The sequence below is a fragment of the Streptomyces sp. NPDC033221 genome (assembly GCF_055577005.1).
Window position 1 is genome coordinate 1 of record NZ_JBVIQN010000050.1, and the last position, 47,707, is coordinate 47,707.

At 72.4% G+C, this 47,707-nt stretch carries 46 protein-coding genes; 27 read left to right on the forward strand and 19 right to left on the reverse strand.

Annotation, left to right across the window (positions count from 1 at the left end; all coding sequences use genetic code 11):
* The 5 genes from ACZ53K_RS38725 to ACZ53K_RS38745 all read right to left on the reverse strand — a co-directional run.
* A partial coding sequence (locus ACZ53K_RS38725; protein ID WP_468846637.1) for a hypothetical protein occupies positions 1-269 on the reverse strand: 269 nt, incomplete at its 3' end.
* A gap of 58 nt (positions 270-327) precedes the next feature.
* Positions 328-1,215 carry an SAM-dependent methyltransferase gene (locus ACZ53K_RS38730; protein WP_468846639.1) on the reverse strand — a complete coding sequence of 296 codons (888 nt, stop codon included), beginning with the start codon at positions 1,213-1,215 and terminating at the stop codon, positions 328-330.
* A gap of 417 nt (positions 1,216-1,632) precedes the next feature.
* The gene (locus ACZ53K_RS38735; RefSeq protein ID WP_468846641.1) at positions 1,633-2,742 is read right to left on the reverse strand and encodes a trypsin-like serine peptidase; all 1,110 of its coding nucleotides are present in this window, start codon (positions 2,740-2,742) and stop codon (positions 1,633-1,635) included.
* Positions 2,743-2,919: 177 nt separating this feature from the next.
* Positions 2,920-3,747 (reverse strand): SDR family oxidoreductase, encoded by an 828-nt coding sequence (locus ACZ53K_RS38740; protein WP_468846643.1) that lies wholly within the window; start codon positions 3,745-3,747, stop codon positions 2,920-2,922.
* Positions 3,748-3,806: 59 nt separating this feature from the next.
* A complete protein-coding gene (locus ACZ53K_RS38745) occupies positions 3,807-4,748 on the reverse strand; it encodes a DUF4429 domain-containing protein (RefSeq protein WP_468846645.1) in 942 nt (313 codons plus the stop codon).
* 313 nt (positions 4,749-5,061) lie between these two features.
* Between ACZ53K_RS38745 and ACZ53K_RS38750 the strand changes: the two genes are divergently transcribed.
* From ACZ53K_RS38750 to ACZ53K_RS38765, 4 genes are all read left to right on the forward strand, one after another.
* Positions 5,062-6,666, forward strand: coding sequence for an alkaline phosphatase D family protein (locus tag ACZ53K_RS38750; RefSeq protein ID WP_468846740.1), 1,605 nt, complete (start codon positions 5,062-5,064; stop codon positions 6,664-6,666).
* A 121-nt stretch (positions 6,667-6,787) separates the two neighbouring features.
* Positions 6,788-8,107, forward strand: a complete 1,320-nt coding sequence (locus ACZ53K_RS38755) for a multidrug effflux MFS transporter (protein WP_468846647.1) — start codon at positions 6,788-6,790, stop codon at positions 8,105-8,107.
* Positions 8,108-8,184: 77 nt separating this feature from the next.
* A complete protein-coding gene (locus ACZ53K_RS38760; protein ID WP_468846649.1) occupies positions 8,185-9,276 on the forward strand; it encodes a serine hydrolase domain-containing protein in 1,092 nt (363 codons plus the stop codon).
* A gap of 48 nt (positions 9,277-9,324) precedes the next feature.
* Entirely contained in the window at positions 9,325-10,302 is a 978-nt protein-coding gene (locus ACZ53K_RS38765) for a small ribosomal subunit Rsm22 family protein (RefSeq protein WP_468846650.1), read from the forward strand.
* A 28-nt stretch (positions 10,303-10,330) separates the two neighbouring features.
* Here ACZ53K_RS38765 and ddaH read toward each other — a convergent pair whose 3' ends face one another.
* On the reverse strand, positions 10,331-11,167 hold the full coding sequence (ddaH, locus tag ACZ53K_RS38770) for a dimethylargininase (protein WP_468846653.1): 837 nt from the start codon (positions 11,165-11,167) through the stop codon (positions 10,331-10,333).
* Between the two features lie 110 nt (positions 11,168-11,277).
* On the reverse strand, positions 11,278-11,466 hold the full coding sequence (locus tag ACZ53K_RS38775; protein ID WP_030019783.1) for a DUF6243 family protein: 189 nt from the start codon (positions 11,464-11,466) through the stop codon (positions 11,278-11,280).
* 123 nt (positions 11,467-11,589) lie between these two features.
* On the opposite strand from ACZ53K_RS38775, the gene ACZ53K_RS38780 reads away from it, so the two are divergent.
* Positions 11,590-12,192: a TetR/AcrR family transcriptional regulator gene (locus ACZ53K_RS38780; RefSeq protein WP_468846656.1), complete on the forward strand. Its 603-nt coding sequence runs from the start codon at positions 11,590-11,592 to the stop codon at positions 12,190-12,192.
* A 180-nt stretch (positions 12,193-12,372) separates the two neighbouring features.
* Positions 12,373-13,122, forward strand: coding sequence for a bifunctional DNA primase/polymerase (locus ACZ53K_RS38785; protein ID WP_468846658.1), 750 nt, complete (start codon positions 12,373-12,375; stop codon positions 13,120-13,122).
* A gap of 123 nt (positions 13,123-13,245) precedes the next feature.
* On the opposite strand, the gene ACZ53K_RS38790 is transcribed toward ACZ53K_RS38785, so the two are convergent.
* The 4 genes from ACZ53K_RS38790 to ACZ53K_RS38805 form a co-directional block, all read right to left on the reverse strand.
* A complete protein-coding gene (locus tag ACZ53K_RS38790; protein WP_468846660.1) occupies positions 13,246-14,223 on the reverse strand; it encodes an SCO2278 family lipoprotein in 978 nt (325 codons plus the stop codon).
* A 202-nt stretch (positions 14,224-14,425) separates the two neighbouring features.
* Complete coding sequence (locus ACZ53K_RS38795) at positions 14,426-15,280, reverse strand: heme ABC transporter ATP-binding protein (protein ID WP_468846663.1); 855 nt, start codon at positions 15,278-15,280, stop codon at positions 14,426-14,428.
* Positions 15,277-16,422: a FecCD family ABC transporter permease gene (locus tag ACZ53K_RS38800; RefSeq protein WP_468846665.1), complete on the reverse strand. Its 1,146-nt coding sequence runs from the start codon at positions 16,420-16,422 to the stop codon at positions 15,277-15,279. Before ACZ53K_RS38800 ends, ACZ53K_RS38795 begins: the two co-directional genes overlap by 4 nt.
* 1 nt (position 16,423) lies before the next feature.
* The gene (locus ACZ53K_RS38805) at positions 16,424-17,473 is read right to left on the reverse strand and encodes a heme/hemin ABC transporter substrate-binding protein (RefSeq protein WP_468846668.1); all 1,050 of its coding nucleotides are present in this window, start codon (positions 17,471-17,473) and stop codon (positions 16,424-16,426) included.
* A 150-nt stretch (positions 17,474-17,623) separates the two neighbouring features.
* Between ACZ53K_RS38805 and ACZ53K_RS38810 the strand changes: the two genes are divergently transcribed.
* From ACZ53K_RS38810 to ACZ53K_RS38820, 3 genes are all read left to right on the forward strand, one after another.
* Positions 17,624-19,066, forward strand: coding sequence for an HtaA domain-containing protein (locus ACZ53K_RS38810; protein ID WP_468846670.1), 1,443 nt, complete (start codon positions 17,624-17,626; stop codon positions 19,064-19,066).
* A 50-nt stretch (positions 19,067-19,116) separates the two neighbouring features.
* The gene (locus ACZ53K_RS38815; RefSeq protein ID WP_468846673.1) at positions 19,117-20,751 is read left to right on the forward strand and encodes an HtaA domain-containing protein; all 1,635 of its coding nucleotides are present in this window, start codon (positions 19,117-19,119) and stop codon (positions 20,749-20,751) included.
* Between the two features lie 214 nt (positions 20,752-20,965).
* Positions 20,966-21,667: a PhzF family phenazine biosynthesis protein gene (locus tag ACZ53K_RS38820; protein ID WP_468846676.1), complete on the forward strand. Its 702-nt coding sequence runs from the start codon at positions 20,966-20,968 to the stop codon at positions 21,665-21,667.
* 62 nt (positions 21,668-21,729) lie between these two features.
* Here ACZ53K_RS38820 and ACZ53K_RS38825 read toward each other — a convergent pair whose 3' ends face one another.
* Positions 21,730-22,419, reverse strand: a complete 690-nt coding sequence (locus tag ACZ53K_RS38825; protein WP_468846679.1) for a biliverdin-producing heme oxygenase — start codon at positions 22,417-22,419, stop codon at positions 21,730-21,732.
* A gap of 195 nt (positions 22,420-22,614) precedes the next feature.
* Positions 22,615-23,472, reverse strand: coding sequence for a type I methionyl aminopeptidase (gene map / locus ACZ53K_RS38830; protein ID WP_468846682.1), 858 nt, complete (start codon positions 23,470-23,472; stop codon positions 22,615-22,617).
* A 67-nt stretch (positions 23,473-23,539) separates the two neighbouring features.
* On the opposite strand from map, the gene ACZ53K_RS38835 reads away from it, so the two are divergent.
* Positions 23,540-23,788, forward strand: a complete 249-nt coding sequence (locus tag ACZ53K_RS38835) for a hypothetical protein (protein ID WP_468846684.1) — start codon at positions 23,540-23,542, stop codon at positions 23,786-23,788.
* Positions 23,789-23,889: 101 nt separating this feature from the next.
* Here ACZ53K_RS38835 and ACZ53K_RS38840 read toward each other — a convergent pair whose 3' ends face one another.
* Positions 23,890-25,212 carry an MFS transporter gene (locus tag ACZ53K_RS38840; RefSeq protein WP_468846686.1) on the reverse strand — a complete coding sequence of 441 codons (1,323 nt, stop codon included), beginning with the start codon at positions 25,210-25,212 and terminating at the stop codon, positions 23,890-23,892.
* Between the two features lie 349 nt (positions 25,213-25,561).
* Between ACZ53K_RS38840 and ACZ53K_RS38845 the strand changes: the two genes are divergently transcribed.
* The 7 genes from ACZ53K_RS38845 to ACZ53K_RS38875 all read left to right on the forward strand — a co-directional run bounded on the left by ACZ53K_RS38845 (position 25,562) and on the right by ACZ53K_RS38875 (position 31,618).
* Complete coding sequence (locus ACZ53K_RS38845) at positions 25,562-26,692, forward strand: sialidase family protein (protein WP_468846689.1); 1,131 nt, start codon at positions 25,562-25,564, stop codon at positions 26,690-26,692.
* Between the two features lie 8 nt (positions 26,693-26,700).
* Complete coding sequence (locus tag ACZ53K_RS38850; RefSeq protein ID WP_468846743.1) at positions 26,701-28,080, forward strand: ABC transporter substrate-binding protein; 1,380 nt, start codon at positions 26,701-26,703, stop codon at positions 28,078-28,080.
* A complete protein-coding gene (locus ACZ53K_RS38855) occupies positions 28,077-29,048 on the forward strand; it encodes a carbohydrate ABC transporter permease (RefSeq protein WP_468846692.1) in 972 nt (323 codons plus the stop codon). Before ACZ53K_RS38850 ends, ACZ53K_RS38855 begins: the two co-directional genes overlap by 4 nt.
* Positions 29,049-29,155: 107 nt before the next feature.
* Positions 29,156-29,974, forward strand: a complete 819-nt coding sequence (locus ACZ53K_RS38860) for a carbohydrate ABC transporter permease (protein WP_468846745.1) — start codon at positions 29,156-29,158, stop codon at positions 29,972-29,974.
* A gap of 13 nt (positions 29,975-29,987) precedes the next feature.
* The gene (gene npdG, locus ACZ53K_RS38865) at positions 29,988-30,737 is read left to right on the forward strand and encodes an NADPH-dependent F420 reductase (RefSeq protein ID WP_468846694.1); all 750 of its coding nucleotides are present in this window, start codon (positions 29,988-29,990) and stop codon (positions 30,735-30,737) included.
* Between the two features lie 204 nt (positions 30,738-30,941).
* Positions 30,942-31,247: a hypothetical protein gene (locus ACZ53K_RS38870; protein ID WP_468846697.1), complete on the forward strand. Its 306-nt coding sequence runs from the start codon at positions 30,942-30,944 to the stop codon at positions 31,245-31,247.
* Between the two features lie 167 nt (positions 31,248-31,414).
* Positions 31,415-31,618 carry a hypothetical protein gene (locus ACZ53K_RS38875; RefSeq protein WP_468846699.1) on the forward strand — a complete coding sequence of 68 codons (204 nt, stop codon included), beginning with the start codon at positions 31,415-31,417 and terminating at the stop codon, positions 31,616-31,618.
* A gap of 12 nt (positions 31,619-31,630) precedes the next feature.
* Here ACZ53K_RS38875 and ACZ53K_RS38880 read toward each other — a convergent pair whose 3' ends face one another.
* On the reverse strand, positions 31,631-31,855 hold the full coding sequence (locus tag ACZ53K_RS38880; protein ID WP_468846702.1) for a hypothetical protein: 225 nt from the start codon (positions 31,853-31,855) through the stop codon (positions 31,631-31,633).
* Here ACZ53K_RS38880 and ACZ53K_RS38885 point away from each other — a divergent pair.
* The 4 genes from ACZ53K_RS38885 to ACZ53K_RS38900 all read left to right on the forward strand — a co-directional run bounded on the left by ACZ53K_RS38885 (position 31,854) and on the right by ACZ53K_RS38900 (position 34,124).
* Positions 31,854-33,095, forward strand: coding sequence for a helix-turn-helix domain-containing protein (locus tag ACZ53K_RS38885; protein WP_468846705.1), 1,242 nt, complete (start codon positions 31,854-31,856; stop codon positions 33,093-33,095). The two genes, ACZ53K_RS38880 and ACZ53K_RS38885, sit on opposite strands and share 2 nt — an antisense overlap.
* A gap of 93 nt (positions 33,096-33,188) precedes the next feature.
* A complete protein-coding gene (locus ACZ53K_RS38890; protein WP_468846708.1) occupies positions 33,189-33,410 on the forward strand; it encodes a hypothetical protein in 222 nt (73 codons plus the stop codon).
* A gap of 60 nt (positions 33,411-33,470) precedes the next feature.
* Positions 33,471-33,950, forward strand: a complete 480-nt coding sequence (locus ACZ53K_RS38895; protein WP_468846711.1) for a glycine-rich domain-containing protein — start codon at positions 33,471-33,473, stop codon at positions 33,948-33,950.
* Positions 33,951-33,989: 39 nt separating this feature from the next.
* Entirely contained in the window at positions 33,990-34,124 is a 135-nt protein-coding gene (locus ACZ53K_RS38900; protein WP_468846714.1) for a hypothetical protein, read from the forward strand.
* Between the two features lie 65 nt (positions 34,125-34,189).
* Here ACZ53K_RS38900 and ACZ53K_RS38905 read toward each other — a convergent pair whose 3' ends face one another.
* A complete protein-coding gene (locus ACZ53K_RS38905) occupies positions 34,190-35,002 on the reverse strand; it encodes a site-2 protease family protein (protein WP_468846717.1) in 813 nt (270 codons plus the stop codon).
* A gap of 145 nt (positions 35,003-35,147) precedes the next feature.
* Here ACZ53K_RS38905 and ACZ53K_RS38910 point away from each other — a divergent pair, with 145 nt between their 5' ends.
* Both ACZ53K_RS38910 and ACZ53K_RS38915 read left to right on the forward strand, forming a co-directional pair.
* Positions 35,148-35,615, forward strand: coding sequence for a DUF6578 domain-containing protein (locus ACZ53K_RS38910; RefSeq protein WP_468846720.1), 468 nt, complete (start codon positions 35,148-35,150; stop codon positions 35,613-35,615).
* Between the two features lie 29 nt (positions 35,616-35,644).
* Complete coding sequence (locus tag ACZ53K_RS38915) at positions 35,645-39,331, forward strand: AfsR/SARP family transcriptional regulator (protein ID WP_468846748.1); 3,687 nt, start codon at positions 35,645-35,647, stop codon at positions 39,329-39,331.
* 24 nt (positions 39,332-39,355) lie between these two features.
* On the opposite strand, the gene ACZ53K_RS38920 is transcribed toward ACZ53K_RS38915, so the two are convergent.
* The 3 genes from ACZ53K_RS38920 to panB all read right to left on the reverse strand — a co-directional run bounded on the left by ACZ53K_RS38920 (position 39,356) and on the right by panB (position 42,301).
* Positions 39,356-40,198, reverse strand: a complete 843-nt coding sequence (locus ACZ53K_RS38920) for an ABC transporter permease (RefSeq protein WP_468846723.1) — start codon at positions 40,196-40,198, stop codon at positions 39,356-39,358.
* Positions 40,195-41,247: an ATP-binding cassette domain-containing protein gene (locus ACZ53K_RS38925; RefSeq protein WP_468846726.1), complete on the reverse strand. Its 1,053-nt coding sequence runs from the start codon at positions 41,245-41,247 to the stop codon at positions 40,195-40,197. The genes ACZ53K_RS38920 and ACZ53K_RS38925 overlap by 4 nt, the downstream gene beginning before the upstream one ends.
* A 139-nt stretch (positions 41,248-41,386) precedes the next feature.
* A complete protein-coding gene (gene panB / locus ACZ53K_RS38930; RefSeq protein ID WP_468846728.1) occupies positions 41,387-42,301 on the reverse strand; it encodes a 3-methyl-2-oxobutanoate hydroxymethyltransferase in 915 nt (304 codons plus the stop codon).
* 187 nt (positions 42,302-42,488) lie between these two features.
* Here panB and ACZ53K_RS38935 point away from each other — a divergent pair, with 187 nt between their 5' ends.
* The 4 genes from ACZ53K_RS38935 (at position 42,489) to ACZ53K_RS38950 (ending at position 47,563) form a co-directional block, all read left to right on the forward strand.
* Positions 42,489-44,108: an MFS transporter gene (locus tag ACZ53K_RS38935; protein ID WP_468846731.1), complete on the forward strand. Its 1,620-nt coding sequence runs from the start codon at positions 42,489-42,491 to the stop codon at positions 44,106-44,108.
* On the forward strand, positions 44,105-44,782 hold the full coding sequence (locus ACZ53K_RS38940; RefSeq protein WP_468846734.1) for a TetR/AcrR family transcriptional regulator: 678 nt from the start codon (positions 44,105-44,107) through the stop codon (positions 44,780-44,782). The genes ACZ53K_RS38935 and ACZ53K_RS38940 overlap by 4 nt, the downstream gene beginning before the upstream one ends.
* Before the next feature lie 293 nt (positions 44,783-45,075).
* Positions 45,076-46,083, forward strand: a complete 1,008-nt coding sequence (locus ACZ53K_RS38945; protein WP_468846751.1) for an endonuclease/exonuclease/phosphatase family protein — start codon at positions 45,076-45,078, stop codon at positions 46,081-46,083.
* 259 nt (positions 46,084-46,342) lie between these two features.
* Positions 46,343-47,563, forward strand: coding sequence for an MFS transporter (locus tag ACZ53K_RS38950; protein WP_468846737.1), 1,221 nt, complete (start codon positions 46,343-46,345; stop codon positions 47,561-47,563).
* Positions 47,564-47,707: the final 144 nt, after the last annotated feature.

The window sequence follows — 47,707 nt, forward strand, 5'->3', positions numbered from 1 at the left end:
TAGGGGGCCAGGCCGCTGGTGGTGATGTTCCATGCGTAGAGCAGGCCGGCCAGGGCCGCGACGGCGAGCAGGGCGGGGCGCGCCCAGGGGGGCTGATTGTCGGGGGAGCGCCACACCTCCCAACGGCGGCGCGGCCGTCGGCGCGGCGTGGTGTCCAGGGGTGAGGGCGTGCGCTGGGCGGGCGGCGAAAGCGGCGCGGACCGGGTGGGGGAGGCGGCGGAAGGCGGGGAATCGGAATCGGGCAGGCCGAAGGGCGGTTTGGCGACCATAGGGGGAAGTCAGCTCTCGGATCGGTGCGGGCGGGGCTGCCGGGCCCGGATCGGGCGGTCAGTTTTCCGGCTTGCTGAGCAGCAGCAGGTAATAGTCCACGTGTTCCCGGCAGAATGTGCGGAACGGCTCCATCAGCGGATCGGTGTGCGCGGTGGCCTCTTTTCCGAAACGCTGCTCGATCTCATCGCGCCGTTCTCGGTAAAGCGTGTACATCAGCTCGCCGCACAGTGCGATGTTCGATGTCATGTTCTGTATGCGGGTGATACGGAATCCGGCTTCTTCGGCCTCTTCGAGAAGCGTGGCGAAGGGGGTGGGCGGCGGGGATGTCCACAGCCGGGTGAAGGCCTCCGTCTCCGCGGGGACGGCGGTGCCGCGCCGGGCGAACTCCGTCATCAGCAGACGGCCGCCGGGCCGCAGGACGCGCCGGACCTCGCGCAGTCCGGCGGGCCGGTCCGAGAGGTGGGGGAAGCAGTCGATGGACCAGGCCGCGTCGTACGAGTCGTCCGCGTGGTCGAGCCGCATCACGTTGCCGTACGCGAAGCCGACCCGGTCGGCGAGGCCGGTGGCGGCGGCCACCCGTTGCGCGCACCTGGCGAGTTGCTCCTTGCTGACGGTGATGCCGGTGACCCGGCCGCCGGTGCGCCGGGCCAGGTGGATGGCCGGGCCGCCGGTGCCGCAGCCGATGTCGAGCAGGCGGGCGTCCGGCGGCAGGCCGTCGGCCAGGATGTCGGCGAGGTACTCGGTCTGCCGGTCCTGGGCGAGGTCGGACAGGCCGAGGAGGGAGGCGGCCCGGGTGCGTTCACCGTGCGGGACGAACATGCCGACGTGCAGGGCGCTGCCGCCGAGCACCATGGCGAGCAGGTCGCCGAACCGGCCGTACATGGCGCCGACTTCTTCAGGGGCGGGCGCCGGGCCGCTGTTCGCACTGCTGTCGGTCACTGTCATGGAAGTCCCCTCGGCGACGGATGGTCGGGCAAGGAATCAGTGAGCAGGGAGTGCACTTCTGTCCGCCGGACGCTAGCACCGAATTGCCCGGAGTGGGGGTCATCCATTCCGCGGGGAAAGAAATGAGACAGGGGGGAGTGGGGAATTCATGATCCGTTCGGGGGATGCCGTCACGGGGTAATTGTGGCTGGTGGCCGGGCGTCGATGAGTTTTCCATGAGAAGGGCATGAAAAGCGTGAGAATGACGCCATGGGCATACCGAGTTTCCCCCATGTGTGCGTGGATTATCAGCCCCGGAAATGAGAGCTCCGGGGAACAACCCCGTGCGGTGCCTGCCGTCCGGAGGGGCGGCCGGTGGGCGTACCCCTCCGGACGGTGTGTGACGGGCCGCCGCCGGGCCGGGCGGGAGCGGTCCGGTCAGCTCGACTGCGCCTCGTCGTAGAGGTTTTCGGCGTCGTCACCGAAGTACGGCCCGAACATGGTGTTGGGCAGGAAGGTGTAGCCGAAGCTGTTCACCGAGGACTGCAGGCCGGCGCCGGTGGCCTCGTCGAACGAGGTGAACCAGGGGCCGCCGCTGGAGCCGCCCGTCATGTTGCAGGACAGCCCGTGGTCCCGGGAGAACAGCGGGTCCTTGATGGTGTTGCCGCTGCAGTAGATGAGTTTGCTGCCGTCGTACGGTGCGGCGGCCGGGTAACCGAAGGCGTACATCGGCTTGTTGTAGCCGGTGTTGAACGCGAGCCCCTGGCCGCCGACGACATCGGTCAGCCGCTGTCCGCCGACCGGGGCGACGACCGCGGCGCCGACGTCGTAGTTGATGTCCTCGCTCGCCGTCCACTGCGGTGTGCTGAGGGTCTTGGAGGCGGCCCACTTGCCGTACGGGGCCTGGCCGTCGCGGTAGCCGGGCACGAAGACCCAGTCGCTGTGCCAGGCGCCGTTGAGCTTCACGCAGTGCCCGGCGGTGATCACCGTGCTCTTGTTCGCGCTGGTGACGGCGTTGCCCGAGCAGGAGGCGGTACGGCCCTGGTAGGTGAAGAACACCCGGCCCGCGGTGTTCGTCACGGTGCCGCCGCCGGTCCACGGGGCGCCCGCCTGCGGGAAGGACTTGGGGACGGAGGCGGCGGAGGAGGCGGTGGGGAGGGTGGGGCGTACGGTGCGCTCGGGGCCGCTCCGTACCGGGGAGGCGGTCCGGTCCGCCGTGCTGCCGGATCGTTTCGCCGCCGTGCCGGATCGTTTCGCCCCCGGCCCGTCGGCTCCGGCCGACAGCAGGTCCAGCGGGGTGGCCTCGCGCATCCGCTCCGCCGTCCAGAAGTCGGCCACGGAGGAGGCCGCCGTACCCGTACCGGCCGTACCCGTACCGGCCGTACCCGTACCGGCCGAGGCCGTGTCCGTACCCGTACCGGCCGCGCCCGCCGCGCCGGTCTGGAGCGCCGCGCCGAGCAGGACGCCGGCCGCGGTCAGGGCACCGGCGACGGCACGGGACATACCGCGTCGGCGGGCGCCGGGGAAGGTGCTGACGTTTCGTCTCACGCGTGACTCCTTCTGCGGGGCCGCGTGGTGGCGAACCGCGCGGCCGTCGTCTACGTGGCCGCGGATTCCGCGGCCCGGCAGATGAGCGGTGCGGATGGACGTGCGTCAGGAAGAGTCCCACCGGATGCGCCGTCTGTCAGGAGCGCGTCCCGCCGGAGTCCGGCGGCCGGGCGGTCCTCAGCCCCGCCCGATGTACGGCATGGCCGTCGCCATCACCGTCGCGAACTGCACGTTCGCCCCCAGCGGCAGCTGCGCCATGTGCAGGACCGTACGGGCCACGTCCGCCGCGTCCATCACCGGTTCGGCCGCCGTCGTCCCGTTGGCCTGGAGGATGCCGGACCGCATCCGGCCGGTCATCTCGGTCGCCGCGTTGCCGATGTCGATCTGGCCGCAGGCGATGTCGTACGGACGCCCGTCCAGGGAGAGGGACTTGGTCAGGCCGGTCATCGCGTGCTTGGTGGCGGTGTAGGCGACGGAGTGCGGGCGCGGGGCGTGCGCGGAGACGGAGCCGTTGTTGATGATGCGGCCGCCGCGCGGGTCCTGCTGCCGCATCGTGCGGAAGGCGGCCTGGGCGCACAGGAACGCGCCGGTGAGGTTGGTGTCGACGACCGTGCGCCAGTCGTCGTACGACAGTTCCTCCAGCGGTACGGGCGGGCCGAAGGTGCCGGCGTTGTTGAAGAGGAGGTCCAGCCGCCCGAAGCGGTCATGGACCGCGGCGAACAGGGCGTCCACCTGATCGGGGCGGGTGATGTCGGCCGGTACGCGCAGGGTGGCGCCGTCCGTGTCCCGTGCCGCCTGGCGCGCGGTCTCCGCCAGGGCGTCGGCGCGCCGCCCGGCGAGCGCCACCGACCAGCCGGCCCCGGCGAGGGTCAGCGCGACGGCGCGGCCGATGCCGGAACCGGCGCCGGTGACCAGGGCGACCGGTGCGGGCTGGGGAGTGGGTGGGGAAGTGGGTGAGGGAGCGGGTGGGGTGGTGGTGCCGGGGCGGGGGTCGGATGTCGTCATGGCGGCAGGGTAAGGCGCGGCCCGTACGCCGCGGCGGAGCCGCTACCGGGCAAACGCGTTCAGCCCGCCCCCTGAAAGTCCTTGAGTACGGCGGCCTTGGCGGCGGTGAACTCTTCGGCGGTGAGGATGCCGTCCCGGTGGAGTTCGCCCAGTTCGCGCAGCCGGCGCAGCAGTACGTCGGCGCCCTCGCCGCCGCTCCCGCTGCCCGTCTCCACCGTCCGCTCCAGGGCCGGTGCGTCCGGCGTCCCGGCCACCGAGCCCGCGGCCGCCGGGCCCGCAGCCGCCGGTGCGGGGCCGCCCGACGGGTGCGGCAGCCGCGCCGCGACCGCCGCCGCGAGCAGGGCCGTGCGGCCGCTCTCCTTCTTGAATCCCCACAGTTCGATGGCGTTCGGGTCGTGTTCCGGCTTGAGTTTCACCGTGCTGCCCTTCGGCCGGAAGCGCAGATAGCCGGATTCCAGGCCGGCGGCGGGCCGCCAGTCGACCCCGGCCAGGTCGGCGAGGGTGAAGTCCCGTGCGCCGCCGTGTTTCTTGCTCTCGTTGGTGGACCAGCGCCAGTCGATGTGTACGTGTTCCCCGTCGAAGGTCGCCACTCCGTCCACGCCCGCCGCGGACAGCGGTACGGCGGGGCCCGGCAGCAGGTAGCGGTCGGTGGGTCCGGTCGCCACCTGGTCGAGCAGGAGGGACTGGCGCACCTCGTCGGCGAAGTACTCGGCGACGCCGGTACGGTCCGGGTCCACGGCGACCTGGTACGGGTTGGCGTCGTCCGGCAGGCTGCCGCCGGTGACGTACAGCAGCGGGTCGGCGCCGTCCCGCAGCCGCAGGCGCAACCGGCCGCCCTTGCGGGCCGGTTCGTAGGCGATGCCCGCCAGTGCCTCCAGCGGTACGGACGTCTCGCCCAGGTCCTGCCGCAGCCGGTGCACGCCCCGCTCCCGCCCCGGCACGATCCACACCCGGTCACCGTCGAAGGACCATGTGCCGTCGCGCACCATCAGTTCAGCCATGCCCGGATCCTACGGAAACGCCGGTCCGGCCGAGGAGGGGACGGTCTCGCCGGACCCCGGACACCCGAACCGCCCGGCCAGGGACGGCCCGGGGCGGCCCCCGCCGTGATTGTCCGCAGGCGCCCGATGCGGGCGCAGACATCATCCGCTTGTCATGTGTGCGTCGAACGGGGGACAGCGGAACGCCGTCCCCCGCCCCTCCAATCGCTGGTGACAACACCGGTCCAGGGAGGGGCAGATGGCCCGTCAAGGTCAGTACGAGCAGGACGCGCGGCCCGGACAGGGGCCCCAGGACGCTCCGCACACGCAGGAGATGCGGACCGCCGCCGCACAGCTCGCCCGGCGCCGTTTCCTCACCGGCACCGGGGCCGCCGCGGCGCTGGCCTTCGCGGCCAACCTGCCGGGCACCGGCGTCGCGTACGCCGCCGCCGAGGCCGACGCCCGGAAGATCACCGAGAACCCCTTCACACTGGGGGTGGCCTCCGGCGACCCGCTGCCCGGCTCCGTCGTGCTGTGGACCCGGCTCGCCCCGAAGCCGTACGAGCCGGGCAGCGGTATGCCGCAGGCCCGGGTGACGGTGCGCTGGGAGGTCGCGTACGACGAGAAGTTCCGGCGGCTGGCGGGGCGCGGGCGGGCCGAGGCGCACCCGGAGTTCAACCACGCGGTGCACATCGAGGCCACCGGCCTCGCGCCGGACCGCGTCTACTACTACCGCTTCCGCGCCGGCGACTGGATCAGCCCGGCCGGCCGGACCCGCACCGCGCCCGCGCCCGGCGCGAAGAACAGCGAACTGCGGCTGGGCGTCGTCTCCTGCCAGGCGTACCACGACGGTTATTACACCGCCCACCGGCATCTGGCCGCCGAGGACCTCGATGTCGTCTTCCACCTCGGTGACTATCTGTACGAGTACCCGGTGGACGCCGTCGGCGGCGCCCGCAAGTACACCGACCGCAAGCTGCCCGCGCGCTTCAACCGCGAGACGGTGACGCTGGAGGACTACCGGCTGCGGTACGCGCTCTACAAGTCCGACCCCGACCTCCAGGCCGCGCACGCCGCGCACCCGTTCATCGTCACCTGGGACGACCACGAGGTGGAGAACAACTACGCCGACGACGTCAGCGAGAAGAACGACCCCAAGGGCGAGTTCCTGCTGCGCCGCGCCGCCGCCTACCGCGCGTACTGGGAGAACCAGCCGCTGCGCCGCCCGCAGCGCCCGAACGGCCCGGACGCCCGGCTCTACCGCCGCGTGCGCTTCGGGCAGCTGGCTCAGTTCGATGTGCTCGACACCCGCCAGTACCGTTCCGACCAGGCGTACGGCGACGGCTGGCGCACCCCGGGACCCGAGTCCGCCGACCCGAAGCGCACCCTGACCGGCAAGGAGCAGGAGCGCTGGCTGATCGACGGCTGGCGGTCCTCCTCGGCGCTGTGGAACGTACTGCCGCAGCAGGTCACCTTCGCCGAGCGGCGCAACGCCACCGGGCCCGGCTACAAGCTCAGCATGGACTCCTGGGACGGTTACGCCGCTTCCCGCGAGCGGGTGCTGAAGGGGGCGGAGGCGGCGGGCGTGGACAACCTGGTCGTGCTGACCGGCGATGTGCACGTGCACTATGCGTTCGACATCAAGCGGGATTTCCGGGACGAGAAGTCGCGTACCGCGGGCGTGGAGTTCGTGACCACCTCGATCACCAGCGGCGAGGACGGCGCGGACAAGCCGGCCAACTGGGGCACCTACCTGGCCGCCAACCCGCACCTGAAGTTCTACAACGGCCGGCGCGGCTATGTGACGGTCACGCTGGACCGGGAGAAGGCGCGTGCCGACTTCCGTACGGTGTCGAAGGTGACGGAGCCGGGGGCGCCGGTCCGCACGGCGGGTTCGTTCGTGTCCGAGGCGGGCAGCCCGGGGCTCAAGCCGGCCTGAGTCCGTACGCCGGGGGCGGGACATGGGGCTCCCGCCCGGAGGCCGGTCCGGAAAACACGCGCCGGAGTCCGTTCCGTGCATGACACCATGGTCTGGCCATCGATCATCCATGGAGACACTCATGACGGACCCCGGCACCGGAACGACGGAGCCCCAGGACAGCGTTCCGATAGCCGAGCGGGACGTGGCGGCGGCGCCCGCCGCGTCCCGCCGCAGCAGCCTGCTCGTCACCCTCGTCCTCGGCGGCCTGACCGCGGTGCCGCCGCTTTCCATGGACATGTACCTGCCGGCCCTGCCGGAGGTCACCAACGCGCTGCACAGCCCGGCCGCCACCGTCCAGCTCACCCTGACCACCTGCCTCGCGGGCATGGCCCTCGGACAGATGGTCGTCGGGCCGATGAGCGACAAGTGGGGCCGCCGGCGTCCGCTGCTCGTCGGCATGGTGATCTACATCCTCGCCACCGCGCTGTGCGCCCTGGCCACCAACGCCGAACTGCTCATCGCCTTCCGCCTGCTCCAGGGCCTGGCGGGCGCGGCCGGCATCGTCATCGCCCGGGCCGTCGTCCGCGACCTGTACGACGGCGTGGCGATGGCCCGCTTCTTCTCCACCCTGATGCTGATCTCCGGCGTCGCCCCCGTCGTCGCGCCGCTGATCGGCGGGCAGATCCTGCGGATCACCGACTGGCGCGGCGTCTTCGTCGTACTGACCGTGGTCGGAGTGCTGCTCACCCTGCTCGTCTGGCGCCGCCTGCACGAGACGCTGCCGCCCGAGCGGCGGCACTCCGGCGGCCTCGGCGAGGCCTTGGGCACCATGCGCTCGCTGCTCGCCGACCGCGCCTTCTCCGGCTACCTGATCGTCGGCGCGTTCGCCTTCGCCGCGCTGTTCGCGTACATCTCCGCCTCGCCGTTCGTGATCCAGGAGATCTACGGCGCCTCCCCGCAGACCTTCAGCCTGCTGTTCGGCGTCAACTCCGTGGGCCTCGTCCTGGTCGGCCAGATCAACGGCAAGGTACTGGTCGGCCGGGTCAGCCTGGACGTGGTGCTGGGCATCGGCCTGGGCCTGATCACCGCCGCCGCGACGGCGCTGCTGCTGATGGCCGGCGGCGCCTTCGGCGAGGTCGGGCTGTGGCCGATGGCCGCCGGGCTGTTCGTCCTGATGTCCGCGATGGGTCTGGTCATGCCGTCGGCCAACACCAAGGCGCTGCTGCGCTCCGGGCACGCGGCGGGCTCCGCCTCGGCCCTGCTGGGCACCTCCACCTTCCTCCTCGGCTCGATCGCCTCGCCGCTCGTCGGCATCGCGGGCGAGCACACGGCCGTACCGATGGCGGTGGTCCAGCTCTCCTGTGGCGTACTGGCGCTGCTGAGCTTCCTGGGACTGTGCCGCCCGTGGCAGCGTAGGGAGGAGACCGCCACCGGGACCGGCGAGAGGACCAGGCTCTGAACGCAACGGCACTGCGACACGGCACCCCCGCCGCCGCGGGACTGGACCCCGCCTGGATACGGCACCTCGTACGCGGGGTGCGGGAGGCGACCGAGGGGCCGGACCCCTGGTGCGCGGGTGCCGTGGTGCTCGCCGGGCGCGGCCCGGTGGTCGCCGCCGAGGAGGCGGCGGGCTGGGCACTGCGCTACGCGGGCTACGACCCCGAGCAGGACCGCGGTGTGGAACTGCCCCCGGAGCAGCGGGAGCCGACGCGCGTCGGCACGGTCTTCGACCTGGCCTCGCTGACCAAGCTGTGCACCGCGGTCGTGGCGGTGCAGCAGGCGGAGCGGGGGCTGCTGGACCTGGACGCCGCGGCGGACCGCTGGCTGCCGGGCTTCGCCGCCGGCATCACGGTCCGCGGCCTGCTCACCCACACCTCGGGCCTGCGCCCGGAGCTGCCGTTCCACGAGCGCCAGGGGCGCGCGGCCCAGCTGGAGCTGCTGTGGGCGGAAGCGGCGGCGCCCGCCGAGCCGCCCGGCGGCACGTACCGCTACTCCGACCTCAACCTCATCGCCCTCCAGCTGATCCTCGAACGGCTCACCGGCCTGCGGCTGGACGCCCTCGTGGCGCACGGGATCACCGGCCCGCTGGGCATGACCAGCACGTCGTTCGGTCCGCTGGCCCCGGTGGGCGTGGCCGCGACCGAGGACCAGCGGCGGCCGTGGGCCAAGGCGGACCGCGGCCTGGTGCGCGGGGTGGTGCACGACGAGAACGCGTGGGCGCTCGGCGGAGTCGCCGGGCACGCGGGCCTGTTCTCGACGGCGCAGGACCTGGCGGTGCTGTGCCGGACGCTGCTCAGCGGCGGCGTGTACGGCCGGGAGCGCATCCTGAGCGGGAAGTCGGTGGCGCTGCTGCTGGACCCGCCGGGCCTCGGCTTCGGCGTGGACCAGCCGTGGTTCATGGGCGAGCTGGCGGGGCGCGGCGCGGCCGGGCACACCGGGTTCACCGGTACGAGCCTGGTGCTGGACCGGGCGACCGACACGTTCCTGGTGCTGCTGGCCAACACCGTCCATCCGCGGCGGCGCGAGGCGGGCAGCGGACCGCGGGCGGCGGCTGCGACCCGGCTGGCGCGGGCGGTACGGGCCGGTTCGGCCGGGCGGCACGGCAGGACCGGCACGTCGGCCCCGTGACCGGGCGGCAGGGCAGAACCGTCACATCAGCCCCGTAAAATAGCCGGAATGCACGACGAACTGCGCGCCGCACTGGCCGGCCTGCTCGACGGCCTGCCGCCCACGCAGGCCGCGCGGGCCGTCGACCGGCTGATCGCCAACTACCGGGGCCGGACACCGACCGACGCCCCGGTCCTCCGGGACCGCGCGGATGTCGCCGCGTACGCCGCCTACCGGATGCCCGCGACCTTCGAGGCCGTACGGCACGCGCTGGACGCCTTCGCGGCGCGGCTGCCGGACTGGGCGCCCGCCTCCCATGTGGACATCGGCGGCGGCACCGGCGCCGCGACCTGGGCGGTCGCGGCCACCTGGGCCGGCCACCGCACGACCGTGTACGACTGGGCCGAACCGGCGCTGGAGCTGGGCCGCGAGCTGGCCGCCGGCGTCCTGCCGGACACCGACTGGCAGCGCCGGGCCATCAACGCGGGCATGGCGGTCCCGGCGGGCACGGACCTGGTCACCGTCTCGTACGTGCTCGGCGAGCTGCGCCCGGAGGACCGCCGCGCGGTCGTCGGCGCGGCGGCCGGGGCGTCGGCCGTCGTCCTGATCGAGCCCGGCACCCCGGACGGCTACCTGCGTATCCGCGAGGCCCGCGAGCAGCTGACCGACGCCGGGCTGCGCGTCCTCGCACCGTGCCCGCACAGCGGTATGTGCCCGATCGTGCCGGGCGAGGACTGGTGCCACATGGCCGCCCGGGTGAACCGCTCCTCGCTGCACCGTCAGGTCAAGGGCGGCTCGCTGCCGTACGAGGACGAGAAGTTCAGCTATGTCGCGGCGGTGCGGCCGGAGGCGGTGGCCGGCGCGGCGGCCGTCCCCGCCCCCTCCCGTGTCGTCCGCAAGCCCCAGCTCCGCAAGGGACAGGTCCTGCTGGACCTCTGTACGGAGGAGGGGCTGCGGCGCGACACGGTCACCAAGCGGCACGGCGACCGTTACAAGGCGGCCCGCGACGCGGAGTGGGGCGACGCCTGGGAGCGGCCGGCGGGCTGACCGGTGACTGACGGGCTGACCAGCCCCGTTACGGGAGGGCCGGGCGCAGCTCCTGGGTGCAGCACTTGACGCTGCCGCCGCCCTTGAGCAGTTCGGTCAGGTCCATGCCGACCGGCTCGTACCCGCGCTCGCGGAGCGGGGCGAAGAGCCCCACCGCGGCCTGCGGCAGCAGGACGTGCCGCCCGTCGCTGACCGCGTTCAGCCCGAACGCCTCCGCGTCCGCGCGCGAGGCGATCAGGGCGTCGGGGAAGAGCCGGGCCAGTACGGCGCGGCTGCCCTCGGAAAACGCGCCCGGGTAGTACATGACCTCCGAGTCCGTCGCGTCGTCCAGTACGCACAGCGCCGTGTCGAGGTGGTAATAGCGCGGGTCGACCAGGTCCAGGCCGATCACCGGGCGGCCGAAGTACTCCTGCGCCTCGGCGTGCGAGAGCGGGCTGCTGCGGAAGCCGCGCCCGGCCAGCAGCCAGGAGGCGGTGACCGCGAAGTCGCCTTCCGCCTCGTTGACGTTCTCCGGCTCGCGGACCTCGGTGAAGCCGTGGTCCCGGAACCACGCGGCGTGTACGGCGGCCTCGCCGCGGCGCTCCTCGAAGGCGAACCGCGCGCCGAGCACCCGGCCGTCCACGACGGTGGCGCCGTTGGCGGCGAAGACCATGTCCGGCAGGTCGGGGCGGGGCCGCAGCTCCTCGACGGTGTGGCCGAGCGCGCGGTAGCGGTCGCGCAGCACCTCCCACTGGGCGAGTGCCAGCGGCAGATCGACGGGTTTGTCCGGGTCCATCCAGGGATTGATGGAGTAGCTGACCTTGAAGTGGGCCGGCGGGCACATCAGGTAGCGCCGGGACCGGGCGCTGCGTCGGGCTGTACGCAAGGAAGGCTCCTCACGGTGGGTGGGACGCGGAGGCGTACGAGGTGCGTGCGTACGCGCTCGAATCGTCCACCGTGAGGAGCCTGTTGCGCAGTGATCCGATCGGGTGGTTTTCACCCCTGGCGGGTTTCTCCGGCGCCGCGCTGTTCCTGGAGCCTGCGCAGCAGGGCACGCCGCTGCGCCATCGGATCGGTGCCGCCGCCCACGCCGTTGCCGCCCCGGCCGCCGCGCAGCGCGCCGCGGGAGAGCTTGCTGCGGGTGCCGCCGACGCCGAGCATGTTGCCCGCGCTTCCCTTGCTCATGGGGTCATCTCCTTCGTTCGCCGACGAGCGAGACGGTGCGTCTCGTTCGTTGTCGAGTCTGGGCGAGACGCTCCGTCTTGTCAAGACGATACGTCTCGCCTCACCTCTCGGTAGACTCCGGCCATGACCAACAAGACAGCGCCCGACGCCACCCGCCGCAGCGAACGTTCGCGCCGCGCCATCTTCGACGCGGCCCTCTCCCTCGTCGGCGAGGTCGGCTACGACAAGCTCACGATCGAGGGCATCGCCTCCCGCGCCGGCGTCGGCAAACAGACGATCTACCGCTGGTGGCCCTCCAAGGCCGCCGTCCTGCTCGACGCCTTCACCCAGGACGTGGCGGGGTACGAGGCCGGGCTGCCGGACACCGGGGATCTCGCCGCCGACCTCAAGTTCGTCCTGCGGGCCACCGCCGACGAGTTCAACGACGAGAAGTGGCAGGCGCCCTACCGCGCGCTCGCTGCGGCCGGCGCGAACGACGCGGAGCTGTCGGCGCGGTTCGTCGACCGGCTGCTGGAGCCCGGCATCCGGGTGTACGTGAACCGGATGCGGGCCGCCCAGGAGGCGGGCGAGATCGGTCCCGGCGTGGATGTGCGGGTGGCGGCCGAGATGGTGCTGAGCCCCTTCTCGCAGCGCTGGCTGATGCGCACCGGCGAGCTGTCGTACGCGTATGTGGACACGCTGGTCGACATGGTGCTCGCGGGGCTGCGGCCGCGCACCTCCGGGTGAGGTGCCGGGAGTGTCCAGGGGGCGCGGAAGGTAAAGGAAGATGAACGAAGTGGGGTGGATACCGACCAGATTGGTGCTATTCGCCCGTTCTCCGGTCACCCCGGATCCGTACTCCGGTCACCCAAGGAGGAGGATGGTGGCAGCATTGATCCCAGACCACCGCTCGAAGTGAGGGGATAGATGGAACGCAAGAGCAGGTTCTCCCAGTGGCTTCGCCGGCCGAGGAGCGGTTCGGACGGCGGCGATACGGACACGGGATCGGCGGCCGGACAAGGCCGCGAGGACCTGCTGCTGGCAGTCGCCGACGCGGGTTTCCCGCTCGCCCCGGCGGCCCACCCCTCCGGCTACGGCTGTTCCTGCGAGCGCATCGGCTGTCCCACGCCCGGCCGGCACCCCGTCTCCTTCGGCTGGCAGACCGTCGCCAGCACCGACCGCGAGAAGGTCACCGCCTGGGCGCGCGCCTATCCGCAGGCCAATTTCATCACCGCCACCGGCATCGCCCACGACGTGCTGGACGTCCCCGTCGACGCGGGCCGCAGCGCCCTGGAGCGGCTGGAGGCGGCGGGCATCGAGGTCGGCCCGGTCGCGCTGAGCGGCGCGGCGCTCGGACAGGGCCGGATGCTGTTCTTCACCGCCACCCGCGGCACCCCGGACGACGAGGACGAGTGGTGGCCCTGCGAGCTGGACTGCCATCCGGAGACGATGGACGAGCATCCCGGCCTGCGCTGGCACTGCCGCGGCAGCTACGTCCTCCTGCCGCCCTCCCGGCTGCCCGGTGACCAGCCCGCGGTGGCCTGGCTGCGCGGCCCCGAACGGCCGGTGCCGGACCCGCTGACGCTGCTGGAGACGCTCACCGACGCCTGCGCGGCCTACGCGGACCAGCAGCCCGACCACGACCACGAAGCGGCGGCCTGGCCGATCGGCCGCTGACGCACACCCCCGCAGCCGGGTCCGCGGCACGGCCGCCGGACCCCGCCGGAGCCGGACGCCTCGCGCCGGCCCGTACCGTGCCGCCGGCGCCGCGCCCCGCGTGCAGCCGGCGCCGCGCCCCGCCTACAGCGACTTGGCGGACGTCTTCGCCTCCAGCCGGTGCAGCACACCGACCTTCCCGGAGGCGCTCTCGGCCGGGACCTTCACCACCTGCTCCGACAGGGTCGTGAAGGCCATCCGGTTGGACGGCTTCTCCGGACCCTCCATGATCCCCTTGAGCTCCGGGCCGATGCTGATCCGCGACCCCTCGGAGACCGTCTTCTGCTGGTGGTAATAGGTCGAGAAGAACACCAGCGCCCCGCCGTCCTTGGTCCGCAGCGCGACCGGCGCGAACCCGGACTCCTGGTCCTCGTACTGGATACGGGAACCGGGCTGCCGGCCCTGCCGCTCGCGCAGCGCCCGCCACCCGTCGGTGTGCGGCCCCGGGGCGAAGACCTCGCCCTTGCCGGTGTTCAGGTACGACGCGTACGCCTCACTCAGCTTGCCCGGCGCGATCTTCAGGCCGGAGTCCTTCGCGTCGGCCGGCACCGCCTCGGCGAAGCCGTCCCGGTCCGTCTTGAACTGCGGGACCTCCTCGTCGGTCAGCGAGGACAGATAGCTGGCCTTCCACTTCGCGCCGACGGAGTCCCGGGTGAACACCAGGAACCACCGCGCGTTGTTGCGGTTGCTGACCGCGTCCGCCAGGAACACCTTCGGCCAGCCCGCCTGCTTGGGCACGGTGAACGCCGGATTGGCCAGCTTCAGCGGCGGGAACTTGGGATTGCCCTGCGGGCTGACCGCGTGCCCCGCCTTGGTGAGCGCCTGGTCGACGGCGAGCAGCGAATCCGTCTCGTAGGTGGGGTTCACCTTCGGGTCCAGCTTGCTGTTGGACGCGTTGAAGCCGTCGACGAACTGCTGGAGGGCCTTGCCGGCCTCGTCCTTGGACACCGCGGGCAGCATCTCCCGTTCGCCGTGCACGGTCATGCACCCGCTCAGCGTCAGCAGCGCCGCGCTCGCGGCGGTCAGCGCTACGGGCACCCGGAACGGCGACCTGCGTGTCATGGGGCTCGGGCTCCTTCGGGGCGACCGGGGCCGGGGCGGACCGGGCGGCCGCCGGGGTGGCACGATTCGGCGCAACACTACCGGGGGCGGGGGAGCGGACGGGCGCGGGGACCGGGAACAGCGGCCGCACCGTGACCTGGCGGCCCGCCGGTCCCACCGGGCATTACGGGACGCAACCGCCCCGCCCGGACACGGCCGGGGGTCAGTGTTCACGCAAGGGCATGACCAGGGGAACGCCGGTACGCGGATGCCCGATCACCTCGACCGGCTGCCGGTAGACCCGGCTCAGCAACTCCGCGCCGAAGACCTCGCCGGGCGGGCCCTGCGCGGCGACCCGCCCGCCGTGCAGCAGCGCCGCACGGTCCGCGTACGCGCCGGCCAGCCCCAGGTCGTGGAGCACCACCGCCACCGCGGCCCCCGCCGCCGCCCGCTCCCGGCAGATCCGCAGCACCAGTTCCTGGTGGCGCAGGTCCAGCGCGGCGGTCGGCTCGTCGAGCAGCAGCAGCGGGGCGCGCTGCGCCAGGACGCGGGCGAGCGCGACCCGGGCCCGTTCGCCGCCGGACAGCGCGGAGAACGGCCGGTCCGCGAAGCCGGTCACCTCGGTCGCCGTCATCGCCTCCGCGACGGCGGCCTCGTCCTCGTCCTCGCCCGGTGTCCCCGCCCAGGGCGCGCGGCCCATCCGTACGACGTCCGCCACCGCGAACGGGAAGGACAGGGCGGCGGACTGCGGCAGGACGGCCCGGCGCAGCGCGAGTTCGGGAGGCGTCCAGTCGGTGGCCGGGCGGCCGTCGATGCGCACTTCCCCGGTGGCGGCGGGCAGATCGGCGGCGAGCGCGGCCAGCAGCGTGGACTTGCCCGCGCCGTTGGGCCCGACGAGCGCCAGCACCTGGCCCGCGGTCACCTCCAGGTCGATCCCGTCCAGGACCGTACGGCTGCCCAGCCGTACGCCGAGACCGCGGGCCCGCGCGTACGCCGTGCCCGGGGAGACGGGCGCGGGCAGCGTCCTGGCGCGCCCCGCGAACCACGAACCGATCGTCGGAAACCGGACCCGGCTCATGCCCAGCCCCCTTGCTTGCGGCGGGTCCTGCGCAGTAGCCAGAAGAAGAACGGGCTGCCGCACAGAGCGGTCAGGACGCCCAGCGGCAGCTCCGCCGGCTGGGCGGCGGTACGGGCGACGAGGTCGGCGACGACCAGGACCAGGGCGCCGCCCAGGGCACTGCCCGGGATCAGGAACCGGTGCCCGGGACCGGCCGCCATCCGCAGCAGGTGCGGGACGAGCAGACCGACGAAGGTGATGACACCGGCCACCGCCACGGCCGCCGCGGTGAGCAGCGCGACGACCAGGATGAGGACGACGCGCAGCCGCTCCACGTCGACTCCGAGATGTCGGGCGGGGCGTTCGCCGAGCGCCAGCAGATCCAGCTTGCGGGCGTGGGAAGGCGCGATGACCAGCCCGGCGACGGCACACGGCAGGACCGCCAGCACCTTGGGCCAGACCGCCCCGGACAGCGAGCCGAGCTGCCAGAAGGTGATCTGGGAGACCTGGGCGTTGTCGGCGAAGAAGAGGAACAGGCCGATCAGCGCGCCCGCGAAGGCGTTCACCGCGATGCCCGTGAGGATCAGCGTGACGACCTCGGTACGGCCGCCCGAGCGGGAGAGCGCGTAGACGACCAGGACGGTCAGCAGCCCGGTGGCGAACGCGCAGGCCGGAACCGTCCACATACCGAGGAAGCCGAGACCGAGCGTGATGGCGCCGACGGCACCGACCGCCGCGCCCGACGAGATGCCGATGACGCCCGGTTCGGCCAGCGGATTGCCGAACACGCCCTGCATGAGAGCGCCCGCGCAGCCCAGCGACGAGCCGACGAGCAGCGCCAGCACGACGCGCGGCAGCCGCACGTTCCACAGCACGCTCTCGCCGACCCGGTCCAGCTCCGCGCCGCCGAGGTGCAGATGGTGCAGCAGCGAGCCGAGGACATCGCCGAGCGGGATGCGGTACGCGCCGAGACCGGCGGAGAGCAGACAGCCGATGAGGAGCGCGAGGGTAAGACCGGTGGTCAGCAGGGCGGTGCGGGGGAGGCGGCGAGGGGGTGGTGGTGCGGCGGCCGGGGTGTGCGGGGGGCTCGCCTGGGCGTCCGTATCCGTGCTCGCGTCTGCGCCCGTACCCGCGCTCGCGTCCGTGTGGGGGAGTGCCGTCATCTCACTTCCCCTCGGCGTGGAACTGCCGGACCAGGGAGCGCAGTACGGTGTCCGTGCGCGGCCCGTAGCTGAGCAGTACGCCGTCGTCGACGGCGGTCACCCGCCGGTCCATGCCGGCCGGGGTCTGCGCCACGCCGGGGATCTTCACCAGCCCGTCGATGCCGCCGACGGACTCCAGGCCCTTCGTCATCACCAGGATCACGTCCGGCGCGGCCTTGGCCAGTGCCTCGCTCGTGATCGGGGTGAAGTCCTTCTCCAGGCCCGACGCCTTGCCCGCGTCGATGCCGCCCGCCGCCTCGATCAGCGAACCGGCGCCGGACCCGGCGCCGCCGATGAGGTAGACGGAGGCCGAGCCGCGCAGATAGAGGAAGGCCACCCGGGGGCGGTCGGCCGCCTCCGTACCGCCGTGTGGGATGTCCTTCCGCACGGCCTTGATCCGCTGGTCGGTACGGGTTTTGAGGGCGTCGCCCGCCGTGCGTACGCCGAGGGCCGCCGCCACCGCGTCGATCCGGGCGTCCACATCGGCGAGCCGGGTCGCGGGCCGGAACGTGACGACCGGGACACCGGCGTCCCGTATCTGGCCGATGGCCTCCGCCGGTCCGGTGGTGGTGTCCGCGAGGACCACGTCGGGCTTGAGCGACAGCACGCCTTCCGCCGACACGTCGTGCGCGCGGGTCACCACGGGCAGCTTCTTCGCCTGCTCGAAGGTGGCGGTGATGTCGCGTGCGACGACCCGGTCGCCGAGTCCGAGGGTGAAGACGGTCTCCGAGAGGGAGCCGGTGAGCGGCACGATCCGGTCGGCCTTGCGGACCGTCACCTCGTGCCCGTCGGCGGACCGTACGGTCGCGGGCAGTCCGGGCCGGGGCGCGGCGCCCGGCAGCGGCTCGACGCGGTCGGCGGCGGGCCGGGCGGCGGGCTTCGCCGGGGCGGCGGTGGTGTCCGTGCCGCCGCCGCAGCCGGTGAGCGCGAGGGCGAGGGCGAGGGCGGCGGCGAGCGCCGCGGCGGGGCGTGACAGGCGCCGGCGGACCGGCTCCCGGTTGGCTGCTGTCACTGTCCCGCCTTTCCGTGTACGTCAGTTGACCGGGCCCGGGGCCGGTGCCGGTGGTGCGGAAGGGGGACCGGTCGGGTCCCGGGGTTCCGCTTGCATCGCACTTAGCTTAGGTTAGCCTTACCTTAATCGCTAGCCCTGGAGGGGTCCCCGATGCTGCCGTTCAGACCGGCCCGCGGCCGTACTCGCGGCCGCGCCCGCCTGCTCGCCGCCGCCTTCCTGGCGGCACTGCTCGGCGCGCTGCTCCCCGCGCTGCCTGCGACCCCCGCGCACGCGGCGGCCCGCACGGTCGCGGGCGGGCGGCTGGACTGGGGCATCAAATCCTCCTTCCAGTCGTACGTCACCGGGCCTATCGCGCAAGGCAGTTGGACCCTGAACGGCGGCGCCGCCACGGTCGGCGACAGCCGGTTCCGCTTCCACTCCGCCACCGGCAGCTATGACCCGGACAGCGGCGCCCTGACAGCGGGCTTCTCCGGCGGCGTCCACTTCACCGGCCACCGCAAGCCGGACGGCTCGTACGAGATGGACTTGACCATCGGCCGCCCCCAGGTCACCGTCGCCGACGGCCGCGGCACCCTCTACGCCGACATGACCAGCAAGGAGAAGGGCACCGGCCGCGTCACCACGGCCGCCCGGGTACCGCTCGCCACACTGGAACTCGGCGGCGTCGACACCCGGGGCGGCGGCACGCCCATCGCGCTGGCCAACGTGCCGGCCAAGCTGACCGCGCAGGGCGCGCGGGCCTTCGCCGGTTACTACACGGAAGGCACCCGACTCGACCCGGTGAGCTTGTCGGCGGACGTACGGGCGGGGACGGAACCGAGTCCGGCGCCCACCTCGTCCGGGGGCAGCGCCAAGGGTGGCGACGCCGGGCGGGGCACCTTCACCGAGGCCGCCGTCGACTGGGGCGTCCGCCGCACCTTCCGCGAGTACGTCACCGGAAACATCGCACACGGCCGCTGGCACCTGTCCGACGGTGCCCAGGACGGCGGCGCGCTCTTCCGCTTCCCGCGCGGCAAGGGCACGTACGACGCCGAAAAGGGCACCCTGAGCGCCGACTTCGCCGGAAAACTCCGCTTCACCGGCAAGGACCTCGACCTCACCCTCACCGCCGTCTCCGTCACGGTCGAGGACGGCCGCGGCACCCTCGCCGCCGACGTCACCAACGGTGGTACGACCACCAAGGGCATCCCGCTGGCCACCTTCGAGGCACAGCGGCTCACGCCCGACAAGGGCCTGATCAAGCTCACCGAAGCGCCGGCGCAGCTCACCGCCGACGGCGCCAAGGCGTTCGGCGGCCTGTACCGGGCCGGTACCGGCATGGACCCCGTCTCGCTCGCGGTCGCCGTCGACGACAAGGCCGCGCTGCCCGCCCTCCCCGACCTCGGCGCCGACCCCAAGGCCGCCGCCGCGGAGGGCAAGCAGGAGAAGAAGGCCGCACCCGAGCAGGCCGCGCCCGCCTCGGCCCCCGCATCATCCCCTGCCCGCACCGTCATCCTTCTCGTCGTGGCCGGCGTGCTGCTCGTCGCCGTCGCCGCGTTCCTCGTCCTGCGCACCCGCCGTCGTACGCCCCCCGCGGCGCCCCCGCAGGGCTGACCTGCCCCATCCCACCGCACCTCCACCCCACTCAAGGAGAGCCACCGACCATGGCCGCCATACGCCGCCCGCTCGCCCTCGCGGCAGCCATCGCCACCGCCGCCACGACCGCGGCCCTGTGCCTGCCGGCCACCGCCACGGCCGCCCCCGCGACCGGCACGGCAGCGCCGACGATCCAGCTGAAGAACGGCACGTTCGACTGGGGCGTCAAGGAATCCTTCCGCAAGTACGTCAAGGGCATGGAGCTCGGTGACATCACCACCGCCGACGGCGCGCGGCAGGCCCCGGACAACGGCCCGTTCACCTTCACGGCCGGCACCGGCACCTACGACCTGGGTACGCACGCCGTCGCCACCACCTTCAAGGGCAGCGTCCGCTTCACCTCGAAAGCCCACGGCTTCGACATCAAGCTGGCGGACCTGAAGGTCGCCACCGAGGGCAGGACCGGCGCCATCACCGCCGACGTCACGGCCGCGGGCACGACCCAGGACGACGTGGCCCTGGCCTCGCTCGACCTGTCGGCGGTGCGCCCGGGCAGCGGCGCGGGCGGCGCGATGTCGTTCGCCGAGATCCCGGTGAAGCTGACCGCCAAGGGCGCGGAGGCGTTCAACGGCATGTACAAGGAGGGACAGGAACTCGACCCGGCCACGCTGACGGTGACCCCGGCGAGCACCCCCGGGAAGCCGGCGCAGCCCGCACCCGGCGGGAACGGCCAGGGCGGCAAGGACGGGAAGGACGGGAAGGACGGGAAGGACGAGAAGGAGGGGAGCCGGGCCGGCGGGGAATCCGGCGGCAAGCAGGGCGTGCACGCGGGCTCGGGTTCCGGCTCGGATTCGGGTTCCGGTACCGGCACCGGCTCCTCGGGCCGGAAGACAGCCGCCGCCCCCGCCTCCGGTGCCGCCGCGCCGTCCGCGGCCACCGCCGGCAACATCGCCGACGGCACCCTCGACTGGGGTGTCAAGCAGTCCTTCCGCGAGTACATCACCGGCCCCATCGCACACGGCAAGGCCGAACTCGCGGGCGGCGCCGCCACCTCCGCCGCGGGCTACCGCTTCCCGAAGGGCCACGGCACGTACGACGCCGCCAAGGCCTCCCTCGCCGCGCAGTTCAACGGCTCGGTGCGCTTCACCGGCCACGACGGCGTCCTGGACCTGAGGTTCAGCAACCTCAAGGTCACCGCGAGCGGCACCAAGGGCACGCTGGTCGCGGACGTCTCGGCCAAGGCGCGCGCCACCGGCAAGGTCACCAGCACGCCCGGCATGGCGGTGGCCGACCTCAAGATCCCGGCCGGTGCCCTCACCGCCAAGAACGGCGTGGTCACGCTCAAGAACGTGCCCGCGACGCTGACCGCCGCAGGGTCCAAGGCGTTCGACACCATGTACAAGCCGGGCCAGGCCCTCGACCCGGTGACGGCCGCCGTCTCGGTCGATCCGAAGGCACAACTGCCCGGCGGCGGCGCCGCGTCGGACACCTCGGGTACCTCGGCCACCAGCAGCTCCGGCGACGCCAGTGGCACCGCGAGCTTCAGCAGCGGCAGCGGCAGCGGTACCGGCACCGGCGGCTCCGGGTCGCTCGCCGCCACCGGCCTCTCCGTGCCGAACGGCGCGCTGGCGGGCGTGGCCGGCGCCCTCATCCTGGCGGGCGGCGCCGCCACCTACGCCGTACGCCGCCGCACCGCCCTGTAACTCCCCGATTCTCCGGACCCCACCCCCCCACATCCCCCGGGCTCCGCTCCCCCAGGGGCCGCCTCCCCACACCCCACAGGCGCGCCCCGGGCCCAGGGGCCGGCCGTACCCGTCGCGCAATGCCTCCGCGCGGCGGGTACTTCGGCGTTCCGGCGTTCCGGAACAACCGCACCCCGGTGGGCCGCTGCCGCCGTACCCGCGATGGAATACGGTCATGACAGTGCCACAGGCCCCCGAACTGCACGTCGTACGCGTCTTCTGCGGTCCTGACGGCCAGGGCGGCAACCCCCTGGGCGTCGTACGGAACGGAGCCGCCGTACCGCAGTCGTCCGCGCGCCAGGCCCTCGCCGCCGAACTCGGCTTCAGCGAAACGGTTTTCCTGGAGGATGCGGGCAGCGGCCTGCCCGGCAGGCCCGGCATCGACATCCGCACGCCCAGCGTGCGGCTGCCCTTCGCCGGACACCCCCTGGTCGGTACGGCGTGGCTGCTGCGGCACCTGGGGCAGCCGGTGACCGTGCTGCGCCCGCCGGCCGGCGAGGTGCCGGTCGTGTACGAGGAGGAGTGTGTCTGGGTGCGCGGGCGGCCGGAGTGGTCCACCGGGCGCCGTACCCAGGAGGTCGCGACGGCGGCGGAGGTGGACGCGCTGTCCGGGCCGCCGCCCGGGGACGGCCCGGTCTACGTGTGGGCGTGGCAGGACCGCGGCGCGGGCACGGTACGCGCCCGCTTCTTCCCGCGCCGCGGCGACGGCATCGTGGAGGACGAGGCCACGGGCGCCGCGGCGCTCGTCCTCACCCACGAACTGGGCCGGGCCCTGGACATCCGCCAGGGCACCGGCTCCCGCATCCTGACGCGCCCGCACGAGGACGGCACGATCGCGCTGGGCGGCCGCGTCCTGCCCGTGGCACCGCAGCCCTGACCGGGAGCCGGGAGCCGGGCGGGCTACCCCCGTGCGTTGCGCCCGCTTCCCCGCTCAAGCACTCAAGCGCTCAGCGGAAACTCTTCCCCCAGCTCGTGGAAGACCGCCGTGTTGAGCGCGAAGGCGCGCTTGCACTCGTCGACCACCCGCTGCTTCTCCAGGTCGTCCACCGGCAGCGCGTCCAGCAGCTCGCGGTACTCGCGCTTGAAGGCGGCGGGGTTGCCGATGCCTTCGAAGACGTAGAAGCGCACGCCGTCGCCCTTGCGGGTGAAGCCCCAGGTCTTCTCGGCCGTGCCGCGGATGATCTGGCCGCCGGAGAGGTCGCCGAGGTAGCGGGTGTAGTGGTGCGCGACATATCCGGCGGGCCAGCGGCGGGCGCATTCGGTGACGCGGTCGGCGTACGCGACGGTGGCCGGCAGCGGCTCCAGGCCCGTACGCCAGGAGGGGCCGCCGAGGTGGGCCAGGTCCCGCTCCAGCTCCGCCGTACGGGCCAGCTCCGGCCGGATGAACGGTCCGGCGACCGGGTCCCCGGCGAGCGCATCGGAGGCGTCCTCCAGCGCGCGGTAGACGAACCACAGCTGCTCGGTGTAGCGCCGGTAGGCCGTGACGCCGAGTCTGCCGCCGAGCAGGTCACCCATGAAGGACGAGTTCTCGGCCTCCGTGTGCTGCTCGTGCGAGGCGGTGCGGATCAGGGTGGAGAACGGCACCGATGCGGCGGAGTGCGCGGACGGGGGCGAGCTGGGCGCGGCCAAGGCGGACCTCTGGGGGCCGGTGGGGTGCGTACGGGATCAGATTGTGGTTGGTTAGGCTTACCTAAGTCAACCCCTTGCCGACGCGGTGTCGGCAACGTTTCCGGCGCCCTGTCGGTAATCTTCCCGACATCGTGTCGGTAAAAACCTCGAAACGGAAGCCCCCGCGACAGGGGGTCGCGAGGGCTGTGGCAGGCGTCAGGGGAGGGTGAGGATCTCCGCGCCGGTCTCCGTGACGACGAGGGTGTGCTCGAACTGCGCGGTGCGCCGGCGGTCCTTCGTCACCACCGTCCAGCCGTCCTCCCACATGTCGTACTCATGCGTGCCCAGCGTCAGCATCGGCTCGATGGTGAAGGTCATGCCTGGCTTGATGTCGGTGGTGTGGTGCGGGCTGTCGTAGTGCGGGACGATCAGGCCGGAGTGGAAGGACGAGTTGATCCCGTGGCCGGTGAAGTCGCGGACGACCCCGTAGCCGAAGCGCTTGGCGTACGACTCGATGACCCGGCCGATGATGTTGATCTGGCGGCCCGGCTTGACCGCCTTGATCGCCCGGTTGAGGGACTCGCGGGTCCGCTCCACCAGGAGCTTGGACTCCTCGTCCACGTCGCCGCACAGGTAGGTGGCGTTGTTGTCGCCGTGCACGCCGTTGAGGTAAGCGGTCACGTCCAGGTTCACGATGTCGCCGTCCTTGAGGACGGTCGAGTCCGGGATGCCGTGGCAGATGACCTCGTTGACCGAGGAGCACAGGGACTTCGGGAAGCCGCGGTAGCCGAGGGTGGAGGGGTAGGCGCCGTGGTCGCACATGAACTCGTGGGCGACCCGGTCCAGTTCGTCGGTGGTCACGCCCGGCGCGATCAGCTTGGCGGCCTCCTCCATCGCCTGGGCGGCGATCCGCCCCGCGATGCGCATCCGCTCGATCGTTTCCGCGTCCTGCACCTCGGGGCCCGTATAGGGGGTGGGCGCGGATTTGCCCACGTACTCGGGGCGCGGGATGGAGGCGGGGACGGGGCGGGTGGGGGAGATCGTCCCCGGGACAAGAAGCGACTGGCCAGACATATCAGCGAGTGTATCCGCGGCCCATCGGGCAGGATGGCGGCACAGGAGTCGCAGACAGGAGGCCGTGATGGCGCTGTTCAAGAGGCAGACGGCCGGCAAACCCGGCGAATGGTACTACTGCCTCAAGCACGGAACGGTCGAAGAGGGCCCCGAGTGCCGCGCCGCCGACCGCTTCGGCCCGTACCCGACGCGAGAGGAGGCGGCCCACGCGATGCAGACCGCGAGCGAACGCAATCTGGAGTGGGAGACCGATCCCCGCTGGCACGACAAGGGGGGCGAGGGAGCCGGGGAATCCGAGGGGTCCGGGAAGGCTTAGGGGCCGGGGAGGCCCAGAGGCCCGGGACGTCTGAGCGGCCCGGGGCCCGGCGGGTCCGGCGGGGCCGCCCAGCGGACCGTCGCGGCGGCCCGCGCCTGCGGCTATGCCGCAGGCGCCTGCTCCTCCCGCACCCCGCGGGCCACCCGGGCCCGCACCGCGTGCTCGTTCGTCCGCGCGTCGTACGCCAGCAGCTTCGGGAGCGCCGCGGCCAGCGCCACCACCCCGGCCACGCACAGCACGCCGCCCGCCCACACCGACGTCCGTACGGAGGTGACGGCCGCCATGCCGCCCGAGCGGACCTGGCCGAGCTGCGGCCCGACCGAGTACGACAGCAGCTCGATGCCGGCCAGCCGGCCGCGCAGCTCGTCGGGGATGGTCTGGTTCCACATGGCCGACCGGAAGATGCCGCTGACCATGTCGCACGCCCCGGCCACGGCCAGGCTCAGCAGGACCAGCCAGACGTTCGGCGCCCAGCCCGCCGCGGTCATCGCCAGCCCCCAGGCCGCCGCCGCGTACAGCACCGCCCGTCCGTGCCGGTGCACCCGTGAGGTCCAGCCGCTGGTCAGGCTGACCAGGCAGGATCCGGCGGGCAGCGCCGCGTACATCAGGCCGAGCGCCCAGGGCGCGCCCAGGTCGTCCGCCAGGAACGGGAAGATCGCCATCGGGAAGGCGAAGAGCATGGCGGTCAGGTCGACGGCGTACGTACCGAGCAGTTCCTTGCGGCTCCAGGCGTACCGCGCGCCCTCCCATACGCCGCGCAGCGACGGCTTCTCGGCGTCGTGCGAGGCGGGGGAAGCGGCCAGGCCGACCGCGAGCGCGACGGATATCGCGTACGTGACGGCGTCGATCGCGTACGCCCACCGCAGCCCCGCGTAGGCCAGCAGCACACCGGCCAGCGCGGGTCCGGCGATGGCGCCGACCTGCCAGCGCAGGGCGTTCAGCGCGGACGCGGCGGGCAGCTGCTCGTGCGGGACGATGCGCGGCACGATCGAGTCGAGGGCCGGGCGCTGGAGTCCGGTCAGCGCGCTGGCCGCCGCCACGATCACGTACAGCGGCCAGATCAGCGGGTCCGGCAGCAGGCTGTTGACCAGCAGCAGCACCGACAGCAGTCCGAGAGCCGCCTCCGTCCACAGGATGAGCCTGCGGCGGTCCATGGCGTCGGCGAGCGCACCGCCGTACAGACCGAAGACGATCAGCGGCACGATCTCCACCGCGCCCACCGCACCGACCGCGAGCGTCGACCCGGTCAGCTCCTTCAGCTGGAACGGTACGGCGACGAGCGTCAGGAACGATCCGAACACGGTCACCGCGCCCGCGCACCACATCCGGCGGAAGTCGGCGGAGGAGCGCCACGGCGCCAGGTCGGGGAGCAGGGCGGACACCCGGCGGGGACGTTTCGGAGGGGGATGGTCTTCTTCGGTCACAACGCACCATCGTGCGGGGACGCCGGGCGGCGGGCAACGGAATTTCGGGCGGGCGGGCGCGGGGCACCCGTTCCAGCAGCGCGCGGGGTGTTCGTGACCGGGAGCGCGCGGGGTGTGCGTGGCCGTCGCAACGCCCGTCTCCCGTAAGGGGCGTGTGGCCGAACGGCGGGTGGATTCCCGGTGCCCACGAGGTGGCGTTCCCGCGGCTTCCCGGTGCCTTGCGCGCCTCGGCGGCGCAGTCGGGTGGCGGGCCGCGCCAGACGTGTGCCGTGCCTTGACGGCCAGTTGGGGGCTCCCTATGGTCACGCTGACAGAGGACGTCCTACGTCCGGCCGTTGGGGGAGGACCCATGGCTCACGAGACTTCCCTTCCGTTCCGCGCCGGGTCCGAGGGCTACGCGAGCTTCCGCATCCCGGCCGTGGTCGTCACCAGCCCTCCGAGCGCCACCGCCCCCGGTACCGCCACCCCCGGCACCCTGCTCGCCTTCGCGGAGGGCCGGGTGCACAGCGCCGCCGACCACGGCGACATCGACATCGTGCTGAAACGCTCCGCCGACGGCGGCCGCACCTGGAGCGCGCTCCAGGCCGTCGCCCGCAACGGCACGGGTACGGCGGGAAACCCGTCCCCGGTCGTGCTGGACGGCGGCCGGGTCCTGCTGGTGCACGTACGCAGCGGAGCCACCGCCTCCGAGGACCGCATCCGCCGCGGCCTGGTGTCCGCCGCCGACGGGCGGCGCGTCTGGGTGCAGCACAGTGACGACGAAGGCGTGACGTGGAGCCCGCCGCGCGAGATCACGGCGCAGGTCAAGCGCGCCGGCTGGCGCTGGTACGCCACCACTCCCGGCCACGCCCTCCGGCTCCGGCACGGCCCGCACGCCGGCCGTCTGGTCGTCCCCGCCAACCACTCCATCGCCCCCACCGTCTCCGGCGACAACGGCACCGAGGGCCGCTACAACGGCGGCCACGTCCTGCTCAGCGACGACGACGGCGCGAGCTGGCGCATCGGCTACACGGACAGCAACCCCAACGGCTACATCAACGCCAACGAGACCACCACCGCCGAACTTCCCGACGGCACCCTCTACTTCAACACCCGCAACGACTCCCCGGCCCCCGGCAACCGTGCCGACGCCCACTCCGCCCCCGACGCCGCCGGTGAGCGCCTGATCAGACCGTTCCGGCCGCAGGCCGGGCTGACCGGGCCGGTCGTCGAGGGCAGCGCGCTGCACCTGGGCGAGCCCGACGTGCTGCTCTTCTCCGGCCCCGCCGACCCCGGCGCCCGCGCGCTGATGACCGTACGGGCCAGCCGTGACCACGGCCTGACCTGGTACCCCGCGCACACCGTCGACGGGCTCCCGGCCGCCTACTCCGACCTCGTACGGATCGACGGCGCGACGGTCGGGCTGCTCTACGAGACGGGCGACTTCAGCGCCTATTCGACGATCACCTTCCGCCGTATCCCCGTGGAGGAGCTGGCATGAGCACCGGTATGTACGACAGCGGCCGGGACCGGGACGGCGGCCTCTCGACGCGCCGGGTCCGCCGGGTGCGCCGCCGGGCCCTGCTCGGCGGGGCCGCCGCGGCCGCCGCCGGGTTCACGCTCGCGGGCTGCGGCGACGGCGGCGACGCGGACGGCAGCCCGGCACAGAAGGAGCGCAAGAAGGGCCAGAAGATCACGCTGTCGTTCTGGTCCTGGGTGCCGGGCATCGACAAGCCGGTGGACCTGTGGAACAGCGAGCACCCGGACGTCCGGGTCGAGGTGGAGAAGGTGTCCGCCGTCGACGGCCGCCAGTACGCCAAGATGCACGCCGCCGTCAAAGCCGGGAACCCGCCGGACCTCGCCCAGATCGAGTTCCCCGTCGTCCCCGGCTTCCTGCTCGACAACGCCCTGATGGACCTGTCCGCATTCGGCGCCGCCCGCTACAAGGACCGGTTCGTGGGCTGGCAGTGGCAGCAGTCGGTGTTCGGCAAGGGCGTCTACGCCATCCCGCAGGCGTCCGGCCCGATGGGACTCTTCCTGCGCCGGGACCTCTTCGACAAGTGGAGCATCCAGCTCCCGCAGACCTGGGACGAGTACGAGGAGGCCGCCAAGGCGGTCCGCCGACAGGGCGCCTGGATCGAGACGTTCGCCCCTGCCAACGGCAACCGCTTCGCCGGGCTGGCCTGGCAGGCGGGCGCCAAGTGGTACGCCGCCCAGGGCGACACCTGGACCGTGCACATCGACGACGAGCCCACCCGCAAGGTCGCCGATTACTGGGAGTCGCTGGTCCGGCGCAAGCTCGTCAAGACCATCCCGGACCGGCAGAACGCCTGGTACAAGGACATCCAGACCGGCGCCATCCCGGCCTGGATCGGCGCCAGCTGGGGCGACGCGCTGCTGGCGGGCAACGCGCCCGGCACCAAGGGCGCCTGGCGCGCCGCACCCCTCCCGCAGTGGCAGAAGGGCGCCAACGCGCACGCCAACTGGGGCGGTTCGACCACCGCGGTCTTCACCAAGGCCACGTATCCCAAGGACGCGCTGGACTTCGCCCTGTGGCTCAACTCCGACCCGAAGTCCGTCGCGCTGCTGATCGACGGCGGTTACGGCTTCCCGAGCGTGAAGAAGGGTTACGCCACCGCCGACCTCGACGTGTACAGGGACTTCTTCGGCGGCCAGGCGTACAGCAAGGTCTTCGCGGACGCGGGCGCGCACGTCGACACCAGCTGGCAGTGGGGGCCCGGCGTGGACACCCTCTACCAGCGGCTCGGCGACGCTTTCACCGAAGCGCTCGACAGCGGCGGATCGTTCCGCTCGGTGCTGCGGACCGTGCAGCGGCAGACCGTCGCCGACCTGCGGGGCAAGGGCCTGAAGGTGGAGAGCGGCGGGTGAGCGGACCGCACCGGAGCCGGGCCGCCACCGGGCGCGTACAGCGCACGCGTCACACCCGGCTCACCCGTACCGAAGCCCGCAACGCCCGTGCCGCCGCCGCCTTCGTCCTGCCCTTCCTCCTCCTCTTCCTCCTCTGCTTCATCGCCCCGATCGTCTACGCCGTCCACCAGAGCCTGCACCGCACCGAGCGCACCGGCCCGCTCGGCCTCGGCGGCCAGGAGCGTGACGTCTTCGCGGGTTTCGCCAATTACGCGCACGCCCTCGCCGACGACCGTTTCCTGACCGGCTTCGGCAGGGTCCTGCTCTTCGGTGTCGTCCAGATACCGCTGATGATCACCCTGGCGACCGTACTCGCCCTCCTCCTGGAGAGCGCGAGCGCCCGCGGCGTCACGTTCTTCCGCAGCGCGTTCTTCCTGCCGTACGGCGTCCCCGGCGTCATCGCCTCCATCCTGTGGGGCTTCCTGTACGTACCGGGCATCAGCCCGCTCGTGGAGATCGCCGGATCACTCGGCCTGTACGTGGACTTCCTCGCCCGCGACACCGTCCTGTGGTCCATCGCCAACATCGTCACCTGGCAGTTCACCGGCTACAACATGCTCGTACTGATCTCCCAGCTCAAGGCCGTACCGGAGGAGCTGTACGAGGCGGCGCGCATCGACGGCGCGAACGCCTGGCACATCGCCCGGCACATCAAGATCCCGCTGATCCGGCCCGCGCTCGTCCTGACCACCGTCTTCAGCATCATCGGCACGCTCCAGCTGTTCGCCGAACCGATGGTGCTGCGGCCCCTCGCCGCCACCATCGACTCCGGCTTCACCCCCAACCTGCACGCCTACAGCGAGGCGTTCGTGAGCAACAACCAGCACATCGCGGCGGCCGAGGCGGTACTGCTGGCGCTGGTCGCCTGCGTCCTGTCGTTCGGCTTCCTGCGGCTGGTCGGACAGCGCGGCGACGGGAACGACCGGTGAACCGGGCCGTCTCGGGAAAGCGGACCGCCTCCGGAAACCGGGCCGCGGTACGGGGGGACTCCACGGCCCCCTCCAGGGGTGCCACCCACCCACCCCTCCACCACCGCATCATCACCGCCTCCCTCCTCACCCTCGCCGCGATCTACTTCCTCATCCCCGTCTACTGGCTCATCGTCTCCGCCACCAAGAACAGCGCCGACCTCTTCGGCACCTTCGGCTTCTGGTTCGCCCACCCGCGCCCCCTGGCCCACCTCGGCGACGTCCTCACGTACGACCACGGGATCTACCTCCGCTGGTTCACCAACTCCCTCCTGTACGCGGGCGTCGGCGCGCTCGCCGCCACCCTCCTCTCCGCCGCGGCCGGCTACGCGCTCGCCAAGTTCCCGTTCCCGGGCCGGGAAGCCGTCTTCAACCTCGTCCTGGCCGGCGTCCTCATCCCCGGCACCGCCCTCGCCCTTCCCCTCTACTTCCTCTTCAGCACCATGGGCCTGGCCAACACCTACTGGGCGGTGCTCGTCCCCAGCGTCGTCAGCCCCTTCGGCGTCTACCTCTGCCGGATCTACGCGGCCGCCGCCGTACCCGACTCGCTCCTGGAAGCGGCCCGCATCGACGGCGCGGGGGAGGCCCGGATCTTCGCCGGACTGGGCCTGAGACTCATGACCCCGGCGCTGGTGACCGTCTTCCTCTTCCAGTTCGTCCACATCTGGAACAACTACTTCCTGCCGCTGGTCATGCTCTCCGACTCCGACCTCTACCCGATCCAGCTCGGCCTGACCTCCTGGACCGGGTACGCGGACCGGCAGCCGGAGCTGTACCAGTACACGGTGGGCGGCGCGTTCCTGTCCGTACTGCCGCTGATGGTGCTGATGACCGTCCTGCAGCGGTACTGGCGTACGGGGCTCACCGAGGGCAGCGTGAAGGCGTGACAGTATCGCTGTCATGACTACTTCTGACGACGCGCGGACCGGCAACGACGCGCAGCCCGTGAATGTCGCGACCGAAGCCAAGAAGGCGCTCAAAAGGGACCCCTGGGACCTCCCCGACGTGTCCGGCCTCGTCGTCGGTGTCCTCGGCGGCACCGGTGACCAGGGACGCGGCCTGGCCTACCGGCTCGCCCGGGCCGGTCAGAAGGTGATCATCGGCTCCCGGGCCGCCGAACGCGCCCAGGCCGCCGCCGGCGAACTGGGCCACGGCGTCGAGGGCGCGGACAACGCCGAGTGCGCGCGGCGCAGCGACATCGTCATCGTGGCCGTCCCGTGGGAAGGCCACGCCAAGACCCTCCAGTCCCTCCGCGAAGAACTCGCGGGCAAGCTGGTCATCGACTGCGTCAACCCCCTCGGCTTCGACAAGAAGGGCGCCTACGCCCTCAAGCCGGAGGAGGGCAGCGCCGCCGAACAGGCCGCGGCCCTGCTCCCCGACTCCCGCGTCACCGCCGCCTTCCACCACCTCTCCGCCGTCCTCCTCCAGGACCCGGAGACCCAGGAGATCGACACCGATGTGATGGTGCTGGGCGAGTCCCGCGCCGACACGGACCAGGTCCAGGCCCTCGCCGCCCGCATCCCCGGCATGCGCGGCGTCTTCGCCGGCCGGCTGCGCAACGCGCACCAGGTCGAGTCCCTGGTGGCCAACCTCATCTCCACCAACCGGCGCTACAAGGCGCACGCGGGGCTGCGCGTCACGGACGTGTGAGGCGCTCCCAACTCCGGCGCCGGCCGGGCAACTTCTTGCCTCTGCTCCCTCCACACCCATATCCTGAAAGGCTGCCCACTTCCGCGGGCGGTGCTACGGCCGGTACGGCGGCCGAGGGAAGGAGTGTGACGCCATGCGGTGGTTGCCCCGGCCGCCCGCCCGGAAGGCCCGGGAGTCCGGGCGGCGGGTTCCGGAAGGAACGCGATGTCCCGTACGGACAGCACGAAACCCCTGTGGGTACGCCACGCGGAACACGACCCCCGGCCGGTCCATGACCACCGCTACGGCCCCTGCGACCTGCCGCCGCACCCGACGCGGGAGCGCGCGGACACCCGCTGCCGCTGGGAGGACCCCGGCATGATCCTCTCCGGCTCCACCTGCTGCGCGGGCTGCCGGCGGCGCGGCTGCGGCAAGGAGTGGCAGCAGTACGTCAAGGCCGGCAATCGCAGGGAACGCCACGCGGGGCGGCGCGAGGCGCGGGGTTACGTCACCGGAGAGCTGACCGACTGAGTCTTGGGGGGCGGCCGTGGGGCCGCCCCCTCCGGCCCTCGCCTTCGGGCCCGTCGGCCCCGGAAATGCGCCCGTACGTCCCGGCTGGCCGGGGCCCGGAGCCCGTCTCCGACACCATGAGGGACACTGGAAGAAACGCCACACCCCCTCGCACAGGAGCCGACCCCATGCCCCGCCTCGCCGTCTTCGCCCTCGTCGTCTGCGCCCTCGCCGTCGCCGCGGCCGTCGTCTCCTTCGTCCAGGGCAGCTGGCTCGGCGTCGTGTGGATCTTGATGGCGGGCATCTCCAGCAACATGGCCTGGTTCTACGTACGCAAGGCGAAGATGGACCGCACACGGCGCGAAGAGGCGGCGACCTCGGCGGCCGGCTGACGGCCGGCCCGGTCAGAGCGCATATGGATCAGTGTGCACGGCGTCGCCGAGGTGCTTGAGGGCGTCGCGGAGCCGGGGTGGAACTTTGGCCGAAGCGAGGCCGTTTTGTACGGCTTCGTCCAGTAGGCGCCGGATACGTACGGACGCGGTCTCGCCGACGGTGGGCACTGTCGCGGCCACCAGCTCTTCGGCGTCGCGCCACGCCCTACCCTGGTGCCAGAGGTAGGTGATGGTCATGTCTCCGGAGATCTCGACCAACATCCGCAAACACCGCCGTTGCCTGGGGTGGAGCCAGGAACGACTGGCCGAGGCGGCTGGAGTGTCCCTGGGCACCGTGCGCAAACTGGAGCAGGGCGGCGTGGCCCGCGTCGAAACGCTGGTGCAGCTCGCGGAGGCCCTGGACGCCGAGACGGCAGCGCTCTTCGCCCCGGCCGCCAGCCCCGAACCGGTCCGTGACGATGGCCCCAGCCGCCAGCAGCTGCTGGATCTCCGCCGTCACCTGATGCCGCCCGTGGGGCTCGTCGATGCGGCCGGGTCGCCTGCGGAAGGCGTACCCCGGAGCGCGCTGCTCCAGGACATCGACGAAGCGCACGCGCTCTATCAGGCCGACCGGTACGACGCGGTCGCGCGGCAGCTGCCCGGCATCCTCTCCGCCGCCGGGGGAAGTGCGTGCGTGGCCGACGGGGACGAGCAGCGGCATCAGGCCCTGGTGTCCCGGGCTCGCGCTCTGTTTCTGACGGGCAAGTACCTGACCCAGGTGCGGCAGTACGACTTGGCGTACCAGGCGCTGGCCTCGGGCATCCGGGACGCCCGTGAGGTCGGAGCGTCGTCCACAGCCGCCGTCGGCATCATCGGGATGTGCTGGCTCCTGCTGCGGCAGGACCGCTTCACCGAATGCGCGAACCTGGCATCGGACACCGCTGACGCGATGGAGCCCCGGATCTCGAAGGCGATGCCGGAGGAACTGGCCGTTTGGGGAGAACTGCTGCTCCGCGTCGCCGCTGCCGCCGTGCGCAACAACCGGAAGGCGGAGGCGAAGGACGCCCGCAGGATGGCCGCCACGGCCGCGTACGCCATCGGCCGCGAACACACCGACTTCCGGACCCACTGGGGGCCGTTCGGACCGGCCACGGCGGAGATCAAAGTCATCGAAGACCTGTCGCTGAAGGGGGACGCGCGGGGCGTGCTGCGGCGAGCGGACGTCGGAGCACTGCACCTGGACAGTCTCCAGACACATGGCACCCCCACCAGCAATGTGTGGGGCCGGTACCGGCTGGACGTGGCGCGGGCTCACAGCCTGACCGGCGCGCACCATGACGCCACGGGCGAACTCATGGGCATCTACCGGTCACACCCGGAGTGGCTGCGGCACCAGCCGATGGCGCGTCGCGTACTGCAGAAAGTACTGGACACCCGGACGCGCACCCTGACCGAGGACATGCGAACGCTGGCTCACCACCTGGGCATCAACGGCTGACTACCACGGTGTGTGGTGGTTGCGCGGCTCTCCGGGCCGAACTACCACGCAGCGGGCCTGGGTTGCCCTGTGCCGGGGCGACATGGTGTTCCCGTGAACGAACCCCGCCGCACCCTGGACCCTCCGGTGCACCTGACGGACCCGTACGCGCAGGACATCGATCCTGCCCCCAAACCCGGTTGTGCGCGCTGCGCCGAAGAACACCGGCGCCGAGCTGTCGCTCGCGCAGCCGGCCTGCCGGCCACGGCCGTCGACGCCAGTATCGAGATCCGGCGCCACCCCCACCCGAACGGCAAGACGAACGGCCAGCGGTGACGACGCCGGCGCTTGACGAGGGATCCGCAGACTCCGACCTGATCGCAAAAGGAGCCGCACGTGAAGAACGCACGGGAATTGATCAGCGCTGCCGCGCACGTCAGCATCGTGAGCACCGTCAAGGACAACAACCCGGGCGTGGACGTCACCACAGCGAGCCGCATCACCGACGAAGGGCTGAAGTTCGTCTCAGCGTGCGCTGCGACCCCTGACGCACCGCTCGCGCCGTCCCGCACCGTCGACGAAGGCTGGCACGCGCTCATCCTGCACACTGCCGTGTACGAGGAACTGTGCGCCGGGTTGGGACATCGCGTCCACTACTACCCGGGGTACGCGCCGGAGAATTACGATCCGGCGATCCTGGAACGTACACAGGACGCCATCAGGGCGGCCGGATACGACGTCGACGCCGATCTGTGGGGACCTCCGGCGGGAAAGGGGCTGGTCACGGTCGCTGCCCAGTGCCAGCACTCGCCACCGGACGACGGGCCGATCAAGCCCATGCCCGCGCCGCGTCCGCCATGCCGCGACAAGCCGTAGCGGACTTCTGCCACACTCGGCGCATCGACAGGAGGTTGCATGGCTGAGTGGACGAACTCCCGGTATGCCGAACTGGTGCGGTCCTACCGGGCAGCCCAGGAGGACGAAGAGCGCGACGACGTTCCGGTCCGCGGCTTCATCGTTCCGGACACCGCCCCGAGGCAGCCTGAGTAGCGCCGCGACTCCGGGCCCGGTCGGTGAGCGAAGGTGCGCTCACGGGCCGGGCCCGTGCGGAGCCGCTACGCCGAGCCCAGCCCGCCCGGCTGCGGGATCTGCGGCTCGCCCTGCCAGAACCTGAACAGCTGCTGGCCGAAGTACGTGTCCCAGTTGGTGACGCCGAGGCCGCGCAGGATCGCGTCCACCGCGTCGAAGAAGATGTGGTTGATCTCGGGGATCCACAGCAGGCCGAAGACGGCGATCAGGCCGAACGGGGCGAAGGGCTCGACCTGGCGGCGGATCTTGTGGGAGAGCCAGGGCTCGATGACGCCGTAGCCGTCCAGGCCGGGGACCGGGACGAAGTTGAGGATGGCGGCCGTGACCTGGAGGAGTGCGAGGAAGGCGAGCGCGTAGCGGAACGGCTGGGGGACGCCGTCCATGGCGCCGAGCCAGAAGGGGGCCGAGACGACCGCCGCGAAGAGGATGTTCGTCAGGGGCCCGGCCGCGGAGATCAGGCTGTGCCGCCAGCGGCCCCTGATCCGGCCGCGTTCGATGAAGACCGCGCCGCCCGGCAGGCCGATGCCGCCCATGATCACGAAGATCACCGGCAGCACGATGCTGAGCAGCGCGTGGGTGTACTTGAGGGGATTGAGGGTGAGGTAGCCCTTCGCCCCGATGGAGATGTCGCCGCTGTGCAGGGCGGTGCGGGCGTGCGCGTACTCGTGCAGGCAGAGGGAGACGATCCAGCCGGAGACCACGAAGAGGAAGACGGCGAAGCCGGGGCTCGCCGCGAGCCGGCCCGTCCAGACGGCCCACCCCGACACCGCCATGACGGCGACGAGCGCGAGGAAGACCGGGCTGACGCGGCGGTCGGCGCGCTGTGCTGCTGTGGTCATGGTGCGGGTCTCCTGGAGGGTGCTGTGGGGCGCGGTGTCGGTGTGCGGTGCCGTTGCGGGCAGCCATGACCGTATCGGCGGACGCCACGGCCGTGCACGGAAAAACGACGGGCGGTGGGCGGGAGGTTCCGGGCACTCTGGCCCCATGACGGATACGGGCGCGGGGCGGACGGTACGCGTGTTCCACCGCGACTGGGAGATGGAGTGCTGCGGCATGCCGTTCGCGGTGGGGGACGAGGTCGCGTGGCCGCTGAACTTCGAGAGCGTTCCGGAGGCGGACGCGGCCGTCTGGGCCGACTGTCTGGACGAGCGGGGGCTGCTGAGGGTGGTCACGCTGCACGGCGACGCGCCGGAGAAAGGCTCCGGGGCGCCGTGGCCGGCCGGGCGTGTCCGGTCGATCGAGGTGGTGGTGGTCGGGTACGGCGCGGACCGGCAGCCGGTTGCCGGTGAGCGGTGGCTGCACCCGGTGGAACGCTGCCCCAAGTGGTTCGCGAGGTGGTTCGCGGGGCGGTTCGGCGGCAGGGGAGAGGGCGGGGGCGATCGCGCCTGCCATCGGGCCGCGTGTGGCGTGATCGTCGCGGTGGACGTGCCGTGCGGGAGGTGCGGACCGTGAAGCCTTCGCCCGTACAGGACAATGGTTCGGTGCGCTACGGAATCCTCGGGACCGCCCAGGCCCACCGGAGCGACGGTACGCCCGTCGCCCTCGGTGGCCCCCGCCTGCGCGCACTGCTCACCGCACTCGCGCTGCGGCCCGGCCGCGCGCTCACCGCCGAGCTGCTGATCGCCGACGTGTGGGGCCCGGAACCGCCCGCCGACGCGACCGGCGCCCTGCAGGCACTGATCGCGCGCCTGCGCCGCACCGTCGGCCGGGACGCGATCGCCTCCGTACACGGCGGGTACCGGCTGTGTGCCGCCCCCGCCGACGTGGACCTGCACCGTTTCGAGCAGCTGGCCGACGAGGGGGCGCAGGCGCTGGCCGACGATGATCCGGTCAAGGCCGCCGCCCTGCTCGACGACGCCCTCGCGCTCTGGCGCGGCCCGGCGCTGGCCGACCTGCCGGAGGCTACGGGCGAGGCCGCCCGCGCGGCGCGCGGTCACCTGGATGCCCGGCGTACGCGGCTCGCCGCCGAGGTCGCCCTCGGCCGGCCCGGCCAGGCACTGCCCGCGCTGGCGGCCCTGTGCGCGGACCACCCTCTCGACGAGCCGCTCCAGGCCCTGCGCCTGCGCGCGCTGCGGGCCGCCGGACGCACGGCGGAGGCACTCGACGCGTACGCATCGGTACGGGCCGAGATCGCCGACCGTCTGGGCGCGGCACCGGGGCCGGAACTCCGTGGGTTGCATGCGGAGTTGTTGCGGGTGGATTCCATGGAGGCCGGGGGGTTCGGGGAGTTGGGGGATTCCGGGGGTGGGGGAGCGGGTTCCGTCGATCGGGCGGGGCGGGCGGACCGTGCCGGGCGTGCGGGGCTTCGTTCGGCTTCCGCTGGGGCGGGGGCTGCCGATGGCGGATCGTCCTTGGGTGGGGAGGGGCACGTGGCGGAGGGCGTTTCGTACGGGCCGCAGGGAGATACGTATGCGCCGCAGGGCGTTGCGTACGGGAACGGCTCAGGCGGGGCTGACGCGCCTGCGGCAGCGGCTTCCGCGAACGGCGCCGCACGCGCCGGGGGACCCGCCTCTCACCCTGGTCACAGCCCCCACCCCGGCAACCTCCGGTCCCGGCCGACGTCCTTCGTCGGGCGGGAGGACGATCTGGCGGTGATCAGGGCCGACCTGGCCGCGCACCGGCTCGTGACGTTGCTCGGGCCGGGCGGGGCGGGCAAGACGCGGCTGTCGCAGGAGAGTGCGGAGGCGGCGGCCGCCGCGGCGCCCGGCCGGTGGGCGGACGGGGTGTGGTTCGCGGAGCTGGCGCCCGTGGACGATCCGCAGACCGTTCCGGAGGCGGTGCTCACCGCTCTCGGGGCCCGTGAGACCGTGCTGCGCGGCACCACCACCGAGGAACTGCGCGCCGTCTCCGACCCGACCGCGTACGATCCGATGGCGCGCCTCGCCGAGCACTGCGCCAGCCGGCGGATGCTGCTCGTCCTGGACAACTGCGAGCATGTGATCGGCGCCGCCGCCGAGCTGGCGGACCGGCTGCTGGCCGAGTGTCCCGGCGTGACGGTGCTGGCCACCAGCCGGGAGCCGCTCGCGGTGCCGGGCGAGGCGCTGCGGCCGGTGGAGCCGCTGCCCGACCCGGTCGCGCTGCGGCTGCTGGCCGACCGTGGCGCCGCCGCCCGGCCGGGGTTCCGCGTCGAGGACGACCCGGTCGCGTGTGCCGAGATCTGCCGGCGGCTCGACGGGCTGCCGCTCGCCATCGAACTGGCCGCGGCACGGCTGCGGCTGCTCACCCCGCGGCAGATCGCGGACCGGCTGGACGACCGGTTCCGGCTGCTGACGAGCGGGAGCCGCACCGTACTGCCCCGGCAGCAGACGCTGCGCGCGGTGGTGGACTGGTCCTGGGATCTGCTCGACGACGCCGAACGGGCCGTACTGCGCCGCCTGTCCGTCTTCTCCGGCGGCTGCGACCTGGCGCTGGCGGAGGAGGTCTGCGGGGACGGTCCGGATGAGGTGGGTGGATCGGGCGAGACGGCTGGGGCGGATGAAGTTGGTGGGGACGGTGGTACCGGTACGGGCGGGCGTACGGCTTCCCGGGTCCGTGTCGGGCCCCGTGACGTGGCCGCCCTGCTCGGTTCGCTGATCGACAAGTCGCTGGTGGTCGCCGCGCCCGGGCGGGACGGGCGGATGCGCTACCGGCTGCTGGAGACCGTCTCGGAGTACGCCGGTGAGCGGCTGGACGAGGCGGGCGAGCGGGCCGTGGCCGAGCGCCGGCACCTGGTCGCCTACCGCGAACTCGCCCGTATCGCCGACCCGTTGCTGCGCGGGCCGGCCCAGTGCACCTGGCTCGAACGCCTGGAGATGGAGCACGACAACCTGCGCACCGCGCTGCGCCGGGCCGTCGCGGCCCACGACGAGCACGAGGCGCTGTGCCTGGTGCTGTCGCTCCAGTGGTTCTGGTCGCTGCGCGATCACCGCGCCGACGCCCGCGCCTGGGCGGCCGCCGTGTCGGCCCTCGGGCCCGATCCCTTCGCGCTGCCCGTCGAGCCCGCGCCCGAGCTGCACGCACGGCCCATCGACGCGCCGCCGCCGATGGACCCGGAGCAGCTGCAGGAGGCGCGACGCGAGGTCCGGCTGGTGGAGCTGGCCAGTGTGGAGAGCGACATCGAGGTGCTGCGCAGGCCGGAGCGGCGTGCCGAGCTGACCGGCATCCTGACCGCGTACCGCAGCGGTCTGCCGCAGACCTGCAAGGTGCCGGGGGTGCTGTGGTACTACGCGGTGCTGCTGACGGGCCGGTTCGCCGACCTGGCGCACCTGGCCGACGAGGCGGTGCGCGCCTGCCGGAAGTTCGGTTACGACTGGGAGCTGGCCTTCGTCCTCCAACTGCGCTCCAAGATCTTCAACGATCGGCCGGGCGGCCTGGCCCAGGCCCGCCGGGACGCCGACGAATCCCTGGAGATCTTCGTACGGCTCGGTGACGCGTGGGGCGCGGCGGAGGCGCTGTCGGGGCGCGGCGAGTCCCGCGAGGGCCGGGGTGAGTACACGCTCGCGGCGGAGGACTACCGGGCGGCCATCCGCTACGCCGAGGACCTCGGCGCGTCCGGCCAGTCCCTGATGCTGCGGACCCGGCTGGGCAGTGTCCTCGTCGAGGACGGCGCGGAAGCGGACGGCGAGCGGCTGCTGCGCAAGGTGCTGCGGCTGGCGAAGGAGGGCAACGGCGGCCGCGACGCGGTGCCGTTCGCCCATCTCACGCTCGCCATGCACCTCAGCTGCGCCGGGCGCCTGGGGGAGGCGCGTGAGCATCTGGACGCGGTGCGCGAGGTGTTCGGGCAGCGCGCTCCGGAGATGTTCCGGGGAGTGGTGCTGGCGTCCACGGTCGCTCTGGACGTCGAAGAGGGGCAGTATGCTGACGCGCTGCCCCGGCTCCGTACGGCGCTGTCGATGATGCAGGACCAGCTCGCGCAGATGGTCGCGCCCGACCTGCCGGTCATGCAGCTCCTCACCGGAGCGCGGGCGCTGCTCGGCGTACGGGGCGCGGTGGCCGGACCGGACGCGGCGCGGCTGATCGGCGCGTACGACGTGCTGCGCAGCGGCTCCCACCGGCCGCCGCGGATCGTCCGGCAGAACCGGGCGGCCGCCGAGGCCGAGGCCCGCGCGGTGCTCGACGACGCGGCCTACGACCGGGCGTATGCCGAAGGCGGCGGCCTCTCCCTCGGGGAAGCCACCGCCCTCGTCTGACGCGAGCCGGGCGAAGGTGACGCGTCAGGTCTTCTTGCGGAACTTGTTCACCGCGAGGGGGGCGAAGACCAGGGTGATGCCGGCGGTCCAGGCCAGGGTGATCAGCACGGGCTGGGCGACCGCGCCGTGGCCGATCATCAGGGACCGGGCCGCGTCTGCCAGGTTCGACAGGGGGTTGATCTTGGTGAAGGCCTCCATCCAGCCCGGCATCGTCGTGGGCGGGGCGAATATGGAGGAGCCGAACTGCAGCGGCATCAGCACCATGAAGCCGACGCCCTGTACCGCCTGCGGGGTCTTCATGGTCAGGCCGAGCAGCATGAAGATCCAGGTCAGCGAGGAGCCGAAGAGCAGCGCCAGGGCGACGGCCGTCAGCAGCTCCAGGGGGCCGGTCTGCAGGTCGAAGCCGATCAGGAAGGCCAGCGACAGCAGGATGACGGTGGAGACCAGCATCCGCCCGGATTCCACGAGCATCTTCGCCGTCAGCACCGAGGAGCGGGCGATCGGCATCGTGCGGAAGCGGTCCATCACCCCCTTGTTGAAGTCGTCGTTGACGCCGGAGCCGACCGACATGGCGATGTTCAGGCCGCCCATGGCCAGCAGGCCGGGGATGATGTAGTTGACGTACGCGGAGCGGTCGCCGCCCAGGCTGCCGCCCATCGCGCCGCCGAAGACGTACACGAACAGCAGGGTGAAGACGATCGGCATCAACAGGGCGTCGATCATCGACTCGGGGTCGTTCTTGATCTGCATCGCGTTGCGGCGCATCAGGGCGCTCGTGTGACGCAGATGGGCCCGCAGGCCGATGCTGCCCTCGTCGGCACCCGGCCGCTGCGGCTTGCCCGGCGCCGCCACCGTCGCGGCACTCATGCCGAAACCTCCTCGTACTGCTTGTCCTGGACGTCCTGCGGGCCCTTGGGGCCGTCCTGCCCGCCGCTGCCGGCCTCCGAGGTCTTCTGGCCGGTGATGGCCAGGAACACCTCGTCCAGGCTGGGCAGATGGGTGTTGATGCCGGAGATCGTGAAGCCCCGCTCGCCGAGCATCCCGACCACGGCGGACAGCTGCTCGTCGCTGACGATCGGCACGTTGACCACGCCGTCCTCATGGTCGGCGGTGGCGCCCGCGACGCCGTCCAGGCCGGCCTGCGCGATGGCGCCGACCATCCGGTCCAGCTCGTCGGACCGGGTCGGGCGTATCTGGAGCGTACGGCCGCCGACCTTGGTCTTGAGCTCGTCGACCTCGCCTTCGGCGATGACCCGGCCGCGGTCGATGACCGTCAGCTCATGGGCCAGTTGCTCGGCCTCTTCCATGTACTGGGTGGTGAGCAGGACCGTGGCGCCGTCCCGCACCATGCTGCGGACCTCGTCCCAGACCTCGTTGCGGGTGCGGGGGTCGAGGCCGGTCGTCGGCTCGTCCAGATACAGCACCGCGGGCCGGCCGATCATCGAGGCGGCCAGGTCCAGGCGGCGGCGCATGCCGCCGGAGTACTTGGCGGCGGCCCGGCCGGCGGCCTCGGTGAGGGAGAACCGCTCCAGCAGTTCGTCGGCCCGCGCGCGGGCGTCTTTGCGGGAGAGGTCGAGCAGCCGGCCGATCATGTAGAGGTTTTCGCGGCCGGAGAGCTTCTCGTCGACCGAGGCGTACTGACCGGTGAGGCCGATGGTGCGGCGCAGCGCGCGCGGCTGGCGCACCACGTCGAAGCCCGCGACGGTCGCCGTGCCGGCGTCCGGCACGAGCAGTGTGGACAGGCAGCGCACCAGTGTCGTCTTGCCCGCGCCGTTCGGCCCGAGCACGCCGAGTACGGTGCCTTCCCTTACATCGAGATCCACCCCGTCCACGGCCTTCACGTTGCCGAAGTGCTTGACCAGCCCCCGCACTTCGACGGCGTTCCCCGCGCCGTTGGATGTCGTCTTTCGCGTCATGCCCCCACGATGACAGCCGCCACTGACAAACCACCGACAGCCGGCCGATAGACGGCCGACAGCCCAGGTGGGGGCTGTGCGGGGGGCGAATCCGGCGGACCGGTGGCGGCGCCGGGAGGGCGCCGCCACCGGTGCCGCGTCAGCGGAAGCTGTGCTCCGCGGCCGGGAACGTGCCGCCGACGACCTCCTCGGCGAAGTCCTTGGCCGCACCGCCCAGGACGTCGCGCAGATTCGCGTACTGCTTCACGAAGCGCGGCACATGGCCGCTGGTCAGGCCCGCCATGTCCGTCCAGACCAGGACCTGCGCGTCGCAGCCGATGCCCGCGCCGATGCCCACGGTGGGGATGTGCAGGGAGCGGGTGACCTCGGCGGCCAGCTCGGCCGGTACGGCTTCCAGGACGACGGCGAAGGCTCCCGCGTCCTGTACGGCCTTGGCGTCGCGCAGCAGTTGCTGGGCCGCCTCCTCGCCGCGGCCCTGCACCGGGTAGCCCCCGTACGCGTTGACGGACTGCGGGGTCAGACCGACGTGGGCCATGACCGGGATGCCGGAGGAGACCAGCAGTTCGACCTGGTGGGCGGAGCGCTCGCCGCCCTCCAGTTTGACCGCGCCGACACCGGCTTCCTTGACCAGGCGGGTGGCGTTGCGCAGGGCCTGGACCGGGCTTTCCTGGAAGGCGCCGAAGGGCAGGTCGCCGACGATCAGGGCGCGCTTGGTGCCGCGGACGACGGCCGCGGACAGGATCGTGATCTCGTCCATCGTGACCGGGACGGTGGATTCGTAGCCGAGGTGGCAGTTGCCCATCGAGTCGCCGACCAGCAGCACCGGGATGCCGGCCTCGTCGAAGACGGACGCGGTCATCGCGTCGTAGGCGGTGAGCATGGGCCACTTCTCGCCGCGCTCCTTGGCGGCGGCGATGTCGCGTACGGTGACCCGCCGCGAGCTCTTGCCCCCGTACAGCGACTTGCTGCTGTCGGTCGCGGGCTTGGCGGCGGGCCCGCCGGTCGCGGGCGTCCCGTCCGCGGGCGGGTTCTGGGCAGGCGAAAGCTGCGTCATGGCGACGGCTCCTGTTCGTCATCTCGAAGCGCCCTGACGGCGTCTCCGGACTCCCTTCCATGCTGGCACGCGCTGCGGGTGGAGTGGAAGAGGCGCCGGAGGACCCGCGTCGGCGGCCGTCCGGAGGGGCTCCGCCGCTCAGCGATACGGAACGGGGCCGTATCGGAATCGGCGTAGGGTGGTGGTCATGGCCAGCTCACCGACCTCCGGCATAGCCGACGCGCCCCGGCACGTACCCGAGCACATCCACCGCCGACGCTGGGCGATCCTGTCCGTCCTCATGCTCAGCCTGCTGATCGTGGTGCTGGACAACTCGATCCTCAACGTGGCGATGAAGACGATCGCCACCCCGGCCCCCACCGGCCTCGGCGCCACCCAGAGCCAGCTGGAGTGGGCGATCAACTCCTACACGCTGGTCTTCGCGGGGCTGCTGTTCACCTCCGGGCTGCTCGGTGACCGGCTGGGCCGCAAAAAGGTGCTGATCTTCGGTCTGCTGGTGTTCGGCGCCGGTTCGGTGCTGGCCGCCGTCGCCGGGTCGCCCGGCCAGCTGATCGCTTTCCGGGCGGTGATGGGGCTGGGCGGCGCCTTCGTGATGCCGTCCACCCTCGCCATCCTGATGAACGTCTTCGAGCGGGACGAGCAGCCCCGGGCGATCGGCATCTGGGCGGGCGGCGTGGGGCTGGCCATCGCCATCGGGCCGATCGCGGGCGGTCTGCTGCTGGACCATTTCTGGTGGGGTTCGGTCTTCCTCGTAAATGTTCCGATCGTGCTCGTGGCGCTGGCCGCGATGCTTCTCCTGGTGCCCGGCTCCCGGGACCCGCGGCCCGGGAAGCTGGACCCGGTCGGCGTGCTGCTCTCCGTCATCGGTCTGGTGCTGCTGGTCTACGGGATCATCAAGGGCGGCCAGCTCGCCGACTTCACCGATCCGCAGGTGTTCGGCACGGTCCTGGGCGGGCTGCTCGTCCTGATCGGTTTCGTGCTCTACGAGAAGCGGATCGATCACCCGTCGATCGACGTCAACCTCTTCCGCAAGCCGGCCTTCTCCGCCGCCGTCGGCGCCATCGCCCTGGTCTTCTTCGCGCTGATGGGCGTCACGTTCTTCATCGTCTTCTACATCCAGAGCGTGCGCGGCTTCACACCGCTCCAGGCGGGCCTGATGATCCTGCCGCTGGCCGTCTCCCAGATGATCTTCTCGCCGCGGGCCCGGCACGCCGTCGACCGGTTCGGCTCGCGCGCCGTCTGCACGGGCGGCATGCTGCTGGTCGCCGCCAGCATGGCCGGATTCCTGCTGCTGGACGCCGGCACCCCGATGTGGGTGCTGGAGGTGCTCTTCTTCGTCCAGGGCACCGGTACGGCGCACATCATGCCGCCGGTCACCGTCTCGATCATGCAGGCGCTGCCGCGCGAGAAGGCGGGCTCCGGATCGGCGCTCAACAACACGTTCCGCCAGGTCGGCGGCACGCTCGGGGTCGCCGTACTGGGCTCGCTGCTGTCCACCGTCTACCGCGACGGCATCGAGGACACGCTGAAGTCCGTCCCCGGCCTGCCGGAGGCCGCCCGGCACGCGGCGGGCGAGTCCATCGAGGCGACGCTCGGCCTCGCCCGGCACCTGGGCCCGGCGGGCAAGGCGCTGACCGACGAGGCGAACGCCGCGTTCATCCACGCCATGCACATCACCGCGCTCGGCTCGACCGCCGTCGCGCTCGTCGGCGCCGTGGTGGTCGCGGCCTTCCTGCCCGGCAGGCCGGGGTCCGGCGCGCGCGGTACGGACCGGGCGGAGCGGGAGAAGACGGAGGCACGGTCATGAGCGGGACGGCGGCGGCGGACGCGACGAGGACGGACCCGGCGGGTGCCACGCCGGCCGCCGGCCCTGCCCCGGCCGCCGCGCCTGCCCCGGACCCCCGCCGCGGGCGCCCCCGCAGCCCCGCCGCCGACACCGCGATCATCGAAGCCGTACTGCGCATGATCGAGGACGGCGTCTCCGTCGGCGAGATGTCGATGGAGCGGATCGCCCGCGAGGCGGGCGTCGGCAAGGCGACCGTCTACCGGCGCTGGCCCGGCAAGAGCGCCCTGATGCTGGACGTGATGCGCTCGCTGGACACCGACATCCCGCCGCCGGCCGGTGTGTCCGTACGCGACGACCTCGTGGGCATCATCGAGTTCCTGCGCATCCGCGGCCTGGCCAAGCGCAATTCGGCGCTGCTGCGCACCGTCGTCACCCACGTCAAGGCGCAGCCCGCGCTCTGGCGGGAGTACCACGAGACGGTCGTCCAGGCCCGCCGTGAGGTGCTGTTGTCCGTGCTGCGCCGCGGCATGGCGCGCGGGGAGATCCGTACGGACCGGGACATCGACCTGCTCGCCGACCTCTTCGTCGGCCCGGTGCTGTCCCGGGCCGTGCTGCACGAGTGGGCGGACCTGCCGGAGGGGCTGGCCGAGGAGATCGTCGACACGGTGCTGGACGGCGTACGGCCGCGGGGCTGACCGCCCGGCGCCCGGCCGGCCGGGCGAAGCAGGCCGGGTGTCAACCGATCGGCCACAGCGCCCCATCGAGCGACAAGCAGCCGCAAAAGGTGACACCACCTGACCGCTCCATGACGGGACTATGCCCGTTCTGTCACAGCCGCCGCCGTGTCCTCCGGAGCCGGAACCCGCAGCCGTCGGGGTGCCGTCCCTACTTCTAAGAAAGCGCATTACGGGCCATCGCCTAGGGTCGGAGACCACAGGCGGGGCGTACGGAGCAAGGCAGTGAGGACGGCGGCATGGCGCAGGCATACATGACGGAGTCGGGGCAGGGCCAAGACCCTGAGCGGACCGCCTCCGGAGCGCGGCGCCTGCGCGACTGGTGGCGCCCGGAGGGCATGTGGCGGCGGGGCATCGTGCTCGCGGTGCTGGCGGTCCTGCTCGGCCTGCTGATGATGGTGCACGCGCACGTCCCCAACACCGTGGGCAACCTCGGGAGCCTGCTGGAGACGTTCCTGCCGTGGCTCGGCATGATCGGTGTCCCGGTGCTGCTGGTCGCCGCCGTACTGCGGCGCTCCACGACCGCGGTCGTCGCGCTGCTGCTGCCCGCCATCGTCTGGGTCAGCCTTTTCGGCGGGCAGCTCACGGACAAGAAGGGTTCCGGCGGCAACCTCACCGTCGCCACGCACAACGTCAGCGACGAGAACCCCGACCCGGCCGGTACGGCCAGGGACATCGTGAAGTCCGGCGCGGAGGTGGTGGCCCTGGAGGAGCTGACCGGGGACGCGCTGCCCAAGTACAAGGAGGGGCTGGCCAAGGCGTATCCGTACCGCACGGTGCAGGGCACGGTCGGGCTGTGGAGCAAGTACCCGCTCTCCGACGCGGCGCCGGTGAACATCAAGATGGGCTGGACCCGGGCCCTGCGCGCCACCGTCAAGGCGCCCAGCGGCCGGGAGGTCGCCTTCTACGTCGCGCACCTGCCGTCGGTACGGGTCAAGCTCAACGCGGGCTTCACCGCCAACCAGCGCGACAACAGCGTGGCGGCTCTCGGCGAGGCGATCTCCAAGGAGAGCGTCAAGCAGGTCATCCTGCTCGGCGACCTCAACGGCACGATGAACGACCGCTCGCTGGCGCCGGTCACCTCGCAGCTGCGCTCGGCCCAGGGCGCGGCGGGCGACGGCTTCGGCTTCTCCTTCCCGGCCGGCTTCCCGATGGCGCGGATCGACCAGATCATGATGAAGGGGATCGACCCGGTGTCCTCCTGGACGCTGCCCCGGACCGGCAGTGATCACCTTCCGCTCGCCGCCTCGGTCAAGATCTGACAAAGCCCGGACGGCTCCCGCACCCCGGCCGAGCAGGGACTTCCCGCTCTGTGCCGGGGTGTCGCGCGTTGCCCGACGCTGCCGCGCAACATTGTGTTCTCCCGCTGGAATGAATGGGCTGAGAGACTTTGTTCCGTAGAAGAACTTACGGACATCCAGCCGCGTACGACGTACGGAACCCCCTGCGCACCGCCGGTGCCCCGCCGCACCGCGCCACCCTGCCCGGGACCCCGTACGCACCGTTTTCGAAAGGTCTCTCATGCCCCTGGCGCTGCTCGCGCTGGCCGTCTCCGCCTTCGGCATCGGCACCACCGAGTTCGTGATGATGGGCCTGCTGCCCAATGTCGCGGGCGATCTGGGTACGTCCGTGCCCACGGCCGGCTATCTCGTCTCCGCCTACGCCCTCGGCGTCGTCATCGGCGCCCCGCTGCTGACCGCGCTCGGCTCGCGCATCCCGCGCAAGCGGATGCTCCTGCTGCTGATGGCCGTCTTCACCGTCGGCAACCTGGCCTCCGCCCTGGCACCCAACTTCGGCCTGCTCATCGCGGGCCGGCTGCTCGCCGGACTGCCGCACGGCGCGTTCTTCGGCGTCGGCGCGGTGGTCGCCGCCCGGCTGGTCAAGGAAGGCCGGCAGGCCCGCGCGGTGGCCACCATGTTCCTCGGCCTGACCGTCGCCAACATCGTCGGCGTACCCGCCGCGACCCTGCTCGGCCAGCACCTCGGCTGGCGCGCGACCTTCCTGGTCGTCGCCGCCATCGGCCTGGTCGCGATGGCCTCGCTGGCCCGCCTGGTGCCGCACATGCCGCACGAGGAGCACGGCGGCGTGGCCCACGAGCTGCGCGCCATGGGCAACCGGCAGGTCGTCCTCGGCCTGGTCACCGCGGTCTTCGGGTTCGCCGGCGTGTTCGCCGTCTACAGCTACCTCGCCTCGATGATGACCGAGGTGTCCGGCTTCGCCGAGGCGTCCGTCCCGCTGGTCCTGGCCCTCTTCGGCGCCGGTATGACGCTGGGCGCGCTGGCCGCGGGCCCGCTGACCGACCGCGCGCTGCGGCCCACGCTGTACGGGGCGCTCGGCGCCCTCGCCGTGACCCTCGTGGTCTTCAACTACGCGGTGCACGTCAAGTGGGCGGCCCTGGTCTGCGTCGTCATCCTGGGCGCGGTCGGCTTCATGACGACCACACCGCTGCAGATGCTGGTCATGCAGAAGGCCCGGCACGCGCCGACCCTGGCCTCGGCCTCCAACCACTCGGCGTTCAATCTGGCCAACGCGGGCGGCGCCTGGATCGGCGGCGTGGCCATCGCGGCGGGCTGGGGCTGGACCTCCCCGGCGCTGGTCGGCGCGGTCTTGGCCGTCGTCGGCCTGGGCATCGCGGTGACCGCCGGGCTGCTGGACCGCGGCGGCTCCGCGTCGTCGCGCATCGTCGCGAGCAGTGAGAACGCTGACGAGGTGCCGGCGGAGCTGCCGGGCCGGGTGGGCTGACCCGGCCGGACGTCGCGTCACACCGAGGACGGCCCCCGACCACATATGTGACGCTGTTGGTTAATCGGGGTGTTGATCACTTCGCCTCGCCGAGTAGTTCGGCGGGGCGAAGTGCTGCGAAGTGGCTGGTGCGGGTGCGGGCTC

Bases quoted from the DNA above. Each gene is read 5' to 3' on its own strand.
- ACZ53K_RS38730 (WP_468846639.1), bottom strand. From the start codon at position 1,215: ATGACAGTGACCGACAGCAGTGCGAACAGCGGCCCGGCGCCCGCCCCT.
- ACZ53K_RS38740 (WP_468846643.1), bottom strand. From the start codon at position 3,747: ATGACGACATCCGACCCCCGCCCCGGCACCACCACCCCACCCGCTCCC.
- ACZ53K_RS38745 (WP_468846645.1), bottom strand. From the start codon at position 4,748: ATGGCTGAACTGATGGTGCGCGACGGCACATGGTCCTTCGACGGTGAC.
- ACZ53K_RS38750 (WP_468846740.1), top strand. From the start codon at position 5,062: ATGCGGACCGCCGCCGCACAGCTCGCCCGGCGCCGTTTCCTCACCGGC.
- ACZ53K_RS38755 (WP_468846647.1), top strand. From the start codon at position 6,788: ATGACGGACCCCGGCACCGGAACGACGGAGCCCCAGGACAGCGTTCCG.
- ACZ53K_RS38765 (WP_468846650.1), top strand. From the start codon at position 9,325: ATGCACGACGAACTGCGCGCCGCACTGGCCGGCCTGCTCGACGGCCTG.
- ACZ53K_RS38775 (WP_030019783.1), bottom strand. From the start codon at position 11,466: ATGAGCAAGGGAAGCGCGGGCAACATGCTCGGCGTCGGCGGCACCCGC.
- ACZ53K_RS38780 (WP_468846656.1), top strand. From the start codon at position 11,590: ATGACCAACAAGACAGCGCCCGACGCCACCCGCCGCAGCGAACGTTCG.
- ACZ53K_RS38785 (WP_468846658.1), top strand. From the start codon at position 12,373: ATGGAACGCAAGAGCAGGTTCTCCCAGTGGCTTCGCCGGCCGAGGAGC.
- ACZ53K_RS38790 (WP_468846660.1), bottom strand. From the start codon at position 14,223: ATGACACGCAGGTCGCCGTTCCGGGTGCCCGTAGCGCTGACCGCCGCG.
- ACZ53K_RS38795 (WP_468846663.1), bottom strand. From the start codon at position 15,280: ATGAGCCGGGTCCGGTTTCCGACGATCGGTTCGTGGTTCGCGGGGCGC.
- ACZ53K_RS38800 (WP_468846665.1), bottom strand. From the start codon at position 16,422: ATGACGGCACTCCCCCACACGGACGCGAGCGCGGGTACGGGCGCAGAC.
- ACZ53K_RS38810 (WP_468846670.1), top strand. From the start codon at position 17,624: ATGCTGCCGTTCAGACCGGCCCGCGGCCGTACTCGCGGCCGCGCCCGC.
- ACZ53K_RS38815 (WP_468846673.1), top strand. From the start codon at position 19,117: ATGGCCGCCATACGCCGCCCGCTCGCCCTCGCGGCAGCCATCGCCACC.
- ACZ53K_RS38820 (WP_468846676.1), top strand. From the start codon at position 20,966: ATGACAGTGCCACAGGCCCCCGAACTGCACGTCGTACGCGTCTTCTGC.
- map (WP_468846682.1), bottom strand. From the start codon at position 23,472: ATGTCTGGCCAGTCGCTTCTTGTCCCGGGGACGATCTCCCCCACCCGC.
- ACZ53K_RS38835 (WP_468846684.1), top strand. From the start codon at position 23,540: ATGGCGCTGTTCAAGAGGCAGACGGCCGGCAAACCCGGCGAATGGTAC.
- ACZ53K_RS38845 (WP_468846689.1), top strand. From the start codon at position 25,562: ATGGCTCACGAGACTTCCCTTCCGTTCCGCGCCGGGTCCGAGGGCTAC.
- ACZ53K_RS38850 (WP_468846743.1), top strand. From the start codon at position 26,701: ATGTACGACAGCGGCCGGGACCGGGACGGCGGCCTCTCGACGCGCCGG.
- npdG (WP_468846694.1), top strand. From the start codon at position 29,988: ATGACTACTTCTGACGACGCGCGGACCGGCAACGACGCGCAGCCCGTG.
- ACZ53K_RS38870 (WP_468846697.1), top strand. From the start codon at position 30,942: ATGTCCCGTACGGACAGCACGAAACCCCTGTGGGTACGCCACGCGGAA.
- ACZ53K_RS38875 (WP_468846699.1), top strand. From the start codon at position 31,415: ATGCCCCGCCTCGCCGTCTTCGCCCTCGTCGTCTGCGCCCTCGCCGTC.
- ACZ53K_RS38885 (WP_468846705.1), top strand. From the start codon at position 31,854: ATGTCTCCGGAGATCTCGACCAACATCCGCAAACACCGCCGTTGCCTG.
- ACZ53K_RS38880 (WP_468846702.1), bottom strand. From the start codon at position 31,855: ATGACCATCACCTACCTCTGGCACCAGGGTAGGGCGTGGCGCGACGCC.
- ACZ53K_RS38900 (WP_468846714.1), top strand. From the start codon at position 33,990: ATGGCTGAGTGGACGAACTCCCGGTATGCCGAACTGGTGCGGTCCTAC.
- ACZ53K_RS38905 (WP_468846717.1), bottom strand. From the start codon at position 35,002: ATGACCACAGCAGCACAGCGCGCCGACCGCCGCGTCAGCCCGGTCTTC.
- ACZ53K_RS38910 (WP_468846720.1), top strand. From the start codon at position 35,148: ATGACGGATACGGGCGCGGGGCGGACGGTACGCGTGTTCCACCGCGAC.
- ACZ53K_RS38920 (WP_468846723.1), bottom strand. From the start codon at position 40,198: ATGAGTGCCGCGACGGTGGCGGCGCCGGGCAAGCCGCAGCGGCCGGGT.
- ACZ53K_RS38925 (WP_468846726.1), bottom strand. From the start codon at position 41,247: ATGACGCGAAAGACGACATCCAACGGCGCGGGGAACGCCGTCGAAGTG.
- panB (WP_468846728.1), bottom strand. From the start codon at position 42,301: ATGACGCAGCTTTCGCCTGCCCAGAACCCGCCCGCGGACGGGACGCCC.
- ACZ53K_RS38935 (WP_468846731.1), top strand. From the start codon at position 42,489: ATGGCCAGCTCACCGACCTCCGGCATAGCCGACGCGCCCCGGCACGTA.
- ACZ53K_RS38940 (WP_468846734.1), top strand. From the start codon at position 44,105: ATGAGCGGGACGGCGGCGGCGGACGCGACGAGGACGGACCCGGCGGGT.
- ACZ53K_RS38945 (WP_468846751.1), top strand. From the start codon at position 45,076: ATGACGGAGTCGGGGCAGGGCCAAGACCCTGAGCGGACCGCCTCCGGA.
- ACZ53K_RS38950 (WP_468846737.1), top strand. From the start codon at position 46,343: ATGCCCCTGGCGCTGCTCGCGCTGGCCGTCTCCGCCTTCGGCATCGGC.